At 68.8% G+C, this 57,671-nt stretch carries 45 protein-coding genes, 1 tRNA gene, 3 pseudogenes and 1 riboswitch (1 of these 50 running past the window's edge); of the genes and pseudogenes, 16 read left to right on the top strand and 33 right to left on the bottom strand.

Annotated elements, in window-relative coordinates:
* The first annotated feature begins 2 nt into the window (after positions 1–2).
* Positions 3–1,520 (top strand): glycerol kinase GlpK, encoded by a 1,518-nt coding sequence (glpK, locus tag AMA02S_RS25285; RefSeq protein WP_067462074.1) that lies wholly within the window; start codon positions 3–5, stop codon positions 1,518–1,520.
* Between the two features lie 105 nt (positions 1,521–1,625).
* A complete protein-coding gene (locus tag AMA02S_RS25290) occupies positions 1,626–3,290 on the top strand; it encodes a glycerol-3-phosphate dehydrogenase/oxidase (RefSeq protein WP_067462076.1) in 1,665 nt (554 codons plus the stop codon).
* Positions 3,291–3,317: 27 nt separating this feature from the next.
* On the opposite strand, the gene AMA02S_RS25295 is transcribed toward AMA02S_RS25290, so the two are convergent.
* From AMA02S_RS25295 to AMA02S_RS44750, 9 genes are all read right to left on the bottom strand, one after another.
* Complete coding sequence (locus AMA02S_RS25295) at positions 3,318–4,304, bottom strand: SDR family NAD(P)-dependent oxidoreductase (RefSeq protein ID WP_067462080.1); 987 nt, start codon at positions 4,302–4,304, stop codon at positions 3,318–3,320.
* Between the two features lie 59 nt (positions 4,305–4,363).
* Positions 4,364–5,518: an acetyl-CoA C-acetyltransferase gene (locus tag AMA02S_RS25300; protein WP_067462082.1), complete on the bottom strand. Its 1,155-nt coding sequence runs from the start codon at positions 5,516–5,518 to the stop codon at positions 4,364–4,366.
* A gap of 25 nt (positions 5,519–5,543) precedes the next feature.
* Positions 5,544–6,161: a TetR/AcrR family transcriptional regulator gene (locus AMA02S_RS25305; RefSeq protein WP_067462084.1), complete on the bottom strand. Its 618-nt coding sequence runs from the start codon at positions 6,159–6,161 to the stop codon at positions 5,544–5,546.
* 7 nt (positions 6,162–6,168) lie between these two features.
* Complete coding sequence (locus tag AMA02S_RS25310; RefSeq protein ID WP_067462087.1) at positions 6,169–6,945, bottom strand: SDR family oxidoreductase; 777 nt, start codon at positions 6,943–6,945, stop codon at positions 6,169–6,171.
* On the bottom strand, positions 6,942–7,472 hold the full coding sequence (locus tag AMA02S_RS25315) for an acyl-CoA dehydrogenase family protein (protein ID WP_369688407.1): 531 nt from the start codon (positions 7,470–7,472) through the stop codon (positions 6,942–6,944). Before AMA02S_RS25315 ends, AMA02S_RS25310 begins: the two co-directional genes overlap by 4 nt.
* A 23-nt stretch (positions 7,473–7,495) precedes the next feature.
* Complete coding sequence (locus AMA02S_RS25320) at positions 7,496–8,779, bottom strand: glycosyltransferase (RefSeq protein WP_067462090.1); 1,284 nt, start codon at positions 8,777–8,779, stop codon at positions 7,496–7,498.
* Entirely contained in the window at positions 8,763–11,678 is a 2,916-nt protein-coding gene (locus AMA02S_RS25325; RefSeq protein WP_067462093.1) for a bifunctional glycosyltransferase/CDP-glycerol:glycerophosphate glycerophosphotransferase, read from the bottom strand. Before AMA02S_RS25325 ends, AMA02S_RS25320 begins: the two co-directional genes overlap by 17 nt.
* A gap of 238 nt (positions 11,679–11,916) precedes the next feature.
* Entirely contained in the window at positions 11,917–12,666 is a 750-nt protein-coding gene (locus AMA02S_RS25330) for a CHAP domain-containing protein (RefSeq protein WP_084265578.1), read from the bottom strand.
* 11 nt (positions 12,667–12,677) lie between these two features.
* A riboswitch (cyclic di-AMP (ydaO/yuaA leader) is annotated at positions 12,678–12,832 on the bottom strand.
* A gap of 481 nt (positions 12,833–13,313) precedes the next feature.
* Positions 13,314–15,251 (bottom strand): SpoIIE family protein phosphatase, encoded by a 1,938-nt coding sequence (locus AMA02S_RS44750; protein WP_281181917.1) that lies wholly within the window; start codon positions 15,249–15,251, stop codon positions 13,314–13,316.
* A 250-nt stretch (positions 15,252–15,501) separates the two neighbouring features.
* On the opposite strand from AMA02S_RS44750, the gene AMA02S_RS25340 reads away from it, so the two are divergent.
* Positions 15,502–16,830, top strand: coding sequence for a pyridoxal phosphate-dependent decarboxylase family protein (locus tag AMA02S_RS25340; RefSeq protein WP_067462099.1), 1,329 nt, complete (start codon positions 15,502–15,504; stop codon positions 16,828–16,830).
* Between the two features lie 4 nt (positions 16,831–16,834).
* On the top strand, positions 16,835–17,302 hold the full coding sequence (locus AMA02S_RS25345; protein WP_067462102.1) for a GNAT family N-acetyltransferase: 468 nt from the start codon (positions 16,835–16,837) through the stop codon (positions 17,300–17,302).
* On the opposite strand, the gene AMA02S_RS25350 is transcribed toward AMA02S_RS25345, so the two are convergent.
* Positions 17,281–18,042: a hypothetical protein gene (locus AMA02S_RS25350; protein ID WP_067462105.1), complete on the bottom strand. Its 762-nt coding sequence runs from the start codon at positions 18,040–18,042 to the stop codon at positions 17,281–17,283. The genes AMA02S_RS25345 and AMA02S_RS25350 overlap by 22 nt on opposite strands.
* A gap of 218 nt (positions 18,043–18,260) precedes the next feature.
* On the opposite strand from AMA02S_RS25350, the gene AMA02S_RS25355 reads away from it, so the two are divergent.
* Positions 18,261–18,334, top strand: a tRNA-Pro gene (locus AMA02S_RS25355).
* Positions 18,335–18,405: 71 nt separating this feature from the next.
* On the opposite strand, the gene AMA02S_RS25360 is transcribed toward AMA02S_RS25355, so the two are convergent.
* The 3 genes and pseudogenes from AMA02S_RS25360 to AMA02S_RS40655 form a co-directional block, all read right to left on the bottom strand.
* The gene (locus tag AMA02S_RS25360; protein ID WP_084265604.1) at positions 18,406–18,825 is read right to left on the bottom strand and encodes a tyrosine-type recombinase/integrase; all 420 of its coding nucleotides are present in this window, start codon (positions 18,823–18,825) and stop codon (positions 18,406–18,408) included.
* Between the two features lie 291 nt (positions 18,826–19,116).
* A complete protein-coding gene (locus tag AMA02S_RS25365) occupies positions 19,117–19,986 on the bottom strand; it encodes an alpha/beta fold hydrolase (RefSeq protein WP_067462439.1) in 870 nt (289 codons plus the stop codon).
* Positions 19,987–20,490: 504 nt separating this feature from the next.
* Positions 20,491–21,343: pseudogene (locus AMA02S_RS40655) on the bottom strand (IS5 family transposase); the annotation flags it as partial.
* 688 nt (positions 21,344–22,031) lie between these two features.
* On the opposite strand from AMA02S_RS40655, the gene AMA02S_RS42145 reads away from it, so the two are divergent.
* Both AMA02S_RS42145 and AMA02S_RS42150 read left to right on the top strand, forming a co-directional pair.
* On the top strand, positions 22,032–23,750 hold the full coding sequence (locus tag AMA02S_RS42145; protein ID WP_157430831.1) for an AbeC-like domain-containing protein: 1,719 nt from the start codon (positions 22,032–22,034) through the stop codon (positions 23,748–23,750).
* Positions 23,743–24,141, top strand: coding sequence for a hypothetical protein (locus AMA02S_RS42150; protein WP_157430832.1), 399 nt, complete (start codon positions 23,743–23,745; stop codon positions 24,139–24,141). The genes AMA02S_RS42145 and AMA02S_RS42150 overlap by 8 nt, the downstream gene beginning before the upstream one ends.
* Before the next feature lie 478 nt (positions 24,142–24,619).
* Here the strand turns inward: AMA02S_RS42150 and AMA02S_RS44335 are convergent.
* The 8 genes and pseudogenes from AMA02S_RS44335 to AMA02S_RS25405 all read right to left on the bottom strand — a co-directional run bounded on the left by AMA02S_RS44335 (position 24,620) and on the right by AMA02S_RS25405 (position 32,214).
* A pseudogene (locus AMA02S_RS44335) lies at positions 24,620–25,332 on the bottom strand (prolyl oligopeptidase family serine peptidase).
* 301 nt (positions 25,333–25,633) lie between these two features.
* A pseudogene (locus tag AMA02S_RS45100) lies at positions 25,634–25,885 on the bottom strand (hypothetical protein); the annotation flags it as partial.
* Positions 25,798–26,847: a prolyl oligopeptidase family protein gene (locus tag AMA02S_RS40665; RefSeq protein WP_084265581.1), complete on the bottom strand. Its 1,050-nt coding sequence runs from the start codon at positions 26,845–26,847 to the stop codon at positions 25,798–25,800. The gene AMA02S_RS40665 and the pseudogene AMA02S_RS45100, both read right to left, overlap by 88 nt.
* A 793-nt stretch (positions 26,848–27,640) precedes the next feature.
* Positions 27,641–28,807, bottom strand: coding sequence for a hypothetical protein (locus AMA02S_RS25385; protein ID WP_157430833.1), 1,167 nt, complete (start codon positions 28,805–28,807; stop codon positions 27,641–27,643).
* 415 nt (positions 28,808–29,222) lie between these two features.
* Positions 29,223–29,429 (bottom strand): CDGSH iron-sulfur domain-containing protein, encoded by a 207-nt coding sequence (locus tag AMA02S_RS25390; protein WP_067462442.1) that lies wholly within the window; start codon positions 29,427–29,429, stop codon positions 29,223–29,225.
* 169 nt (positions 29,430–29,598) lie between these two features.
* Entirely contained in the window at positions 29,599–30,303 is a 705-nt protein-coding gene (locus tag AMA02S_RS25395; RefSeq protein WP_067462120.1) for a HemK2/MTQ2 family protein methyltransferase, read from the bottom strand.
* Between the two features lie 39 nt (positions 30,304–30,342).
* Positions 30,343–31,437, bottom strand: a complete 1,095-nt coding sequence (locus tag AMA02S_RS25400) for an iron-containing redox enzyme family protein (RefSeq protein ID WP_067462123.1) — start codon at positions 31,435–31,437, stop codon at positions 30,343–30,345.
* Positions 31,438–31,845: 408 nt separating this feature from the next.
* Positions 31,846–32,214 carry a hypothetical protein gene (locus AMA02S_RS25405; RefSeq protein ID WP_067462126.1) on the bottom strand — a complete coding sequence of 123 codons (369 nt, stop codon included), beginning with the start codon at positions 32,212–32,214 and terminating at the stop codon, positions 31,846–31,848.
* A gap of 821 nt (positions 32,215–33,035) precedes the next feature.
* Here AMA02S_RS25405 and AMA02S_RS25410 point away from each other — a divergent pair.
* Positions 33,036–33,434 carry a hypothetical protein gene (locus tag AMA02S_RS25410; protein ID WP_067462129.1) on the top strand — a complete coding sequence of 133 codons (399 nt, stop codon included), beginning with the start codon at positions 33,036–33,038 and terminating at the stop codon, positions 33,432–33,434.
* 425 nt (positions 33,435–33,859) lie between these two features.
* Here the strand turns inward: AMA02S_RS25410 and AMA02S_RS45105 are convergent, their stop codons facing one another.
* Both AMA02S_RS45105 and AMA02S_RS25415 read right to left on the bottom strand, forming a co-directional pair.
* Complete coding sequence (locus tag AMA02S_RS45105) at positions 33,860–34,213, bottom strand: FBP domain-containing protein (protein WP_084265582.1); 354 nt, start codon at positions 34,211–34,213, stop codon at positions 33,860–33,862.
* Between the two features lie 287 nt (positions 34,214–34,500).
* Positions 34,501–35,445: a LysR family transcriptional regulator gene (locus tag AMA02S_RS25415; RefSeq protein ID WP_067462132.1), complete on the bottom strand. Its 945-nt coding sequence runs from the start codon at positions 35,443–35,445 to the stop codon at positions 34,501–34,503.
* A gap of 455 nt (positions 35,446–35,900) precedes the next feature.
* Between AMA02S_RS25415 and AMA02S_RS25420 the strand changes: the two genes are divergently transcribed.
* Positions 35,901–37,151, top strand: a complete 1,251-nt coding sequence (locus AMA02S_RS25420; RefSeq protein WP_218005116.1) for a M64 family metallopeptidase — start codon at positions 35,901–35,903, stop codon at positions 37,149–37,151.
* Positions 37,152–37,226: 75 nt separating this feature from the next.
* Here AMA02S_RS25420 and AMA02S_RS25425 read toward each other — a convergent pair whose 3' ends face one another.
* From AMA02S_RS25425 to AMA02S_RS25445, 5 genes are all read right to left on the bottom strand, one after another.
* The gene (locus tag AMA02S_RS25425) at positions 37,227–38,186 is read right to left on the bottom strand and encodes a TolB-like translocation protein (RefSeq protein WP_157430834.1); all 960 of its coding nucleotides are present in this window, start codon (positions 38,184–38,186) and stop codon (positions 37,227–37,229) included.
* Positions 38,183–39,403, bottom strand: coding sequence for an MFS transporter (locus AMA02S_RS25430; RefSeq protein WP_067462135.1), 1,221 nt, complete (start codon positions 39,401–39,403; stop codon positions 38,183–38,185). The genes AMA02S_RS25425 and AMA02S_RS25430 overlap by 4 nt, the downstream gene beginning before the upstream one ends.
* A gap of 49 nt (positions 39,404–39,452) precedes the next feature.
* Positions 39,453–40,844: a CBM96 family carbohydrate-binding protein gene (locus AMA02S_RS25435; protein WP_067462138.1), complete on the bottom strand. Its 1,392-nt coding sequence runs from the start codon at positions 40,842–40,844 to the stop codon at positions 39,453–39,455.
* A 702-nt stretch (positions 40,845–41,546) separates the two neighbouring features.
* A complete protein-coding gene (locus AMA02S_RS25440; protein ID WP_067462141.1) occupies positions 41,547–41,726 on the bottom strand; it encodes a hypothetical protein in 180 nt (59 codons plus the stop codon).
* Positions 41,727–41,803: 77 nt separating this feature from the next.
* The gene (locus AMA02S_RS25445; protein WP_067462144.1) at positions 41,804–42,943 is read right to left on the bottom strand and encodes an FAD-dependent oxidoreductase; all 1,140 of its coding nucleotides are present in this window, start codon (positions 42,941–42,943) and stop codon (positions 41,804–41,806) included.
* Between the two features lie 274 nt (positions 42,944–43,217).
* On the opposite strand from AMA02S_RS25445, the gene AMA02S_RS44755 reads away from it, so the two are divergent.
* Positions 43,218–44,477 carry a TetR/AcrR family transcriptional regulator gene (locus tag AMA02S_RS44755; RefSeq protein ID WP_084265584.1) on the top strand — a complete coding sequence of 420 codons (1,260 nt, stop codon included), beginning with the start codon at positions 43,218–43,220 and terminating at the stop codon, positions 44,475–44,477.
* 137 nt (positions 44,478–44,614) lie between these two features.
* Here the strand turns inward: AMA02S_RS44755 and AMA02S_RS25455 are convergent, their stop codons facing one another.
* Positions 44,615–44,995: a tautomerase family protein gene (locus AMA02S_RS25455; protein WP_067462147.1), complete on the bottom strand. Its 381-nt coding sequence runs from the start codon at positions 44,993–44,995 to the stop codon at positions 44,615–44,617.
* Positions 44,996–45,059: 64 nt separating this feature from the next.
* Here AMA02S_RS25455 and AMA02S_RS25460 point away from each other — a divergent pair, with 64 nt between their 5' ends.
* From AMA02S_RS25460 to AMA02S_RS25485, 6 genes are all read left to right on the top strand, one after another.
* Positions 45,060–45,572 carry a MarR family winged helix-turn-helix transcriptional regulator gene (locus tag AMA02S_RS25460; RefSeq protein WP_067462150.1) on the top strand — a complete coding sequence of 171 codons (513 nt, stop codon included), beginning with the start codon at positions 45,060–45,062 and terminating at the stop codon, positions 45,570–45,572.
* A gap of 912 nt (positions 45,573–46,484) precedes the next feature.
* Positions 46,485–47,705, top strand: a complete 1,221-nt coding sequence (locus tag AMA02S_RS25465) for a hypothetical protein (RefSeq protein ID WP_218005117.1) — start codon at positions 46,485–46,487, stop codon at positions 47,703–47,705.
* Positions 47,702–49,270 carry a VWA domain-containing protein gene (locus AMA02S_RS25470; RefSeq protein ID WP_067462154.1) on the top strand — a complete coding sequence of 523 codons (1,569 nt, stop codon included), beginning with the start codon at positions 47,702–47,704 and terminating at the stop codon, positions 49,268–49,270. The genes AMA02S_RS25465 and AMA02S_RS25470 overlap by 4 nt, the downstream gene beginning before the upstream one ends.
* Positions 49,271–49,283: 13 nt before the next feature.
* Positions 49,284–50,018: an RNA-binding protein gene (locus AMA02S_RS25475; RefSeq protein ID WP_067462157.1), complete on the top strand. Its 735-nt coding sequence runs from the start codon at positions 49,284–49,286 to the stop codon at positions 50,016–50,018.
* A 285-nt stretch (positions 50,019–50,303) separates the two neighbouring features.
* On the top strand, positions 50,304–51,014 hold the full coding sequence (locus AMA02S_RS25480) for a class I SAM-dependent methyltransferase (RefSeq protein ID WP_067462161.1): 711 nt from the start codon (positions 50,304–50,306) through the stop codon (positions 51,012–51,014).
* Positions 51,015–51,169: 155 nt separating this feature from the next.
* Entirely contained in the window at positions 51,170–52,720 is a 1,551-nt protein-coding gene (locus tag AMA02S_RS25485) for an MDR family MFS transporter (protein ID WP_084265586.1), read from the top strand.
* Positions 52,721–52,844: 124 nt separating this feature from the next.
* On the opposite strand, the gene AMA02S_RS25490 is transcribed toward AMA02S_RS25485, so the two are convergent.
* From AMA02S_RS25490 to AMA02S_RS25505, 4 genes are all read right to left on the bottom strand, one after another.
* Positions 52,845–54,485, bottom strand: a complete 1,641-nt coding sequence (locus AMA02S_RS25490) for a carboxylesterase/lipase family protein (RefSeq protein ID WP_084265587.1) — start codon at positions 54,483–54,485, stop codon at positions 52,845–52,847.
* Positions 54,486–54,591: 106 nt separating this feature from the next.
* Positions 54,592–56,652 (bottom strand): ATP-binding protein, encoded by a 2,061-nt coding sequence (locus tag AMA02S_RS25495; RefSeq protein WP_067462164.1) that lies wholly within the window; start codon positions 56,650–56,652, stop codon positions 54,592–54,594.
* Between the two features lie 145 nt (positions 56,653–56,797).
* Positions 56,798–57,220 carry a hypothetical protein gene (locus tag AMA02S_RS25500; protein ID WP_067462167.1) on the bottom strand — a complete coding sequence of 141 codons (423 nt, stop codon included), beginning with the start codon at positions 57,218–57,220 and terminating at the stop codon, positions 56,798–56,800.
* A 188-nt stretch (positions 57,221–57,408) separates the two neighbouring features.
* A protein-coding gene (locus AMA02S_RS25505; protein ID WP_067462170.1) for a TetR/AcrR family transcriptional regulator crosses the window boundary here: on the bottom strand, positions 57,409–57,671 show its end. 355 nt of this gene lie beyond the right edge of the window; 263 of the gene's 618 nt are visible here — the last part of the coding sequence; the start codon falls outside the window, past its right edge — the gene reads right to left on this strand; its stop codon occupies positions 57,409–57,411.

Genomic DNA, 57,671 nt, shown 5'->3' on the forward strand with positions numbered 1-57,671 from the left:
ACATGGCTGATTTCGTCGGAGCGCTTGATCAGGGCACGACCAGCACCCGTTTCATGATCTTCGATCACGGGGGGAACGTGGTCGCCCGTCACCAACTGGAGCACCAACAGATCCTTCCGCAGGCCGGCTGGGTGGAGCACAACCCCACCGAGATCTGGGAACGGACCCGCGCGGTCATCCAAACCACCCTCAACAACGCCAACCTCACCTCCACCGACCTGGCCGCGCTCGGCATCACCAACCAACGCGAGACCACCGTGGTATGGAACCGGCGCACCGGCCGCCCCTACCACAACGCCATCGTCTGGCAAGACACCCGCACCGACCGCATCGCCTCCGCCCTGGAACGCCAAGGCAAAGGCGACATCATCCGGCACAAGGCCGGACTCCCCCCCGCCACCTACTTCTCCGGCGCCAAAATCCAATGGATCCTGGACAACATCGAAGGCGTCCGCCACGCCGCCGACACCGGCGAGGCGATCTTCGGCACCACCGACACCTGGACACTGTGGAACCTCACCGGCGGCACCGACGGCGGCATCCACGTCACCGACCCCACCAACGCCAGCCGCACCATGCTGATGAACCTGCACACCCTGGACTGGGACGATGAACTGCTGGCCCTGTTCAACATCCCCCGCGCGATGCTGCCGCAGATCAAACCCTCCTGCGCCCCCGACCCCTACGGCCTGACCCGCCCAGAGGGACCCGTAGGCGGCCAGGTCCCGCTGACCGCCGCACTAGGCGACCAACAAGCCGCCATGGTCGGACAGGTGTGCTTTGCGCCCGGCGAGGCCAAAAACACCTACGGCACCGGCAACTTCCTGCTACTCAACACCGGCCACCAGCCGGTACGCTCCACCAGCGGCCTACTCACCACCGTCTGCTACCAGTTCGGCCACGACAGGCCCGTCTACGCACTGGAAGGATCCATCGCCGTCACCGGATCAGCCGTGCAATGGCTCCGCGACCAACTCGGCATCATCTCCGGCGCCGCCCAAAGCGAATCACTGGCCCGCCAAGTCAACGACAACGGCGGCGTCTACTTCGTCCCCGCCTTCTCCGGCCTGTTCGCCCCCTACTGGCGCTCAGACGCCCGCGGCGCCATCGTCGGACTCTCGCGCTACAACACCAACGCCCACCTGGCCCGCGCCACCCTGGAATCCATCTGCTACCAATCCCGCGACGTCGTCGAAGCCATGCACCACGACTCCGGCGTCACCCTGGACGTCCTCAAAGTCGACGGCGGCGTCACCGCCAACCAACTGTGCATGCAACTACAAGCCGACATCCTCGGCGTCCCGGTCTCCCGCCCCGTCGTCGCCGAAACCACCGCCCTGGGCGCCGCCTACGCCGCCGGACTGGCCACCGGGTTTTGGGCCAGCACCGACGAACTACGCCACAACTGGAACGAAGCCCAACGCTGGCACCCCACCTGGACCCCCGACCAACGCCAGCACGGCTACACCACCTGGAAGAAAGCCGTACAACGCACCCTCGACTGGATCGACGTCGGCTGACCCTCATCGAGTTGCGGCGAGATGTTGTTCTGGAGGTCCTCCTGACAACAACTCGCCGCAACTCCACGGCAGGAGACTTGCAGGTCCACCCATCGGGAGCATGCAGTGACATCCGTAGCCCTCGGACCGCAGTACCGCGCGGACGCCCTGCGCGACCTCGCCGAGACCGAGTTCGACGTCCTGGTGGTCGGCGGCGGTGTCGTCGGTGCCGGTGTCGCTTTGGATGCGATCTCCCGGGGCCTGTCCGTGGCCCTGGTGGAGGCGCGCGACTGGGCGGCCGGGACGTCCGGTCGTTCCAGCAAGCTGATCCACGGCGGGCTGCGCTACTTGGAACGGCGTGACTTCGGCCTGGTCAGGGAGGCGCTGCGGGAACGGGGCCTGCTGCTGCACCGGCTCGCGCCGCATCTGGTGCGGCCCGTGCAGTTCCTGTATCCGCTTCGCGGTCGCGTGTGGGAGCGTGCCTACGTCAGCGCGGGCGTCACCCTGTACGACTCGATGGGGGGCGCCCGGTCACTCCCCCGGCACCGCCAGCTCACCCGGCGGGGTGCCCTCCGGGAGGCTCCGGCGCTGCGTTCGAACGCGCTGGTCGGCGCGATCCAGTACTACGACGCCCAGGTGGACGATGCCCGCTACACGATGATGGTCGCCCGGACGGCCGCGCAGTACGGCGCGCGGGTGGCGACGCGCGCCGAGGTCACCGGGTTCTTGCGCGAGGGCGAGCGGGTGACCGGAGCACGCGTCCTCGACCTGGAGGGCGGCCGGGAGATCGCGGTACGGGCCCGCCGTGTCGTGTGCGCGACCGGGGTGTGGACGGACGGCGCGCAGGCGATGACCGGTGCACGCGCCGCGTTCGGCGTCCAGGCGTCCAAAGGCGTGCACATCGTCGTACCACGTGACCGGATCCCGATGGGCACGGGTCTGATCACCCGCACCGAGCGGAGCGTGCTGTTCATCATCCCTTGGGGACGCCATTGGCTGGTGGGCACGACCGACACTCCCTGGGACGAGGGGCCGGACGAACCTGTCGCCGACCACACCGACATCGGCTACCTGCTGGAACAGGCGAACACCGTGCTGCGCACCCCGCTGACCCGCGCGGACATCGAGGGTGTCTACGCGGGGCTGCGGCCGCTGCTGTCGGGTGAGATCGACGACACGGCCCGGCTGTCGCGCGAGCACGCGGTGGCCGAACCGGTACCGGGCCTCGTCATGGTGACCGGCGGGAAGTTCACGACCTACCGCGTGATGGCGCGGGACGCGGTCGACGCCGTCGCCGAGGGCCTGGACGACTCCGTCCCCGCCTCGGTCACGGCGCGGCTGCCGATCCTCGGCGCGGCCGGTTTCGAGGTGCTGTGGAACGAGCGCCGCCGGCTCGCCTCCGGGTCGGGCCTGCACGTTGCCCGGATCGAGCATCTGCTGCGCCGGTACGGGTCGTGCGCCCGCGAGGTCCTGGACCTGGTCGCCAGGGAACCTGCGCTCGGTGCGCCCGTGCCGGGGGCGGAGGACTACCTGTGCGCGGAGGCCGTCTACGCGGTGACGCACGAGGGCGCGCTACATCTGGAGGATGTCCTGGCCCGCCGGCTGCGTGTGTCGATCGAGGCGTGGGACGGGGGCGTGGCGGCGGCCGCCCGCGTCGCCGACCTGCTCGCGCCCCGGCTGGGCTGGAGCGGCGAGGACGTGGCGGACGAGATCAAGCGGTACGTCCTGCGTGTCAGGTCGGAGCGGCGCGGCGGCCCGGCCGTGGCCGATCCCCCGCTCACGGCCGCCTGACCACCGGGCCCGCCACCCCCGCGTGGGTCATGCGAAGGCGTCGACGCCTGTCAGCTCTGCGGACAGGTCCCAGAGCCGCGCCGCCTCGCCGGGGTCGACCGCGTAGGAGCGGACGCCGCTCAGCGGCCGCTCCGCCCCCTCGGGGCGGCCGACGGTCTCCGGGGCGTCCTCCGGCGTGCGCTCGGCGACGTCGCAGTCCTCGCAGTAGAGCCCTCCCATGCCCGACAATCGCGGTGACGTGGCCGCCCATACACCGGTGGCCGCGCCCTGCTCGGGGGTCTTGAAGCCGGCGCCGATCTGGTTGCCCTGCTCGTCGATCCAGCCGCGCTCGATCTGTTCTTCCCTGGGGACGTGACGCACGAGCGGCGTGAGGATGCTGCCCGGATGCAGGGAGAAGGCCCTCACCGTGTCACGGGCGAGTGCGTCCAGGTGGACCGCGAACAGGATGTTCGCGGTCTTGGCCTGGCCGTAGGCCTCCCACCTGTCATAACCGCGTTCGAAGTGGACGTCGTCCCAGCGCATGCGGGAGAAGTGATGGGCGGCGGAGGAGACCGCGACCACCCGGGCGCCCGGCCTGACCGCCGGCCACAGCCGGTTGACCAGCGCGTAGTGACCGAGGTGGTTGGTCGCGAACTGGGACTCCCAGCCCGGTCCCACCCGGTTTTCGGGGCAGGCCATGACCCCGGCGTTGCCGATGAGCAGGTCGATGCCGCGCCCGCCGGCGAGGAACCGTGCGGCGAACGTCCGGACGCTGTCCAGGTCGGCCAGGTCCACCTCGCCGACTTCGACGCCGGCGATCCCGCCGACGGCGTCCTCGGCGGCCTGCCGCCTCCGCGCGGGCACGACGACGCGGGCGCCCGCGGCGGCCAGCGCGCGGGTGGTCTCCAGTCCGATGCCCGAGTACCCGCCGGTGACGAGGGCGAGCCTCACCGTCAGGTCGATCCCCTTCAGGACCTCCTCCGCGGTGCTGCCCGCGCCGAACTCCGATCCGATCTTGTGTTGAGAGGTCGTCATGAGCCGAACGCTAGGTGCTGGATTTCACTCCAGGTCAAGCGACGGCGCGCTCTCGGCGGTCAGAGGCGTTCGAGGATGGTGACGTTGGCCTGCCCGCCGCCTTCGCACATGGTCTGCAGGCCGTAGCGTCCGCCGGTGCGCTCCAGTTCGTGCAGGAGGGTGGTCATCAGGCGGGCGCCGGTGGCGCCGAGAGGGTGGCCGAGAGCGATGGCGCCGCCGTTGGGGTTGACGGCGGACGGGTCGGCCCCGGTCTCCTTCAGCCAGGCGAGCACCACGGACGCGAACGCCTCGTTGATCTCGACGGTGTCGATGTCGCCGATCGTCATCCCCGTCTTCGTCAGCGCGTACGCGGTGGCGGGGATCGGCGCGGACAGCATCCGGATCGGGTCCTCACCGCGCGCGGAGATGTGGTGGATGCGGGCGCGGGGGGTGAGGCCGTGGTCCTTGACGCCCTGCTCGGACGCGATGAGCAGCGCGGCGGAGCCGTCGGAGATCTGGGACGACAGGGCCGCGGTGAGCCGTCCGCCGTCCACCAGGGCCTTCAGCCGGGCCATCCTCTCGGGCGTCGTGTCGCGGCGGGGGCCCTCGTCGGCGGCGACGCCCTCGAACGGGACGATCTCGCGTTCGAACCGCCCACCGTCGATCGCGGCGATGGCCCGCCGGTGCGACTCGTAGGCGAACGCCTCCATCTCCTCGCGGGAGATGTCCCAGTCCCGGGCGATCATCTCGGCGCCGGCGAACTGCGACACCTCGCCGTCGCCGTAGCGGCGCGCCCAGCCCTTGGAGCCGGCGAAGGGGCCCTCCGTGAAGCCGGAGGGCGCGGCCGCGGTCATCGCCGACCCGATCGGGATCTGCGACATGTTCTGGACGCCGCCGGCGACCACCAGATCGGACGTCCCAGACAGGACGGCCTGCGCCGCGAAGTGGACGGCCTGCTGCGAGGAGCCGCACTGCCGGTCGACCGTGACGCCGGGAACCTCCTCGGGCAGCCCCGCCGCGAGCCAGCAGGTGCGGGCGATGTCCCCGGCCTGCGGCCCGAGGGTGTCCACGCAGCCGAACACCACGTCCTCGACCGCCGCGGGATCGACCCGCGCGCGGTCCATCAGCGCCGACAGCACGTGCGCGCCGAGGTCGGCGGGGTGCACGGCGGCGAGTCCGCCGCCGCGCCGGCCGACCGGTGCGCGGACTGCTTCGACGATGTAGGCATCGGCCATGGGTGTCTCCTCACCTGCCGGGGGTTCAGCTCGCCTGGATCCCCTCCAGGACCAGGGCGAGGTACTGCTTGGCGATGTCCTCGGCCGAGAGCCGCCCGCCGGGCTGGTACCAGTTCGCCGCCACCCACACGGTGTCGCGGATGAACCGGTAGACCAGCGTCCGGTCGAGGTCGGCGCGGAAGGCGCCCTCGGCGACGCCGCGCTCCAGCAACGCCATCCACATCTCCTCGAACCGCCGCCGCGAGTCGAGGAGGTAGCGGAAGCGCTCGGCGTTCGCCAGGTGCTTGGACTCGTTCTGGTAGAGCACGACGGCGGGACGGTGCCGATCGATCGACCGGAACGACTCGACGATGATCGCCTCCAGGGTGTCGCGGGCGCCGAGCTCCGACTCCAGGACGCGGTCGTAGGAGGCCCACATCTCGTCCAGGAACGTCGAGAGGATCTCGTCGGCCATCGATTCCTTGGAGTCGAAGTGGTAGTAGAGGCTGCCGCCGAGGATGCCGGCGGCGTCGGCCACCTTCCGGACGGTGGTGGCGGCGTAGCCCTGGGAGGCGAACACCTCGGCGGCGGTGGCGAGTAGCTCGGCCCGCCGCAGCGCGCGGGCGGCGGCGGTGCCTTCGGCGTCGCGCCGTCGTGGACTCATCGGGTTCCTAAGGGTGCTGGGAGGATACGGAGACGACCTCGCCCGTCATGTACGAGGAGTAGTCGCTGGCCAGAAAGACGATAACGTTGGCCACCTCCCAGGGTTCGGCGTGCCGGCCGAACGCCTCGCGGCGCGTCAGCTCCCCCAGCAGGTCCGCCGAGGTCACCTTCACCAGGTGCGGGTGCATCGCGAGTGACGGCGACACCGCGTTGACGCGGACGCCGAAGTCCGCGGCCTCCAGCGCGGCGCAGCGGGTGAGCGCCATGACCCCGGCCTTGGCGGCGGCATAGTGGGACTGCCCCTTCTGCGCCCGCCAGCCGATCACCGAGGCGTTGTTGACGATCACGCCGGAGCCCCGCTCGCGCATGATCCGCATGGCGGCGCGGGTGCAGCGCATGGTGCCGTTGAGCGTGACGTCTAGCACGCGGGTCCACTGGTCGTCGGTCATGTCTGCGAGGTCGGCGGTGCCGCCGAGCCCGGCGTTGTTGACCGCGACGTCGATCCGCCCGAACCGCTGGAGGGCGAGGTCGTACAGCGCCTGCACCTGCTCCTCGTCGGTGACGTCGCAGGGCAGCGACACGACGCGGCCGTCACCGAACTCCTCGTCCAGTTCCCGCGCGGACGCGGCGAGCCTCCGCTCGTGCGCATCGGAGATGGCGACGCGGCCGCCCTCCTCCAGACAGCGGCGCGCGACGGCACCGCCGATGCCTGCGCCGGCCGCCGCCGTGACGACGACGACGTGGTCCTCCAGCAGCCCGTGGCCGGGAACGTAGGACGGGATCACGGGCGCGCCTCCCGGGGCAACCCGAGCACGCGCCCGGCGATGATGTTCCGCTGGATCTCGTTCGACCCGGCGTAGATGGTGTCGGAGCGGGAGAACAGGAACAGCCGCTGCCAGTCGTTCAGGTCGTAGGGCTCGCCGTCGGCGACCATCCCGGCGGCGCCGAGGACGTCCATGGCCAGCTCCCCCAGTTCGCGATGCCAGGTGCCCCAGACGAGCTTGGAGATCGACGACTCGGGACCGGGCGCGCCGGCCGCGACGCCGGCCATCGTCCGCATCGCGTTCAACCGCATGATCTCCAAGCCCAGGTGGGAGCGGGTGAGCCGGTCGCGCAGCAGCGGGTCACCGAGGGCGCCGGTGCGGCGGGCCAGGCCGATCACCCCGTCCAGCTCGCGGCGGAGGCCGACCTGCTCGCGGCCGGGCCCGCCGAGCCCGCGGGCGTGCGCGAACGGCCCGGACAGGTTGGCCTCCAGCCACGCGCGGATCTCGGCGCGAAACGCCCGGTCCGCGGCGGACTCGCTCTCGTTCACGCGCGAACTCTACCAAACAGTTGTTAGAAACAATCACTCTCCAGCGCCGGTTCCGCGTCCAGCGCCGGAATCCGCTGCGGGGCCGCGTGCTGGGCGCCGGGACGCCGCACACGGGCGGGCGTCTCGCGGACCTCCTCGGGGACGCGCGGCGGGTCGCTGTGCAGGAGGTCGAAGAGCCGGTCCCATCGGGCGAGCACCACGTCCGGACGGAACCGCTGGACGGACGCCCGGGCCTCGCCGCCGAGCGCCCGCCGCAGGTCCGGGTCGTCCATCAGCCGGCCGAGCGCGGCGGCGAACGCGATGGTGTCGCCCCGCCGGACCAGCAGCCCGCTCTCCCCGTCCCCGATCAGGGCGCGGACCCCGGGCGCGCAGTCGAACGCGACCGAGGGCAGCCCGTAGGCCATCGCCTCCATCATCGACATGGGCAGGCCCTCGTCCCGGGACGGCAGCGCGAAGATCGACGCCTCGACCAGCGCCTCCTCGACCTCGATGACGGTCCCCCGGAACTCGACCGACCCCGCCAGCCCGGCGGCCTCGGCCCGCTCCCGCAGCCCGTCCCCCTCCGGCCCGTCTCCGTACACGTGCAGCCGCCAGCCCGGATGATCGGCGACCAGCCGCTCCCACGCCTCCAGCAGCAGGTCGACGCCCTTCTCATGCGACAGGCGGCCCACGCAGGCGACGACCGGCAGATCCAGCGTCGGATGGACGGCGGGCTCGACGTGCAGGGCGTTCGGGATGTGGTCCACGTTGGTCATGCCGTCGCACGCCCAGGCATCGGCGTCCTCGGCGGTGAGCACGAGCAGCCGGTCGGCCCCGGCGAAGTACTCCCTGACGCGCCGGTACCGGGACGACCGCCGGGACGCCGCGTACGACTCGTGGCTCATCCCGACGACACGCAACCCCGGGACGCCCGCCAGCCGGACCCACTCCATCGCCCAAACCTGCGCCACGATCACCACTGCGCCGGGCCGGGCGGCGGCGAACAGCTCGGTCAGGCGGGCCGCGCCGCGCCGTTGGGCCGCGCTCCGGTACAGATCACGGCCGCGCACCACGAGGTTGAGGCGGCGCCACAACCCGATGGGGCGCCACGGCAGGACGGGCGAGTGCCACCGCCTGTGCAGGACCTCCACCGCGTAGGAGCCGTCCCGGTGATGGTGGTGGGGTGTCTCCCCCCGGGTGATACCGACCAGCGTGACGCGGTCGCCCCTGCCGGCCAGCAGCCGGGCCATGTGGTGCGCCCAGCGCTGCACGCCGCCCAGCTCGTCGACGTTGTTGCAGATGATGAAGACGTCACGAGGTGCCGCCACGTCCGCTCCCTTCGGCGAAGTACCGTTCCACCACCGTGCGGGCTGCGGTCCCGCGGTCGTGCTCGCCGAACCGCAGCGCGAACGCCCGGCGCCGGACGGCGTGGGCGTCGCCTGAGGCGTCCAGGCGGGCGAGCGCGGCGACGAGCTCGTCCTCGGTGCGGGTGATCGGGCCGGGGGCGTGCCGGCGGAGGTCGAAGTAGCCGGTGTCGAGGCCGGCCTCGTCCGGCAGGTGCAGGATGATCGGCCGGTCGAGCAGGGCGAAGTCGAACATGATGGACGAGTGGTCGGTCACCAGCGCGTCCGAGAGCAGTAGCAGCGGGGTCACGTCGGGGACGGCGCCGACGTCGCGCATCACGGCGCGGGCGGACGGCGGCAGCGTGGCCTTGCACAGGTAGTGGGGCCGGACGAGCAGCACGAATTCCCCGCCGAGCTCGCGGGCGAACACCGCGGGGTCGATCGGCGGCTCCAGCCCGCGGACCGGACGGCCACCGGGGCCGGTGCGGAACGTCGGCGCGTACAGCACGACGCGGCGGCCATCTCCAAGCCCGAGCGAGCGGCGGAGCGCGGCGACCTCGGCGGCCAGCTCAGGATCACCGCCCATCCCGGTGACCAGGGGGTCGTTGCGCGGGTATCCGGCAGGCAGCAGTTCGGCGCGGACACCGAGGCCCCTCGCCAGGGTGGCGACGTCGTGCTCGGACCGCACCAGGAAGCAGTCGAACCGGCCGACCATGCGCCGCAGCCGGGCCTGCTCGGACCTCGGCGCGCCCTTCAGACCGGGCTGATCCATCCCCATGGGCTTATAGGCCGAGCCATGCCAGGTCTGGATATAGGTGGTCTCGGACCGTTTACGCAGGCCATCCGGATAACCCTGGTCGTCGATCCAGAACCGCGCCCGGGCCAGCGCCAGATAGTAGGCCCATGAGCCCCGCCTGACCAGCGAGGCCTCGGCCGGGAACCCCTTCGCGGACGCCGCATAGGACCACACGGCCCGGACACGCCTGCCGGACCGTCGCAGCTCCCGGTAGACGTACTTGGGGTTGCCGGCGTACCGGGCGCCGAGATGGCTCTCGAAGACCACGAGCCCGCTGCGGACGGGCAGCCGGCTCAGGACTCGATTGAACACGGCGATCTTGGTTTCGCGAGAGGTCAGCCTCTTGCGCGCCGCCCGTTCCAGCTTCCGGACGCCGCGCCAGGCCCGCCGCCCGGCGAGTGCGGTGGCGGCGCGGTGCACGGCCGCCCGCAGTGGCCGGGCCGACGCGCCGTCCGAGTCGAGAATGAAGGCCAGGTGCCCGCCCTCGGTGACATACGAGCGAAGCCGGTCGGCGGCGAGCCGCGTCAGCCGGGGCCGGACCGGGAGCGCGACACCGTCGAGCAAGGGCGATCCCGCCCCCTCACCCAGCCGAGTGATCATCTCCTCGCCGTCCACCCGCACGCGGAGCCGCACGTCCCAGACGGGATCGATGAAGCCGACCGGGCGGACACGGCGCGGATCGAAGTCGGCCGACCAGACCAGCCGGCGGCCCCGGTGCTCGATCCGCGCCCCGGTCCGCAACCTCCTGGACGGTCGCCGCCGATCGGAGAACTCCACAACGGCTCCCAGCTCGGCGTCCGGGCGCACCCGCTCCAGGGGGTTCAGCACATACCCGGACATGTGGGCCTGGTCGCCGCGCATCTCCAGCCGCGTCACCGTGTTGGCGGGGCGCAGTTCCCTGAGCGGCCGCACGTGGAAGCCGAAGTCGGTCACGTCGAGAATGCGGCGGCCCGCCGCCCTGGACGTCCGGACCGCCGTCCCGGGCGGTGAAGCGGCGCCGTTCCCGGACGGGCGACCGCCCCAGAAGATCCGTCCGCCCCGCTCCTCCAGGTGGGCGCGCAGCTCCGGCCGTCCGGTCCGGCCGTACTCGGCCGCCGCCAGTGCCCCGGCGTGGTCACCCTCCATGATCAGGAACGCCGCGATGGCGGGCAGCGGGTGGGCCGTCTCCAGCGTCCTCGGGTCGAGCTCGGCCAGATAGGCGGCCGCCAGGTTGAGGAACCGCGTGCGATGGGCGGGGGCGCGACCGGCCAGTTCGCGAAGGCAGAGCCCCAGGTCGTGGTTGACGAACTTGACGTCCTTGGCCCGCCTCAGGTCGTGGGCACCGCGCAGCGTGAACAGCAGATCGATACGGCGGTGGATCTCCAGCCGGTCGGCGAAGTTGGCCGCGTCGCCGCGCTGGCTGGAGATCGACGGCGCGCGGGCCGACTCCCTCACCAGCCAGTTGTAGACACGGTGGGGGATCAACGCGATCCGTTCGGCCGCGAGGTAGGCCTCCGCGGTGAACAGCAGATCCTCGTAATGGAGCCGCTCGACGAACCGCAGCCCGTGGTCCTCCAGGAATTCCCTGCGATAGGCCTTGTTCGTCGACAAAGTGTCGTAGAGGAGGTTGGGCCTCTCGCTCAGCGACTCGTGCACGGCGCTGTGCCGGTAGAGCCACGGGAACCAGGGGCGGACGCGGTCTTTGCGCCCTTCGGGCACGTTCAGGAAGATCCTGTCGCACCGGCCCGAGACCAGGTCGGCGCCCGTCTCCTCGGCGGCGGAGACGAGGTTGAGGCAGGCATGCCGGTCCAGCAGGTCGTCGCTGTCGAGGAACATCAGGTAGCGGCCGTGCGATCGCTCGATCCCGGTGTTGCGAGGACGACCGCAGCCACCCGAATTGGACGGCAGGTGGACGGCCCGGACCCGTCCCGGATGCGCCGCGGCCAGCAGATCGGCGGCCTGGCCGGTCCCGTCGCTGCTCCCGTCGTCGACGATCACCGTCTCGACGCCGCCCAGCGACTGCGCCAGTGCCGAGGCGACCGCGCGGGGCAGGCGTCGCTCATCGTTGTAGGCGATCACCACCACGCTGACCTCCGGGCGCGCCCGCATGGGCCTCCCCTCCCCCACTCCCCCGTGATGGGGCAGATGTGTCAGGAGGTCTCTTTCCCGGAACATCGCCCGGACGTCCAAGACCACTCAAAGGCCATCCATGATTCGCATTACCTGACATTGAGGAATCACCTGAAGGCACAGCCACATAGCCGGAAGGCGCCCGGCGGGGGACCGGGCGCCTTCCTTGGGGGCGGGCGCCTCGCTGTGGGGGCGGGCGCCCTGGTGTGGGAGTTGGTCAGCGCCGGTAGTCGGGGTAGCCGTAGCCGACGACCTGGGAGGTCTTGCGAACCTTCCGCTTGACGGCGTCGCCGGTGTTGCCCTCGACGGTGTTGATGGTCCCGTCGCCGTTGTCCTTGACGACGAGGCCGACGTGCTGGATGCCGCCGATGCCACCGGAACGGCCGTCCTTCCAGTCGAAGAACACGACCGCGCCGGGCTTGGCAGTGGTGCCCCACCGGTGGGCCTTCTTGAACCAGGTGGCGTGCTGGACGGTGTAGGCGTCCCAGCCCATGTCCTTGACGCCGACCTGCGCGCCGACCCAGGACACGAACATGTTGCACCACTGGGCGCCCTTGTAGTCGGCGACGGCGCCACCGTCGCGCCGGGCGGTCTCGGCCGCGTGAGGGGTGGAGATGTACCACTTGTGGTACTTAGTCCCACCACCCTTGCCCTCGCGGACGCCGACCTGCGACTCGGCCATCTTGATCACTTCGGACGGCTTGACGCGGTGGGGGGCCACCTTGAAGCCCTCCCGGCGGGCCTCGGCCGCAGCCGAGAGCTTGGTGGTCTTCGCGGACTTGCCCGACGAGACGTGCGAGACGGCCGCGGCCTGTGCCGGGGTCTCGGCGGTCGCGCGGTCACCGGAGAGGGGGTTGAACACCGCCAGCCCGACGGCGCCGGCGAGCACCGCGCCGACGGCGACGCCGACGGCCCGATCCTCAGGGCTGAAGCTGGCCAGGGAAAGTCGATCGAAACGACCGGTCATGCGGGAAATCTCCTTGTCTTCCATGGCGCCTACCGGGTTAGCTGACGGATTCGGGCATGGAAGCAGCCCTACGGCGCGCTCTGAGAGCGCCCCGATTCACCCCTGGAACCTGGGTCCCCGGCTCCGTCCGGTCTGGTGACCGGCACGGACTCGGCCTTGCATCACACGAGGCGATGCCTGTTTCGGATTTATCTCAGTGACTGATCTTGAGGGGGGCGCGCATCGTTCTGGCGCGCGTCGCGTGCGGATACCGCTCCGCGACCGACGGCCGCGCTTGGCGCGACCGGCCCAACGCATGGATGGCGTTGATGATTCTGATAGAAGGTACCAACCATCCCAAGAAAAGCAAACCAGGCACAAAGCACTGTCTTGCCTGCTCAAGGGCCTTCCAAGAAACCACCAACGATGTCACCCGGCGAGGTCTTCCCGATCTTTCCCGACGATCTTCTACGCACGCGGACCGCTGCTCAAAAACCCTTATGACATCGGGTTTTTTACCTTGCACTCGGTCGCCCGATTTTACCTTGACGGGGCGGCGCAACGGCAGGGTAAAGAAGGCCTGTGCACCACGGCCAGCCGATCACCGGCGACATTCCCCGAGACCCACATCACACAGGGTCATCAGCCCGTGCGCGATGTGACCTGTGTCACTCCACGCTGATCGCGAACAGGGTCGTGTCGTCGGCCGCACGGTCATGCTCCATCCGCGCCAGCACCTCGTCCAGCACGAGTTCGGGGCCGGACGAGCACTCCTGCAAGATCTTCGTGAGCCGCTCGATCCGCTCGTCCAGGTCGGCGTCCCTGCGCTCCACCAGCCCGTCGGTGTAAAGGAAGACAAGGTCTCCCGACCTCAGCTTGGTCCTGACCGTGGCGTACTCCCAGCCCGGCATCGCACCGAGCATCGGGTCAGGGGCGACCTCCATCGGCGCCGCCCGTCCGTCCCGCACCAGGATCGGCGGCGGATGGCCCGCGCAGGTCCACTCCAGGACCCGGCGCCGGGGCTCGAAGTGGGCGACGACGGCGGTGCCCGTCGCGGGCGGCTGGATATGGCCGACCAGCTCGTTCAGCCAGCCCACCAGCTGGCCCGACGGCGCCCCGGTAGAGGCGAGCCCGAGCAGGCCGTTGCGGGTGCGAGCCATCGCCGCCGCCGCGGGGAGCCCGTGTCCGGCGGCGTCCCCGATCGCGAACAGCGCCCGCCCGTCCAGCATCGCCCGGGTCGCGAACCAGTCTCCACCGATACGGGCGGTGCTCTCGGCGGCCAGGCTGCGCAGAGCGACCCGCAGCCCCGGCAGCTCCTCCAGTTCGTGCTCGTCCGGCAGGATGGCACGGCGCAGCGTCACCGCCACACGCCGCTCCTGCGCCGTCTGCGCCCGCTGCTCCAGCATCTGCCTGCGCGTCTCGGCCAGCGCCCGCTCGACACCCCGCCGCCGGGTGATGTCCTGCGAGACGATGTTGATCGAGACCGGCAGCCCCGAGGCGTCCAGCACCGGCTCGGCGAACACCCACAGGTGCCGCGCCGTCCCGTCCTGGCCGATGACGCGGTGCTCGGCCTCCACCGGCTCCCGGCGGGAGAACAGCGTCTGCACCGCCTCCTCCACCAGCGGCAGGTCGTCGTCCGCCACGACCTTCGGCAGGTCGTGCGGCATCGGCGGCACCTCGTCGGGCAGCAGGCCGTAGTTGGCCAGCATCTGTGGGGTCCAGTCCGCCTCACCGGTCGCGAGATCCCACTCGCCGAAACCGAGCAGGGCGAGCCGCTCGACCCGCTCCAGTCGGCGCGCCTGCCGGTCCTCGTCCCGGTGGTAGCGCCAGGTCACGCACACGCCGGTGGGCACCGCCACGCATCGAACGCTCATCCGGGACGTCCGCGACAGCCCGCCCTGGGCGGTGGAGTGGGTCATCGACCCGCGGTCCAGCGGCGTCCCCGTCTCCATCACCTCCACATAGGCGTCGAACAGCCCGCTCAGCACGGTCCCCGGGTCGGTCTGCACCAGCCGCAGCCCCGTCAACTCCTCCGCGCCCCGGCCGAACAGGTCGCGTGCGACGTCGTTGAGCTCGGCGTACAGGAAGTCCACGACGTCCCCGTCCTGGTCGCGGACCGGGACCAGGTGCGCCGCGCCGTCCAGCGCCCCGTCCAGGACGGCTCTGGCCGCCGGATCCGCGGGCAGCTTCGCGATGATCTCGGCGTCCCCGGCGGTGTCCTCGGCCCGGACGCGGCGCAGCACGTCCTCCGCCTTCGACACCACGGCCTGCCGCGTCCCGGCGGCCTCGGCGCGAGGCGCCCGGCGGCCCGCCACGACCGCTCCCATCGGCCCCACGCCGGTCTCCTCATCGCGGACGCCGACCACCAGCCCGGCTGCCTCGGCCAACTCGATGTCCAGGTCCCGCGCCAGCCAGATGAGGTGCTGGAGAGCCTCCCCCGGCGGGACGCCCAACCGCCGCGCCAGCACGACCCGGGCCTCGGACAGCACCGCACGGTCATGCGCGGCGCCCCGCAGGTCCTCCAGGTCCGGCACAGCGGCGTGCATTCCCGGCGGCGCGGGCGTTCCCGCCGCCGGAGCAGCCGACGTGCCCTCAGCTTCCGCCACCCAGTCCCCCCATTCGGCGTGACATGGCCCCGGGAGTGAAAGCTACATACGCGGAGGAAGGGCCATTCGCACCCCTCGCGTAAGCAGGCCCTATCTTTACCCCAGTTTTCCGTTTGGCCCGGAGACGACCGGTTCCGGTGACCCTTCCCCGAAACATCCCAGCCACACAGGGTGACCCACGTCACATGCCCAGTCCACTTCCCCGGATTGGATCGCGACACCGCCCCTTGCCCGTCCCTAGCGTGGAACCATGCACGACGACCTGGACCGGCTGCCCGGCCTGCTCTCGCGCCACGCCGCCGGCCTCCTGGCCACCCTCGACGACCGTCCGGCCGCAGTCCCGGCCGGCGCACCGCGCCCCCGACGCCCGCTGCCCGACCCCGCCGGCCTCGACGGTGCGCTGGCGGAGTTCGCCGAACGTTGGGAACCGGGCTTCTCCGGGAGCGCCGGGCCCCGCTATCTCGGCTTCGTCACCGGCGGCGTCACCCCCGCGTCCCTCGCCGGGGACTGGCTGACCGGCCTCCTCGACCAGAACCCGACTTCCCGGCTCGACTCTTCGGCACCCGACCTCGAACGCGAGACCGCCGGCTGGCTCGCCGAGATCCTCGGCCTCCCGTCCCACACCGGCCTGTTCGTGTCCGGCGCGACCATGTCGAACACCACCGGACTCGCCATCGCCCGCGAGTGGCTAGGCGAACACGCGGGGATCTCCGTGGCGGACGAGGGCGTCGCCGCCCTCGGTAAGATCACCGTCCTGTCGGCCGAGCCGCACTCCAGCGTCTACAAGGCGCTCTCCATGCTCGGCATCGGCCGCAAACAACTGCGGACCTTCCCGTCCCTCCCCGGCCGCGAGGCGGCCGACATCGCCGCCCTCGACGAGGCCCTCACCGCCCTGGACGGCCGTCCCGCCATCGTCGTCGCCAACGCCGGCACCGTGAACACCGTCGACTTCGACGACCTCGAAGCGATCTCCGCCCTGCGTGAACGCCACCCCTTCTGGCTCCACGTGGACGCCGCGTTCGGTGCGTTCGCGGCCCTCTCCCCCGCCCACGCCGACCTCGTCACAGCCCTGGATGACGCCGACTCCGTCTGCGTGGACCTCCACAAGTGGCTGAACGTCCCGTACGACTCCGCCGTCCAGTTCACCCGTCGCCCGGACCTCCAACTCCGCGTCTTCCAGAACAGCGCGCCCTACCTCGGCGCCCCCAGCGCCGACCCCCTCCACCTGACGCCCGAGAACTCCCGCCGCCTCCGCGCCCTCCCCGCCTGGTTCACCCTCCGCGCCTACGGGCGCGACGGCCACCGCGCCATCGTCGAACGCAACATCGCCCAGGCCCACCGCCTCGGCGAACTCCTGCAGAACACCCCAGGCTGGCGCCTACTGGCCCCCGTCCGCCTGAACGTGGTCTGCTTCGCCCACGAGACCCGCACCCCCGAAGAGATCATCAAGGCCGCCGCGGCCGAGGTGTTCGTCACCCCGACGACCCTCTGGGACACCCCGGGCCTCCGCGCCGCCTTCAGCAACTGGCGCACGTCCGACGACGATGTGGAACGCGCCTACCAGGCACTCCTACAGTGAACCCATGCAAGAAACGATCACGTATCTGGAGATGACCAGCCCAGACGACCTGGTTCCCGCCCGCCCTGCGGCCGTCACGCTGGAGCCGGCCGGCCCGTCCCTCACCCGAGACCTCACCCTCCGCGTCGGTACCCCCTACCAGTGGGTCAGCAGCGCATGGTCCGATGATCAATGGGACGACTACCTCTCGCGTCCCCATCACTCCTGGGCCATCACAGCGACCGAGCCAGCCGGCCTGGCCCGCTACGCCGTCGAGGACGACGAGGTCGAGATCACCACCTTCGGCCTGCTCCCCGAATGGATCGGCCGGGGCATCGGCGGCCACGCGCTGACCCTCACGATCCGCAAGGCCTGGGAACTGGCACCCGCCACCCGCAGGGTCTGGCTGCACACCTCCACCCTCGACCACCCCCACGCCCTGCCGAACTACCAGAAGCGCGGCCTGCGTCCCTACCGCACCGAAGCCCGGTAGACCTGCCGCGTCAACGCCGTCAGCCGCGCCGACGCCGCCTGGAACGACGTGCCCGCCGGCTGCAGCGTCAGCACGACCACGATCCGGTCCCCCACGATCCCCGTCGTGTGCAGCACCGGCCGCCCGATCCCCAGCCCAGGCGCCGACGCCGGCCGCATGTTCCCGTTGCACGGCACCGCGGGAACGTCCCCGAACCCCGACCACCCTTGCTTCACGGCCCACGGCCGCTCCAGCGCCCTCGGAATCCCGAACGTCTGGTCGAACCCGTCCTTCCCGCACGGCGTGGACTTCCGCAACTGCCCGACCACGAACTCCCGATGCTCCTTGGGCGCCCTCTCAAGCAGGTACCGGTACGTCCGCACGACGTCCTCGGCACTGAGCGCCGTATACCCCCAGAACCCGGGCTTGTGCCTCGGCGGCGGCGCCGTCTCCGTCAGCCCCAACCGCGAGACCATCCGTCCGATGACGGCCGCCCGGCCGCCCCGTCGCCAGAACTCGGTGGCCGCCTTGTCGTCGCTGGACCGCAACATCGACTCCAACAGGGCCCGGTCCCCGGCCGACACCTCGTGCTCCCGCAGGTAGTCCAGCGCCAGCAGAACCTTCACCACCGAAGCAGACCGAAACGTCCACCGCGCCCCGCGCTGCAGGACGACCCGCCCCCGCTTCCGATCGAACACCACGTAGGCGGCCCGCACCCCCGCGGGCACCCGCACCCGAGGCACCGGCGCCCGGCTGGTCACCCGAGGACTCCCCCCAGCCGTCGGCCCCCTGGAAGCCGTCTCCACCGGAGCAGCTCCCCCGGACGACCCGCACCCGCACACCAGAGCTCCGACCACCAAGGCCGCCCCGGCCCGCGCCACCAAAGTCACCACCAGGCATGCCTACCAGACCCGCCGGAACCCGGTACGCACTCGCCCGCAGACTGCGCTACAGTAATCACGCCTGCTCCGCCAGGCACCGGGACGTAGCGCAGTTTGGCAGCGCACTTGACTGGGGGTCAAGGGGTCGTGGGTTCAAATCCCGCCGTCCCGACAGCAGCTCAGAGGCCGATTCCGATCATTTCGGAACCGGCCTCTTTTGGTGCTGAGTGACTAATTGAGTGACTACGTGCCCTGGCCAGCGCCGGGGAAGATCCGGTCCATGGAGGTCGCGCCGTCTTCGATCACGGGTCTGATCTGGAGCCGGTAGACCGTCTCGGTGACCGCCGTCCCGCTGTGGCCACGCAGACGGGCAATGTCCTCGATCGCCATCCCATCATCGGACAGCAGCGAAACGAAGCTGTGCCGCATCTCGCGGGGCGTCCACTCCCCCGCCGGTAGGCCGGCCTTCGCCAGGATGCGCCGGAAACCTCGACGCACGTTGTGCGAGTCCAGCGCCGTACCGACACGAGAGGCGAACACCAGGCCGTGTTCCTGCCACGCATTACCGGCCACCAGCCTGGTGCGCGTCTGTGCGTCCCGATGGGCTCGGAGCGCTCCGACACACCGCGCAGGGAGCGCCAGCATGCGCCGGGACTTGCGCATCTTGGTGTCCCCGCCAGCCGAAAACACCCGCGAGGAGTCAAGGCGGCGTTAGCGTGGGACATGAAGGCCTCCTGTTGACGGAGCGGTTCCTAGGCAGCTCCACTCCAAAATCGGAGGCCTTCACCCGTCACACACATTCACACGTGTCGTCACACAACCTCAACCAACCTCCCTGGGCAGTCACCTAACGACCCGGTGTCGGCGTACCCCTGAACGCGCAGAGGCGTGTTCGGCTCGGCGTACACAGCATTGGGGATGCCGCCGAGCGCAGCGTGAGGGCGTGGAGCCCCGTCAGCCGGCATCGCCGAGGACCTCGTGCAGCTTGCGCGCGAATGCCTCGGGCTGCCCGGGGTAGCCGAACTCGCCGCCGGCGAAGCCTCCGTGATGGCTCGGGAACACCGTCGCCTGCTGGCCGAGCAGGTCGGCCAACGCCACCGAGGTACGTGCGGTGAAGGTGCCCGACGACTCCTCACCCACTGCGATCACGACTCGCGTCGGTGCCGCGGTGAGCGCGTCGACGTCGGGACGGTAGCCGCTGACCGCCCACGACCGGTCGGACAACAGCGGATCGTCACGTGATCCGTCGTCCTCGGCCGGCATTCCGAACGCGGCGGGCTCCGGCGCGGGCTGGGCGAAGTAGGCGTCGGTGAACTCACCCTGCCACGACGTCATCATGATGAAGGCCGCCATCCCGGCGTTCGAGCCCTTGGCCTGGTAGACATCCCGGATACCGGCCCGAGCGCGCTCGGCGGCCCGGGCGTCCGGGAGCACCGCGATGAGCGGCGGCTCATGCGCGACCAAGGTGGTCACGTCATCGGGGTAGGCCGTCACGAGGGCGAGCGAGGTCACCGCACCGCCGCTGCTGGCGAACATCTCGACCGGGCCCGCGCCGAGCGCCTCGATGACCGCGTGCACGTCGGCGGCCTGGGTCTCGGGCGCGTGATCGACCCGGCCGTCCTTGCGGGCGCTGCGGCCGATGCCGCGCGGGTCGTAGGTGATCACCGTGCGCTCGGGGAAGTGTGACACCAGTGTGCTGAAGCCGCTTGCGTCCATAGGCTGGCCGATCATGAACAGCACCGGGCGTCCGTCGTTCGTCGGCAGCGGGCCGTGGACGTCGTAGACGAGATCGGCCTCGGGAGTCTGGAGTGTCTGCGTAGTCATGCCCATAGTGACCCCTTCCACGTCGAAAACTCATCGGCCCCTGCGCCGGCAACGTCCCGGCTCCAACGATCGTGTCTCCTCCGGAGGCTGAACGCGTCTTCCCTGCTCCGCTCCGATGCGCGGTCCATGAAAGAACTGTGCACGTGCACCTGTACGCGACTATGTAGATCAGCCTGTTCGCCGACACCCGGACGACCCTTAGTTCAGAGAAACCACTGGGACGAAGTGGTTGCGGCGAAACCACTCGATCTGCTCCTCCACCCCGCCTTCTCGCGGGCGCCCTCGATCCCGGGGCGGCAGTAGAAACTGTCGACGCCGTAGTGGGAGCAGAACGCCGTCCATCGCTCGGTCTCCACCCGCTGCCGGATGAAACCCAGGATCTGCGCAGCCACGGCCTTGAGGTCGTCGTAGCGGATCTTGCTGAACGGCCCCCGCCCAGCACCTCGAACGCATGGACGTGTCCCCCGAAGAACTGATGTTCCCCCCGTTGCACGGACTGCTTTGATGTTGCCCCGGTTTCTCGAACCTGGCTGCGATGGCGCGGAACTGCTTGAGTTTGGAGAAGCAGCGTTCTACCAGGTTGCGGCGTTTGTACAGGGTCGAGTCGAAGGCCGGTGGCCGTCCACCACGGTGGCCCCTGCGCCGGCGGTTGGCGATCTGCTCGCTGCGCTCGGGGATCACTCAGCCGATGCCGCGGCGGCGTAGGTAGTCGCGGATCCGTTGTGCCGAGTAGCCCTTGTCGCCCAGCACCCTGCCGGGCCGGGTGCGGGGCCGTCCGCCGTGGGGGCGGGCGATGCGGATCTGCTCGATGACCTCCTCGAAGACGACCGAGTCGTTGACGTTGCCGGCGGTGAGGTGCACCACCAGCGGCAGGCCGCGGCCGTCCACGACCAGGTGCATCTTGGTGGTGAACCCGCCCCGGGAGCGGCCCAGCGCCTGGGCGGCCTGCCCGCTTTGGTGATCATCGCGATCATCGTTGTCGAGCGTCCCCTGGCCGGACCCCCTCTTTCCGCGCTCCGGCGGCGTGCTGGTGAGCGCGGGCCATCGAGGAGTCGATGGCCACCACATCCAGGTCCAAGACCGCCAGCGCATCATCCCTGACCTGCAGGTGTTCCAGCAGGCGAGCCCAGGTACCGGCCTGATCCCAGCGCTTGAACTGCTCATAGCAGGTCTGCCAGGGCCCGTATCGCTCTGGAATATCGCGCCATGGAGAACCAGTCCGCAACCGCCACAAGATCGCGTTGATCACCTGCCGGTGATCCCACCACCGGCGGCCCCGGCCGTCAGCAGGCGGCAGCAACGGCTCCAGCTGCGCCCACGCCCGATCGGTCAACTCACAACGACGCACCACAAACAATCATTCAAGCGGACCGAAAGCACCGATGTGATCATTTATCAGTCATCGCCTAGGGCAACCTTGATCATTCCGGATAATCCCTCTTCTCCCGGCCTCACGCCGGGAGAGGCATCCGGATCCGGCACAACGCCACGGGCACCCAGCCCTCCCAAATGCGCCTCTATGTCCATAAATCCGCCCAAAAGTTCCCCTACGCGGCCGAATATCCACATTGGATCTATTAACATGACCACTAGATCGTGCTACATTGAGCAGCTCTCCCGATTTCTCTTCCTTGGGAAGATCGATGGGTTTGGTGACCGTTCCGAGGGACAATGGAAGCGTGATCATCCTGGAGACGGACAGAGCTTTGGACGGGCCCGTTGTAGTGACCCAGCCTAGCCCCGGAGATGGTATGCGACAGCCAGTTGATCGACGTGCGTCGATTCAACATCAGCAGCGATCATTCCACCACTGCGCGCGCCGAAGCACCGCCATCGACGAGGATCACAAGTCATCGCCAGCGCCTACACCCGATAGCCAAAGCGTCGTATCCGCGCCACTGGTTACAAACACAATGGCCATCCATTTTTAGAGGCGATTCACTCCGCCGTACCACAAGAGGCGATCAATGACTAATGAAGGTCAATTCAACCAGGACAAGGCTTATTATGATCACCAGTCGGAGACAACTCGTCCCGTAGGCCCGATGGGAAGCGCCACACGCTATCTCTGTGCAGCCGTCTATCTGGACGATCGCATCCGACACAAGGTGCTCTGGGAGTTCATCCACCACAAATTTCGCTCCATTGCTCCGTCCTATGACGGTTTCGATCTAGCGCCAGTCCTGGAGCACTGCCTAAGAGCTCGCCGGATCTCAATCATCCGCGACCTAGCCTTTGTTGCGCTGCTGATTCTTTTCCTCTGGTTGAAGCCGATATCCGTCATCTTTCTTGTAGCGTTCGCGACGCCGTTTGCCGTATTCTCATTAGTACAATCTCGACCGTCGATACTTGGGCGGCCTATCGGACCTGCCGCTACGACAATCTTGAGTTTAATTGTGCTTGCGTGCTCTTCCTTCTTGGTGGTCCTGGCCGCAGGATATACAGCTACCAGTTCATTTACTCAGATCAAGCAAATATTTCCGAGTTTGTCGGAACTCTGGCTCGGCATGCTAGGAATTGCGCTTCTGTATCGTGCCTATATCGTCATTCTATTACGCCGGGACCTGGCGCCAGGCACAAAACCGCCCAATCCAAGCAAACCAGGCTCGAAGGTTGGCGAACATATCGCTTGGGCGGCAAGCGCCCAGTTCGGTAATGTCACCCTGCATGCTAGGGCAAACCCCTTCATCGGCGCCGGCGATCCCGGTTCTCCATTGGCCACTTCTTGGTCGTTCACTATCGATCTTGATCGGCCTCGATCAGAAACCACACCGGTGCAACCAGTGGACCCATGGGAACTTCAGCAGTACATCCGTCGTAGCATCGAAGGCATGGGGCTCGGCGCCGCGCAGAGATCTGATGTCGAGGACCGGGATGGCACTGCTGCGTCCGCCCAGTCGGCCGAGCGGATCACGGGTCTGAGGCCTGAATTCCACGTGATCGCATATGGTAGATGCCCGCAATACGAACGCCTCGTCGACACGGAACACGCTACTCAGGCAACTGCGAAGCCGAGCACCGGAGGCAGCCATCCCCTGATCGACGATTGTGATGTCCCATATTCACTGGCCTCGGATGCGATGTGCGAGGATCTGGTCAGAAACCCTCATCCGGAGCGGCGCTGTTATCAGCGGGTGGTCTTAGGCATCCATGAGGCGGCAAGCAAAGAGCAGGGCATCGTCGCGCCTGCTGAAAGTCATGAAATCGTTGTTTCGGCCTACATTCACGTCGTGGTCGAGGGGAGAATGCTCTACACAGATTTCGTCGCAACGGTACTGCCCCCAGTTCTTGGATGTTTCCGCATCGTAGACGAGATACCTGCTTATAGTAGATGGCAACTTCTGGAGTCTGTTTGCGGCCTTCAATGGCCGGGACTTCTGGGAGATGCTGTCCTCGCGCCCTTCCGAGTTGTCCAGAGTCTCACAGTGATGGCGCTCGGTGATATTATGGCCGCAACTCCAGCCGCCAATAGCAAATTGGTCTTCGACTATGGGGCGCGGGTGAGTGCACGTGAGCTCGGTTCGCAGACTGGATTCACCACATACTCTCAAGTCCTGGACGCGCACAAGTACATCAGCATGATCACACAGCGAATGAACAGCGCGGTACTTGACTACCTGAAAACGTGCGAGGTGGATACATCTAGCTACAGTGAGCAGATGACCCAAATCACCAACATGTACGTACAGGGAAACAACTATGGTGTGATGAAAACAGGACCCGGCCACGCCACACAGAAACTGGAAAGGAACTCCCGTGCATGACGTCAATATTACGGTCGGTGGACACAATAGTGGTTCAATACACACCGGAAAAGGAGACGTCACCCAGCACCTTGGTTCGATCAGCGTAGGCCCTCGTCAGGTGACCCAGGAGATCGGCACACACAAAAGTGGAATTGACGACGCGCGACTGGCGGTCACTCGGCTGCTGAGCGAACACTACGGTATCTTGAAAGAAGGCGCGCAAGCCAAAGACGATCTAGCAGAGATCGGAAGGGAGATCGTCAGCGCCCATCCGAATCACGACTCGGTCGTCAACGCCCTCACGCGACTTGCTCACCGAGTGAGTGCCAACGGTGCGTTGGCCATTGCTGTCAAGGACCTTGCTGGCGAACTTGGCGTAGCGTTCCCGCAGGGGGATGTATCGCCTTAGAGACGAGCGTTTTTTCACAGGTCGTCCAACAGTACTCTACCGGCAGCAGCGAGTTGAGAAGTGGCAGAACTCGTGTATCGCGCGTGGGCTGGGCCTCTAAAGCCTGTCGCGTAAGTGTCCGGGATCTTAACCGAACGATCTCGGCGTGAGAGTGGTAGTCGATGGCCGTGATGTAGTTACTGCTCGCCGTTCCCTGAAGGCTGCCTGCTGGCTTGCCCGTCTACCTCAGCGCTCAGGACCCCTGCGTGCTTGGCCCAAACAGCAAGGGCGAACCGAATAGTGCTCTCCCGTGTGGTAGCGCCCGTCCCCGACTGGTGGGGCGGGCATAGTTCGGCGGGCGCGGCTGGGCCGTGCGGATTGCCCGTACGGACCTCGGCGACCGTTGCGCACCGCGCGATCATGCAGCTCAGGGGTGGGAGACGAACATGCCTTGTCTCATTTCTCTCGACGAATCAAACTCCATCCGATCCGGGGCGCGTCAGTTGGAGTGCAGGGAGTGGGGGTTGGTGCCGAGGCCGGTGTGGTGGGCGCAGAAGGTGAGGATGTCGGTTTGGAGGCCGAGCCAGAGGGTGTGGGCGCGAGGGCCGTGGCCGACGCCGTTCTCGCAGCGTAGGTGTATCGGTTTGTCGGAGGTGGTGGCGTGTTGCAGGGCAGCGGTCATTTTGCGGGTGTGCAGGGAGTTCACGCGCGGGTCGGTGCGGGGGCAGGTGAGCACAGCGGGGTAATGGGTGCCGGGGCGGATGTGACGGTAGGGAGAGTAGGACAGCAGGGTGTCGAGTTGTTCGGGGTCGTCGGGGCTGCCGAACTCGTCGGTCCAAAGATGGCCGAGGCCGAAGCGGTGATAGCGGGCCATGTCGGTGACGGCGTCGGAGATAACGCGGCGGCGTACAGCTCGGGGTGCTGAGTGAGAGCGGCCGCGGCCATGAATCCGGCGTGGGAGGACCCGAGGATGGCCAGTTGGTCGCGGGTGGTGTGGCCGTGGTCGATCAGCCACCGCGCGGCGGCGATGAAGTCGGCGATGGCGTTGGGTTTGTTGGGACCGCTGCCGGCGGCGTGCCAGCCGGTTCCGGCATCGCCGCCGCCGCGCACGCAGGCGATGGCGTAGTTTCCGCCCGCTTTCACCCATGCGGTGATGGCCGGAGAGTAGCCGGGCGGGGTGCTGGCGCCGAACCCGCCGTAGGCGGTCAGCAGCGTGGGCCGAGGCCCCGCCGGCGCGAGAGGTGAGCCGGGCTGGCTGGGTCGCGCGGTGGGGTCGGGGGGTGATCAGGTGCATGCGCACCTGGGTGCCGTCTTCGGAGGTGTAGGTGACCTGGTGGACCAGCGGGCTGTGGTCGGGGCGCCGTGCTCGTTTCGGCCGGGCGTCGCCGGGCCCGCGTACGTCGGATGGCTCGGGCCCGGCGGGCGCGTTTGGTGTGTCGGGCAAGCAGCGGCGTTGGGTCACATCGAAGCGGTGGACGGCGGGCGGGGTGGTGAAGTCGGTATAGGCGAACCAGGTACTGGAGCCGCCGGGTGGAGTGGTCAGGCGGGAGATGGGCCCTGGTCCGGGTGCGGTGATCTCGGTCAGGAGTGTGCCGTCGCGGCCGTGCAAGCTGAGTCGGGCGCGGCCGTGCTGGGTGCGCAGCAGGAGCAGGCGCAGTCGGCCGGTGACAGGTTCGGTTAGCAGCGCACAGTCGGAAAGGACGCGCCCGCTGGTCTCGGCGACCACGGTGTGCCATACCTCGGCGTGCGGCCGGTCGGGATCCACGCGGCACAGTCGCCCGTAGGGGCGGCGGAGTCGGTGATGGCGTAGATCGACCCGTCAGGGGCGAATTTCAGCGCCGCCCGGCTGCCGTCACCGGTCCCGTCATGGATCTGGATGGGATGCAGCCGGTGCCCGGGGCGGTCGGGCAGCGGGGCTAGCCACAGTACGTTGCCTGAGGTCGCACCCGGCGCGGCGGTGATCATGATCAATGGCCCGCCGGGGGCGGTGACGACCGATAGGTGCGGCAGGTCGGTGGTGAACACCTCGGGATCGGAGCCAGGATCGGCCCCGATCTGGTGCAGCCGCACTTGCCGCCCGCCGCCGGCGGACGTGGTGAGGTAGTAGAAGCCCTTGTCATCGGCCAGCCAGGCCACCGGCGTCATCCGTCCCGGACGCAGAGGTGCCCCGGTCTGACGGCCGCGCTCGTCCAGAGTCTGCAACCACGGACGTTCGTCGCCCTGATGTGACAGCTGGCAGGCGACCAGCCGTCCGGTGGGCGAGGGTCGCCAGGCGTCCAGCGTCGTCCGCCCGGTCGAATCCACCAGCAGCGGGTCCAGCAGAACCCGCGCCTCTTCGTCGCCGTCGGCGACCATCAACGCGGCCAGTTCTCTGCCTGCACTCGCCTGCGCAAAGAACCGCCGCCTACCCCGCCAGACCGGCGGCGAGCTGAGCGGCGCGAGCCTGCTCCCCTGAACGAACGCCTCCGACAGCCGAACTGCCCACGCGGTCCTGCCTCGCCAGGTCGCCCGATGGCGCTCATACTTCTCGGCCTGATCGTCCAGCCATGCCCCGCACTCGGCGCTGCGGTCGTCCTCCAGCCACCGGTAAGTGTCGGCGACATCTCGCTCGTGCAAGCGCTCCACCGCATTGAGGCGGGGCGAGTCGCATGCCGGTCCCATCGACGCCGTTGATGCTGTGGCAGGGGTCGTGGGACTTTGCGTTGCATCGCCTTGTACGAAACCCATCGTCACCGCCTCCGGAGGGACTCTCGGCTTGGCGGGAGTCGTCCCGGTACACCGGCCGAGGCGGGGGCTCGTCAGTTCTGCTCGCCCTCCATCAACTCCAGGCGCCAGCCTTCCACCTCAACGATCTCGTCGCTGATGAGAGGGAGTCCGAGGCGTGGCAAGGGAAGCTCGTTCATGACACCTCCAGTTACATACTGTGATTCTGTTGCCACTTTCAGTGTGCGGTACGGCGCGAAGACACGCAACCCCTCCAGCACCGCCTCTGGCCCTGCGTGCACGAAGCCCGCTCCATCGGCTTGGCAGCCGGCACAGACGGACAAGGGTTCGTGACAAGGCCGAGCACCTCGCCTGGCGTCGGCTGCGGCCCAGGGGACGCCGGGTCCGGCGTCGAGCCCCGCACGGGGTGCGACCGAAATGCTCTGTACAAGGCCCGCGAGCCTTGACCGAGCAGGTTAGGCGGTCAACGGTTTACCCGACCTGGCAGCGACCATGGAATGCAGGCAAGCCACATCTCCAGCACAACTCTTGCAGATCACGTTGCTGCCGCCCCTGCGTTGCGGATCGTGCCGAGGGGCGGACGTAGCAGGACGTGGCCCGGGCGCTGGCCCACGATGCTGCGTGCTGTCATGACCGGGACTCCAGCACGCGTCGCGGGCTGACCATTCGGCGAAAACGAAACGGGACGCATAGGGCCAGATGGGTTATAACGCCAACTGATCGCATCAGCATCAGAGCAGGCCGAACCTAGGTGTCAAATCGACGACCATTCCGACGGCACCCGACAGGCGACGGCCTAGCCTGAGCCCATATGCAGTTCCGGTGGGTAAGGCTGCCGCCATCGATGGCCGTCTGGAGGGACGAGTTCTCTCAGGTGATCGTGGGTGTTGGGCACCATGCTCTTGAAGTAGCGCGTCGGCGCTGTGCGCGGGTTGGTCCGTGCCAGATACTCAAGTCCGTCGCGTCCTGTGAGATGGACGTATCCGCGCTGGCCACGGCCATGGAACAGGTAGACGGGCCGGCCCCATCCACCGGGACCGGCGGCCCTGCGGCGGGAGGCGGTGACGATGAGCCGACCGCTGTTGTGCCAGGTCGGGCCCAGCCAGGCATCCAGCCAGACCCGCCGCCCGTTGGTGATCCATCGGACGTCCCACCCGTGCAGAGTCAGCAGGCGGGCGTCAGCGTCCAGATCTGGCGGAGTTGCAGGCCGCAGGACGGTCGGCTGCGGAGAGGTGCCGTTATGCCCATCGTCCAGGATGTGCTGGCACAGGGTCAGGCGCGCGCGCAGGTGGGTGAGAAAGGTCAGCCTCGGCGCCCATTCGTCGATCGAGGCCCGGTGGCGGGCACGGATCAGTTTCCGGTCGGGCACGACCAAGGCCATGTCCATGTGGTGGGGGCCGGGCTTGATCCCGAGCTGGGTGAAGGTCTCCTCCCCCAGATCGATCAGGGCTGCTCGCCAGCGTGCGGCGAGAGCGGGATGGGGCAGATCGCCGGAGTCGCCGGCTCGCTGGACATCGCGGGCGACCAGGTTCCGGAAGCGGCGGTCGTCGAGTTCGATGAGCCTTCGGGAGCCGTGTGTGAGCGGCGGGTCGGGAACCTGCGGCAAACCCGCGCGCCGTGCGGTCACGATCCGGGCGGCCTCGACGCGCCGCTGCCGGATCGCCGACAGGCGCCGATCAGCCGACAGAGTGTCCGGGTGCTCCATGCCTAAGGAGACAGTCCTTTTCCACCAGGACAGCTGATGAGAACCTTCCTGGATCACCAGGGTCTCCTCCCATCCGCGGCAGAGTTGAGCTGACCAGAGCCAGTGCGTGACGGCGGCAGGGACCCGGTTCAGCGTCGCCTCGGCGACCACCAGGAGGCTGAAGACCGCCGTGTCCTGGCCGCAGAGCGCCTCGATCCCGGCGACGGTGATGCCGGAGTCGAGCGCGGCGACGTCGCCGGGAGTGGTCAAAATGGTCACGAATACCTCAGGCTGTTCCGCAGGGAGGCCGCGAATGCTAATCGCGTATTGGCACCCGGGTCCAGCCGGTTGCAGGTATGGGTTGCCGTCTGTGACACTAGTCGATCTTGAAATATCTGATCGCCGCAAGATCAAAGAATGTGATCATCAGGCCGTACAATGCTCGATCTTTTCATTGATCCATTCCGCGTACTCACTTCACGTGGAATCAACTGACGGCCGCGCCGTTTTGTGGAAGCTGACGATCTGTTCGGCGGACTCGCGTTGGACCACTACCTCGACGTCGACGCCGCCTTGTCCCCCGGCCCCGTCAGAACTGGACGAGGATGCCCGCCATCACGCACGGCCAGACGGCCATCGAGGGTGTCGGTAGCGGCGCTACCCCTGAGGCCGCCCCTGCCGCAGCAGTGATCTATCAGGTGGGGCGGGGGGCTCGGCGGCGGTGGCTGGTGTCGCAGAAAGGGGGGCGGCGGCTACGGTGGCACGCGCACAGCGCCACCACGAAACGATCCGAGGTCACCGTGCTCCCGTCCTCCAGGACGATCTCGACCGGCCCCTCGATCAGCACCGGCCCGCCCCGCACCACCTTCACCCGCCGCCGGTCCCGTGCCCGTACGCCCAGGGCACCTGGCCCCCGGTCACGCGGCCCTGATGTCTCGTCCCCATCCCGTCCCAGGGCGGCGATCCCCTGATCGCCGGGCAACTGCGCGTCCATCCCGCTCGCCTCCATCGCCCTCCATCACCACATTCCCGTTGTGATCACGTCCGGCCCCGCGCTGCCGCGGACGGGGTCAGGCGGCACGTTGTTCGGTGCCGCTGCCAGGCACGGGTGGCTCGTGATCGTCCGGCCGGTCGGCACGGATGACCGCGAGCTCCTCATGGCGCTGGCCTGCCCGCAGCAGGCCCTGGGCTTCCAGCGCCCCCGCCCGCGCCAGCATCACCGGGCCGAACGGTTCATGGGCGCGCGCCGCCACCGACGCCCGCAGCCCCGCCGCCTCCAGCGCCTCCAGCGTCCGCGTCACCCCGCACAGCGAGGACTGCATCACCAGCAGCGTCCCGCGGCGCGCCAGGTACTGCGGCGCCGCCGCACAGATCCTGTCCAGCAGCCACCGCCCGTCGACACCGCCCTCCCACGCCCGGGCCCGGCCCCGCAACGAGGCCGGGTCGACCTCCCCCACCACATACGGGGGGTTGGCCACGATCACGTCGAAGACCTCACCGGTCACCGGTGTGAACAGATCGCCTCGCCGCACCTGGATCGACAGCCCCCGCGCCAGCGCGTTCAACCGCGCCGCCAGGACCGCCCTCGCCGACACATCGACGGCCACCACCTGACGTGCGCCGCCCCGCGCGGCCGCCACCGCCACCGCGCCCGTCCCGGTCCCCACCTCCAGAACCCGCGCTCCCACTGCGATCGTCGACCGCCGCAACTCCCGCACCAGCAGTGCGGTGTCGGCCTGCGGCCGGTACACCCCGGGCAGCCTCACAAGCAACATTCCACACATGTACCGCCATAGCAGCACAGAAAACGCAACTCACCACCTGGTCGGCACCCCTGACCGGCCACCCGAGCGGCGCTCCGGCGGGCCGTCCTCCAGCGGATGCCGCAGCGCCGACCTTGCCGGCCGTGCACCCCAGCACCGCAGCAGGTGCGCCTCCAGCCGCTCCTCCAGCCGCCCGGTCGCCCGCAGCCCCAGCACCACGTCCCCGGCCAGCCCCGGCTCGTCGGCCAGCAGCCCCCCGATCACCTCCCGGCGCAGCACCTGCTCGTGGACGGCGTCGGCCTCGATGTGCTCGGTGTAGAACAGCATCGCGCGCGGCCCCGCCCCGAGTCGCTCCAGCGCCTGCGTCATCCGCCGCGCCGCCGGAGCCGTGGTGATCTCCGCCGCCGCGAAGTGCCCTACCAGCGCCCCTCGCAGCGAGCGCCGCAACCCGAACATCGACATCATGTTCACCGTCGCCAGCATCACCGCCGGCGCCGCGTCCACATGCGCGCCATAGCCGGAGTCCACCCCCATCTCCTCCAGCAGGTCCGCGAACAGGGTGGCATGGACCATCTCCGGGCGGCCGCCGCCGAACTCATCGAACTCCACCGCGACCAGCGCCGCCTTCGCCCGCCCCCACAACCGCGGGATCACCCACGCGTGCGGATCGGCTTCCTTCAAGTGATACACCGAACGCAACGCCGCATACTCCCGCACCTGCCACCACTGGCCCGCCTCCCGCAGATGATGCGAGACACCGGCCGCGTCCACCGGCTCCACCAACATCTCTTCCAGGACCTGCGCCACCTCAGCCGTGCCGACTGCTCCACTCACGCACGCATCGGCACGCAGAGCAGCCAGGAACCCCGCCTCCATCGCCCCGCGCAGGCCGAGCAGCCCCGGATCCCACTCCCAATCCGGATCCACCCCGATAAACCCCCGGTAATGCAGCTCAAAGCAGGTATGCAACGCCAGCTGCAGATCCTCTCCGTACGGATCTGCCGACGCCACCGCCCTCACCGGCAACGCCGTCCTCGACTGCGGGCCGCCTCGCAGGACCTCCACCACCGCCTGAGACAACGGGCCCCGCGGCTCCGGCAACACCGGCACCGCACCCCGAACCTCGTGCCCTTCCTGGACGATCATGTCCCCTCCCAGGGCAGGTAGAACTCCGAACACGGGTACCCGCTCACACGTACCCCACACGCCCGCCCCACCTCCCTGGCCTGCGAACGAACGCGCTTCCCGCGAGAAGTGCCCTGGACCGCGAGGGGAGCGTGCAGGGTCACGGCGCTGCGCCCTGCTCGCCGACGGCGTCTCCCCCTGAGTCTTGCGCTGCCAGGCGCCGACGCGACCGCCGCTGACCTGCCCCCGATCCAAGTCAGGCTCAGGGATAACTACTGCTTCGGGTCTTCCCTAAAGGGCCTGCACGAGAGCGCCGCCCGCAGGCGCGGGGCGGGCGGCGCTCGTCGTGCCGGAGGGTGAATCGGAATGCGTTCTATCTCACGACCGGCCGCTCGGGCCGCTCCCCCTCGAACGGCCCGAGCGGAAGGGTCAGGCGATCCGCTGCATGGGCACCAGAACCTCGCCCGGCTTGTGGGTGTCCATGTCGAACATCGTGAGGGCGGCGAGCGTGGGGCCCTTGTGGCAGCGGTGCAGGAACAGCATCGAGCGGCCCGCGAACATGTTGACGACCATGTCTCGCTTCTCCTCGGCCGGACAGAACACGGTGAACTGCACCGCGCCCTCGCCCATGCATCGCGCGCTTGCGAAGGGACCAGCGTCGGCCTTGAGGCTGCAGGTGATCGGCGGCTTGGGTATGTCGTCGCCCGTACCGGCGGACGCCGAGCCGATGCCGCCGGACAGTGCCAGTGCGGCTGCGCCGATGCCGATCGCGGCCAGAGCGGGTCTGCGGATCTTCATGATCACACTTCCTTGGGAGCTGGGTGGGTCGCATACGTGATCGCCGGCCTCGCCATATGCGGCCCGATTCAGAGGAGGCGGGCCTCGATTGCGGACCCACCATCGACCGTGACGGCCGCCACCAGGAAATTCCATTTCCTCATGAAAGCGCGCTATGGCCGTAAGATTGTTCTGGCTACCTGTCAGATCATGCTGAATGAGCGGCAGCGACCTGTCACATCAACGTCAGTCGCCACCCCTGATGCCGGGGTCCGGGCCACATCAGCAGGGACGGGCACCCGCCCTATCCGGCGCGACGCGGACGCAGCGACCAAGCGGGACGGAAAACCATGCCCAGCGGGCCTTTCAAGTCTTGTGATCCCGCCGCGCTCCGTGCGTTCAGGACGGGGCCTCCGACTACCCCTCATCCATGCCGGATGGATCTGGGAGCGTCGTCGGGTGGTTGTCCGGCGATGCTCGCGGGCGACGTTCTCTGCGGGGTGGGCGGGTCGGATGACGGAGGTGCAGGTCGTTGACCGGCAGTGGACGGGGGGGTGGCGTGTCCTTGACGGATGAGGGGGGGTGGGGGTGTGGGCCGGTGGTCGCCTGTGTCGCTGCCCGTGGGGGTTTTGCGGGTTTGGGGTGTGACCAGCGTGAATGTGACGCGGGTGTGGAGAGGTGGGTGGGCGGGTCGGGGGTGGGGGCATCGTTGGGTCTCAGACTCAAGTGACAAGGGGCCTGCGGGGGGCTGAGGGATGGGTGACGGTGGAGCGACTGGTCTACCGACTGTGTGCCGGTTGGGGTGGATTCATTCACATTCGGCAGGACACGCGGGAGGCGCAATGACCATCGGAGCCTATGACGCCCGGATCAAGCTGCTGGCCGTCCTCGATCAAGGAACCCCCTTCACCGCCGACACCCTCAAGGCCGGTGATGCCTTCGACGTCATCGCCGACATCGAAGTCGGCAAGGCGCTGAACGCGGTGATCGACCGGGTTCAGATCTTTGCCTCGGTGGGCAACCTCACCCAGTTCGCCCCGGTCCAGGCCCAGACCTACGACGACCCCAACCCCACGGCCGCCGACGCCCCCTACCGGGATCGGATCACGATCCCCTTCGTCGCGCTGGCGGGTGTGAACGAAGGCGACATCCTGCAGGCCAGCGCCACACTGAAGGTCACGGCCGGGATCTGGATCGACTATTCCGCCGAGACCAGCGAAACCGTCGTCGTCGCTGCCTGACCCGCGGTGGCCACCGGCCGACCACCTGACGGCCGCACACCCGGCAGCAGGCCACAACCGCCGGTGACGGTCCACCGGCATCCGCGCCGGCACCGCCCCAGTGGCTCGTCCAGGCGGCGACAGTTCCTCCAGCCGTGCGAGCGGCAGGACGAGCGACTGGGGTAGAGGGTCCCCGCGGCGCACGCCGCGGGGATCTTCATCCGACGAGCCTTCGCCTTCCGCGCCGTTCGGCGTTCATTCCTGCATCGGTGTCGCTATGGCGAGCCGTCGCCCGTCGTCCAGCACCACCGCGCACGGACAGGTCCAGTAGCTCCATGGCCTCCCCGCCGATGATCGTCGTTGTGGCGGCCCGGGGTCCCAGCGGAACCAGTTCCCGGACGGGGCCGAGGCGGTCACCCAGATCTGCCGATCGTTCCCGATGACCGCTATGAGACAGCCCGCCTCGTTCGCGGGGTCGGGAATCGTCCCGATAGCGTCGCGGATGCGCGCGTCGGCCGGACGCCCCGTGCGCCGTCCAGCGCGGGGGAGAGCACCGTCGAGTTGAACCCGCGCGCTTTGCCGGGCGCGGACGCGAGGCGCAGCGCGTTCCCCGTGAGCCGGTCGCCCGTCTCGGCTACCAGGTAGGCGCGGTCGGGGGCCTTGGGATCTCGCCAGCCAAGGCAGTCAGGCTCGTCCAAGGTGACTATACGAAGAGCTTGGGGAGGCTGGGACGCTTGGCGTCGCCCTTGGCGCAGTTGACCGAAGCAGGGCCGCAGGTCGCGTTCGGTGATCGCTCGCATAGGGTGCGAGGCTAGGTTCGCGTTGGCGTTGGCGTTGGCGTTCTGGCGCGGGCAATGGGTTCATTGCGCTCAGACCGCAACTGTCGATGCCAGTAGTCGTTTGCACAGATATCTATTATCTCGAGCCCGGGCCTTTAGGTCGAAGGTGATGGCGTCGTCGTCGCTTCGTTAGGCACGGCAGATGGACACCCGGATGGCACTGTTCGAGTACGCCGCTGATGCCACGGGCAACTACGGTCAGCCACGCTCGTTGAACCAGCCGCCTGTGGTGACGATCCCCAACGCCGTCAGGTGATGACCACAGGGCTGCGTGCGACGCGGTCGGTGAGACCGGGGACGTCGGCGATCGCCGCCCGGTGCGCCTCGGCCGCGAGCCGAGCCAGTTCGGCGGCGCGGTCGGCAAGCGGCCCACCGAGCCGCCAGGCGATCAGATGGCGCATCCAGAGAGTGGGCCCGGACAGCGCGCGCACAACGACGTCCGGTCCCGCCTTGAGAGTCGCCTGGCAGGGCGCGACCGCGCGTCCCTCCCCCACGAGGGAGCGGATCATGTCGTGCTCGGTCATCATGTGCCGGACGCGGGGCGCGAACCCGGCCTCTTGGCAGGCGGTGTAGAAGTACCCGGGCCATCCGGCCCCGTCCGGAGGCGTGACCAGCCAGTCCTCGTCTGCGAGCGCCACGAGCGGGACCTCGCTGCGGTCGGCGAGCGGATGCCCTGCCGAGAGCGCGACGGCGACGGGCTCGCTCGCGACGACACGCGTGCCCACGGCTGGGACGGCCGGAAGTTCGTGACCCGGATAGTCGACGACCGTCGCCACGTCGAGACGCTGGGACGCGAGCAGGTCCAGGAGCAGGCGCGGCGAGTACTCGGTGTGCACGGTGATCCGGATGCCGGGCATCTCGAAGAGCCGTTGCAGCAGCCCGGTGAGAACGGGTGTGGCATACCCGCCGATCCGGACGCCGGACGTCCCGGACTCGACCACGGCGCCGGTGAGAAGTTCGTCCACGGTGACCAGGACGGACCGGGCCCGGCTGAGGACGAACAGGCCGAACGGTGTCGGGCTGACGCCGAGCCTGCCGCGCCGGAAGACCTGGCCGCCGAGGGCCGCCTCGATCCGGTGCAACTGCCCGGTCAGCGCGGGCTGGGAGACGCCGACCGTGGCAGCCGCCCGAGAGAGACTGCCTGCGTCCGCGATGACGCACAGTGTGCGCAGATGGCGTAGCTCAAGCTGCACAGCACACCCACTCTCGTCATATAGACCCCGAAATATAGAGGACGGGGATGAGCTGGACGGGCGACCGGTCCATCGGAGCCAACCGTCCGCCCGGATCCGGCGGCTGCCCGCCGCTTCCGGGGCGTCTCGCTCGACCTGGAACACAACGGTTCAAGCACTCCGGCCAGCCGGCAGGCCCCTCTGATCGACAAATCCGGTCCATCTAAGGCCCTCGCCGAGAGCACAGGCGGAGGATATTTGTCGGAGATCTTCTCACCTTGTTGTACGAGCCGATCAGGATTATTGAGGAGGGGTTGCCACCATGGATGACCCGCGTGCGGATAAATTGCATTGGAGATTGCCGCAAAGATCACCTTCCGGTCACTCAGCGTTCCATAGCACCACTGTTATGCCTATATGGGATAGCCGCACAGCGACTCCTTTTCCATACTCGGGGAACCCCAAGGAGGCTCCCCGTGCATATCAGACCCCCGTTCTCCGCCCTGGCCGGGCTTGGCCTGGCCGCCTCCGCACTTAGCGTGGTCGCGGCGTCAACCACCACCGCGCGGCCCGCTCCCACTCGTGCCGAATGGCGTGAGGTGTTCTCACCGGACGGTACGATCCAGCGCGTCCACCTCAACAGGGAGGTCCGCTCCTCTCTCGCTCCCCGCTCCCAGGTTGCCGCCGCCGAAGTCATCCCGATCGAGGTCAACGGGCCGAGCGAAAGTCGCATCGACCTGGTCTTCGTCGGTGACGGTTACACCGCCGCCCAGATGAGCAGTTTCAGCGGGCACGTCCAAAGCAAGTTCCAGGAGGTCATGGCGAAAGAGCCATTCCGCTCCCACCGCAAGCAGTTCAACGTGTGGCAGGTCAACGTCGTCTCGCAACAGTCCGGCGTGGACAATGACCCGTCCAATGGGATCAACCGCAACACCGCCCTCGACATGGGCTTCTGGTGCGCGGGCATCGAACGGCTGCTGTGCGTCAACGAGGCCAAGGCGCAGCAGTACGCCTCCGCCGCCCGCGATGTTGACCAGGTCGTCGCACTGGGGAACACCACGAAGTACGGCGGCGCCGGCGGTGCCGTGGCCACCGCGTCCGGCGGGAACGCCCAGGCCGGAGAGATCGCCGTTCACGAGATGGGGCACTCGATCGGCGGCCTCGCCGACGAGTACTCCTACGGCAAAGGCGACCGTTACCAAGGCCCGGAACCGGCCGAGTCCAACGTCTCGACGTACACGAGCGCGGCCATGCGGCAGAACAAGGCGAAATGGGCACGCTGGCTCGGCCAGGCCACGCCCGATGGTGGCGTGATCGACACCTACGAAGGCGCGTTCTACCATCAGCGCGGTATCTACCGGCCCAGCCAGGACTCGATCATGCGGACGCTCGGCCGGGAGTTCAATCTCCCCGGACGCGAGGCCATGATCGCCGCGTTCTACCGCGAGACCCGTCTGATCGACGCCAGCGCGTCCGCCGCTCACGTAACCGCCCGAACGCGGCTGTGGGTGCATCCACTCAAGGCGACCGCATCCGTCCACACCATCTGGCGCGTGGATGGACACCAAGTCGGGCACGGCGATGACATCGACCTGAAGGAGTTTCGTCTGAGCAACGGCACTCACACGGTGACGGCGACGGTCACCGACACCACGCCGTGGGTGCGGAGTTCCACGCTGCGGCGTTCTGCGCTGACCGACACCCGCACTTGGAGTGTCGCGGGCTAGCCGAGCCATGAGGACCGGGTCCCGGTCTCGGTGCGAAAGCCTAGGCATCGTTACCGCCTCATCCGGGGTCGTCCGTCATGAGGAGGCGTCATCAGGGGGTGGGGAGACCGAATTCGCGTTGCTCAGGAGGAGGCGCGGACCGCCGGGCCCTGAGGCGGGGACGGCCCAGGTCTGGTTCGTGCCGTCACTGAGTTGGAGGGCGTAGGCGATCGTGCGCTCGTCGAGCCAGACCGGCTGGTCGTCGACGCTCCGGATCTCGGCGAGCGGGGTGGGCCTGAGCGTGGCGAGGTCGAGCGTGGAGAGGCGCCAGCCCCGCTTCGGGTCGCCGCCGACGGCCGCCTTGTAGGCCAGGCGGGTGCCATCGGGTGACAGGGACGGGCATTCGACGTTGGACGCGAGCGTGCGGATCGTCCGGGCCGCGAAGTCGCCCTGCACGAGGTAGCGGTGCCCGCCGGTGGACAGCGTCGCGTAGAAGCGGTTGTCGTCGGCGGTGAAGGTGACGCCCCAGAAGTTCACGTCCATGTTCCGGTAGGGGACGCCGTCCTTGGTGATCGTGAAGTCCTCCAGGGTCTTGACGAGGCGGCCGGTCCGGGTGTCGAGGATGCCCGCCTGTGTGGAGAACCCCGTGGTCGCGTAGGAGTGGCCGTCGATGAAGAGCGTCCAGGCGACCATCCGTCCGCTGGCCGACACCCGCAGGCGGTTGGGAAACCCGGTGAGCGGGATCCGCCGCCGCTCCTGCAACCGGGCGTCCATGACGACCAGCGCCCCCGCGCTCAGCGCCCCGACCGGCCGTAGGCAGGCGACGGTTCCAGCGGCGGCATAGGCACGGTCGCACTCGACCGGCGTCACCCGGCGCGGCCCGGTCGGGAGCGTGTACGAGAGCCTGCCGTTCGTGAGGACCTGGAGCCGCCGCCCGGCGGCCCCGCCGTTGGCGGGGGCGGGCTGCGCACCATGGAAGATCGTGTAGAGGACGGCCACCGCGGCCAGGAACACGGCCGAGGCCGTCAGGGCGATGACGCGGGAGCGCAGGTTCATGGTCTCGCCTTTCCGGAGGGCCGGAGCAGGAGAGCGGTTCCGGCGAGGGCGATGAGGCTGATCACGGCGGCGGCGAGCAGGGCGGGCCGGATTCCCCACACCTGCCAGGCCACCCCGAACAGCACCGAGGAGACGAGGTAGGCGGCGGCCTGCCCGCTCTGGATCAGCGCGATGCCGGTCGTCCGCAGCCCGGCCGGCAGCAGCGGCCCGGCGAGGGCGATCAGCCCACCGTCGGTCGCGGCGTAGAACGCCCCGTGCAGGACGACCACGGTGCCGACCAGCCAGAGCCCTCCGGGTGCCTCGGCGAGCAGCAGGTAGGTGACGGTGAGGGTCAGGTAGCCGCCGAGAACCACGGGCATCCGCCCGATCCGGTCAGCGAGCACGCCCGCGGGCGTGGCGAGCAGCAGGTAGACGCCGCTGGTGGCGACCGCGAGCAGCGGGAACCAGCCGAGCGCGAGGTCCGCGCGCTTCTGGACCAGCAGGTAGGTGAAGCCGTCGCCGATCGTGGCCAGTCCGAGCAGGCAGGACGCGGGTACCAGCCGGCGCGCGCCGGGCCCGCTCATCAGTGCCCGCCACCGCAGCGCCTCGCGGGGCGGCTTCGGGCCGGGGGTGTCGCGGACGAAGAGCACGAGGACCATCACGCCGAGGAGGGCGACGCAGAAGCTCGTCATGATGACCGAGTCAAAGGAGCCGGGCGCCGCGGCGAGGACGGCGAGCGCGACGAGGGGGCCCACGAAGGCACCGGCGGCGTCCATCGTCCGGTGGACGCCGAAGGCCCGGCCCAGGTGTTCGGGTGGGGTGCACAACGTGATGAGGGCGTCCCGCGGGGCGGTACGCAGGCCCTTGCCCGCGCGGTCCGCGGTGATGGCGAGGCTGATCCCGACGCCGGAGCCTGCCGCCGCGAGTAGGCCGAGCTTGGCGGCGGCGGACATGCCGTACCCGAGGAACGCCACGGGCTTGCGCCGGTCGGTGAGGTCGGCCACATACCCGCCGATCAGCCGGAGGAGCACCGTGGCCCCGGTGTAGACGCCGTCGATCGCGCCGTAGGCGGCCGGGCTGAAGTGCAGGCCCACCACAAGGTAGAGCGGCAGGATCGCGGTGACCATCTCGGCGGAGACATCCGTGATCAGGCTGACGGCGCCCAGGGCGACCACGTTGGCCGCGACGGGGCCCGCGCGTCCGCCGGCCGCCGGGCGGGAAAGGGTGGAGAGATACACGCCGGCTCCTTGGGAGGGCCCGGCACGTCGCCGTGCCGGGCCCGGACGGTCAGTGGCAGTTGGTGGTGCCGCTGTCGGCGTAGGTCTTGCCGGCCTCGGGGACGAACTGCCAGTCGTAGCTTCCGGCGTGCAGCGTCAGCTTGAGGACGCCGTAGGTGTCGCTGTTGCGGGCCTGACTGTTGGGCTGGATGGTGCCGAAGGAGTAGTGGCTGGCTCCGCCCATCCCGGCGACGAACTCGCGGACGCCGCGCGCGGGGTCGGCGGCGCCGCTCGGGTTCATCGGCGCGAACCGCTCGTACTGGTGGTTGTGGCCGGTCACGATGACGTCGGCATTGTTGTCGTAGAGGGCCTGGACGAGCGGGCTCACCGCGGTGTTGGGTGCGTGGTTGGCGCCGGACGTCCACCTCGGGTGGTGCCAGTAGGCGATGGTGCAGGGCCTGGGATTGGCGGCAAGGTCGGCCCGCAGCCACTGCTCCTGCGCGCCGCCCGCGGCGCAGCCGCCGCTGATCGACCCGCAGTTGGAGTTCAGGGCGACGACATGCCAGTTGGAGCCGATGTTGTAGGAGTAGTAGCCCTTGGACGGGTCACCGGCGGCGGCGCCGAAGTAGCCGTAGTACCCCGTCGCGCCGGCGGTGTTGTAGTCGTGGTTGCCGGGCGACGGGCGGGTACGCGCCTTGTGCCGTCCCCACGTCGGGTTGTAGTAGGTGTTGAACTCGCTGGTCGTACCGCTGTCGTAGACGTTGTCGCCGGCGGTGAAGACCGTCCCGGAGATGTTGTCGAGCAGGGCCGCGGTCGCGCTGTCGCCCGAGCCGGAATTGCTGATGTCACCGGCGCCGACGAGCACAGGGTCGCCGCTCGGCGGGGGCGTGGTCCCGGTGGTGACGACGAGTTGCGGCGCGAGCGCCCCGCTCTCCCGGGAGTCGTAGTCCGCGCCGTCGCTGCTGGACGAGGTGACGCCGATGCTGTAGGTCCCGTTGCCGGCCACTAGCGAGGTCACGTCGATCTCGTACCAGGTGTTGCGCGACACCGATCCGAGCGAACCCAGCGTGGTGCCGTTGATGGCGGGCTGATTGTTGTAGGTGACCCCGGTCTCGGACCAGGCGGTGTCGGTCATGGCCTTGAAGGTGCCGCCGTTGTTGCTGACGGCGCCGGAGGAATCGTCGGTGTGCACGCGCAGTTTCACGCTGCTGACCGTCTCGGTGACGCCGCTGACGGTGAACTTCAGGAAGGTCCTCTTGATCGGCGAGTTGTCGACCCCGAGGGTTCCGGCCGTCCCGAAGTTGGTGCCGGCCGCGTCGCTGGCGACGTGGGTGTCGGCTACGGGGGTGAAGGTCTGGACGGCTGCCGAGGCGGCGCCGCCGGACAGCGTGAGCACTGCCAGGGCGGAGGCGCCGAGGACGCCCGTAAAGGCGACGGCGAGCACGCTTCTGGTGGGGGACATGTCCACTCCTCTGCGGGGGGGAGATTGGGCATTCCGGAGGTTATTTTCAGCACCGCACATCTCAACGATTTCTAAGCGAGCGGATGTCGTCCACCGGGTGAATGACCCTGTGCTTCAAAGGTCCGTAAGAAGCGGGAGTCACGTATTCGGTCCCACCGTTACCGCAGCATTGATCAAAATTGCAAGGCACGATGTTTCGCTCGAATTCCGACCGCCAGCACGGACCATGGAGCGGGAACGAATATGATCTGCGGAGCCGTGGATCAGAAACCGCAGCGCATCGATACGATTCCCCAGGTCCACGGGGCATGTTGCGCGGTGGCTGCGCCGCCCACGCCACGTTCGGGTGCGCAGTCACTCCGGCCAGCCGGGCTCTGCGGATGCCAGGGCCGGGATGTCGACGGCAGGGTCTTTGTATGACGCGCCGGGCCGGCCGCCTCCGGGCCGCGCGACGAAATAGGCCGCCGGTCTTCGAGCAGCTTCGATAGAAGAGGGACCGTCCTGTCGCGTTCAGGCTCCTGCGAATGTTCGGTAATGGTTTCCATATCCGCGTGGAACGGGTTGACAACGCCCTCGGAGACGGTCGTAGGTGAGGCACGGCATGAAAGGTCGATGATTGGCGGGGGTGCTGTCGGTTTCTCGTTCCCGCTGACCCGTGCGGCGGGTGCGTGGCGGTCAGCGTGCGGGATGCCGCGTGCGTGGTCAGGGCTCGGTGCGCAGCACGGCCAGCGCGGTGGCCCAGGCGATGAGCTGGTCAAGGGTTCTGGCGAGCGCGTCGGTCTGGTGGTCGGCGGGGGTGAATTCCGTGAAACCGGTGAAATCGGTGTGCATGTTCACGGCGGCCGGGGCGTGTGCTGGCCAGCACGACAGCGATCTGATCATGGGCAGGGTCCTTTCGGTGGGAACGCGCGATGGCAGCCGCTTCCCGAGGCCATTCGGTCACGGCGGCGGCAGCAACGTCAGGCCTGCTCGTGGCCGGAGAACATGTCGACCAGACGGGTGACGGGGTCGGGTCCGAACATCTGCTCCAGCGACGCGGCCGACTCGGTGGCCGAGATCTCGCTGCGCGGGAACAGCGCCTTCTCGTAGGCCGCGAGGGCGGCCTCGACGTCGCCGGGGTGGCCTGCGACGGCCAGCCCGAGCTCGGCACCGTCCAGCATCGCGAGATTGGCGCCCTCGCCGGCGAACGGCGACATCAGGTGCGCGGCATCGCCCAGTACCGTCACCCCGGGCACGCGGTCCCAGCGGTTGCCGACGGGCAACGCGTGAATGCGGCGTGGCACCAAGGCGCCGTCAGCGTCGGTGATCAGCGTCTGGAACACCGGATCCCACTCGGTGAAGTGGGCGAGCACGGCTCCTTTGGCTGTGGCGGTGTCGGTGAAGTCGACATCCTCCAGCCAGTCCTCGGCGACCCGCAGAGCGGTGTAGACGTGGAGGCTACCGTCGGTCTCGCGGTGGGCGAGGAACCCGCGCTCGCCGTCCAGGGCGATGAAGAAACCGCCGCCGATAAGCTCGGCGCTGCCGGGGTGACGGGTGTCTGCGTCCAGCAGGTCGAGTTCGACGAAACTGATGCCGGTATAGGACGGCGCAACGGCCGACACCAGCGGCCGGATCCGTGACCAGGCGCCATCGGCTCCGATCAACAGGTCGGTGGTGATGCTGCGGCCGTCAGCGAAGGTCACCTCGTGGCGGCCACCGTGCAGGGGGTGGGCTCCGGTGACCTTCCGGCCCCAGTGGATCGTCTCTCCGGGCAAGGAGTTCAGCAGCAGGTCGCGCAGGTCTCCACGGTCCACCTCGGGACGGCCGCCGGTGCCGTCGTCCTCCTCTCGCAGGGCGACCGTGCCGTCCTTGTTCAGCAGGCGCAAAGCCTGACCGCCGTCGTGGACGATCTTGCGGAAGTCCTCGTGGAGGCCGGCAGCGTGCAGTGCCTTCTGACCGTTCTCCTCGTGGATGTCGAGCATGCCGCCCTGCGTGCGGGCGCCCCGATCCGGTTCCAGGTCGAACACGGCCACCTGGACGCCGTGAACGTGCAGGACCCGGGCGGCGGTGAGGCCACCGAGGCCGCCGCCGATGATCGCGATGGGGTGGTGGGTGCTCATCAGGTCTCCAAGGTGGTGTCAGCTGCGCTCATCGCGGGCCGTCATCAGGGCCACTCCGACAGGGGAAGTTCCGGGCGTGGCTGGTGGCGGACATACAGGACCCAAAGACGCCCCGGACGGAACGCCCGGCTGGTGGAGGGTCCTATGAACAGCCGTGCGAGTCACTGCCGATCACCTCCGGAGCAGAGCATGAAACGAGAGCAATGGTACTGTCGCTTGAAAATCATAACAGCTCTACTTATAGCGTCGTTTCGCCTCACGGTAGAGTGGGACCATGACCGAGGCCACGATGGGCCGCCGCGAGCGCAAGAAGGCCCGTACCAGGCAGGCGATCGCCGATGCGGCGCTACAGCTGTTCCTGGAACGCGGGTTCGACGAGGTCACGGTCAAGGACGTCGCGGAAGCCGCCGACGTGTCGATGAGCGGGCTGTTCAAGCACTTCCCGACCAAGGAGTCCCTGGTCTTCGACCAGGAGGACGACGTGCGGGCAGGCATCGTCTCCGCCGTCCAAGACCGCCCGGAGGGCGCCCCCGTCCTCCAGGTCTTGCGGGACTGGCTGCTGCGCTACACCTGCCAGAAGGCCGATGACCCGCGCGCCGCCGCGTTCGTCGACCTGATCGCCGGCGCCCCGGCGCTCAGCGACCACGCCCGCCGCATGTGGCTGCGATACGAACAAGAACTGGCCGAGGCGATCCACCAGGCGGAACCGGACGGTCCCGGCGCCAGCATCGCCGCGCGGGCCGTGGCCCGGTTCGTCCTCGACAGCGCGCAGCCCAGGCAGCCCCATGACCCCGGCGCCGACCTCGACGCCGCCTTCACCCTCCTCGCCAACGGGTGGCCCGCCCCAGAAATGCGCGCCGCGCAACACGATCGGCCACAGAACCTGGTCTCCGGCGCATCGCTGTCACCACCAACTCGACCGCCGGGGCTGCGGGAACGCAAGAAGGCCCAGACCCGCCAAGCCATCACCCGGGCCGCGCTGGATCTGTTCATCGCACGCGGGTACGACGACGTTGGGGTCCGCGAGATCGCCGACGCGGCCGACACCTCGATCGCGACCCTGTTCACCTACTTCCCCGACGGCAAGGCAAGCCTGGTCTTCCCCGGCAACCGGACGGATCACATCGCCGCCCTGGTCCACGCCGTCCACCACCGCACCGCCGGGCAGACCATCCTGCGCGCCGTGCACGACCACATGGCCGAACGCGGCCCCTTCGCCGCCGACCTCAATCCGGACGAGCTACGGGCCCTGGACCTGGCCCGCGCCACCCCCGAACTGAGCGACTACGCCCTGCGCTCCTGGAGCGCAGCCCGAGACGCCCTCACCACCGCCATCACCCGAGAGGCCGCGCTCCCCCACGACGACCTCAGCGCCCGGCTCCTTGCCCGCTACCTCCTGCAGATCCCCGACCTCGCCAACTCCATCACCGGCGACGCCCGCCGCACCCTGGACGTCATCACCGACCTACTCGAACGCGGATGGCCCGCTGGCCTCACCAGCACGCCACGCTTGGAAGGCACCACCGAACACTGAGGGCAACGCAGCCGCTGTTTCAGGACAAGCCTGGATGACCTGAATCGACGGCAGCCTCCGGCAAAGATCCACTTTGGTCAGAATCGGGCGCTGTTGACCTGGTCGGAAGGCATCCCGGCCCGAGACTTGGCGGGCGGTCAGATGGCGATGGCGCCGCCGACGAAGGTCCGTTCCGGCGGGGAGGCCACGAGTTCCACCATGGTGCCGGCGCGAAGCTCCTCCCCGAGCACGCGGATGATCGCCTCAGTGAGGGCGGTTCCGAGCCCCGCGGTGATCTGCTCCGCGTCGGGGCGGTCGAACACGCCGGCGCGGACGCCCAGAATCACCGAGGCGCTGGTGTCGACGCTCTTGCCGCCTCGTGCGAAGCGGCCCGCGGGCACCCCGTCCAGGCACACGCTCACCAGTTCACGGGCCCATTCGCCGTAGACTCCGACGATCGCCTCGGTCAACGCGGTGACAAGCTCGGGTTCCTTGCCCGACAGCCTTTTCTCTGGAAGACGGACGGTCAGATGCGGCACAGTAGGCCTCGTTTCCTTTGACAACAAAGGCTTTAATCACAAAGGTATCTGTGAGAGGGCTCCGATGTCCACGCAATCGGACGGTCCGGCCGTCGACGAGGCCGTCCGCACCCTGCTGCTGCTCATGCCACGTCTCGTCGGCCGCGCCAAGCGTCTTCCCATCCCCTCGGCGCTCCAGAGCCTGGATCTGGCGCCACGCCATCTCGCCCTGCTGGCTCATCTGGAATACGACGGTCCTGCCAGCATCAACGAGCTCGCCGCCCGGTTGGAGGTCGCACCCACGACCGTGAGTCTCATGGTCAGCGAGCTGTCGCGGCCGGGCGTCCTGGAACGCACCGCCGATCCCACTGACCGCCGCCGCCGCATCATCGCCATCGCGCCCGCCTTCACCGCACCGATCGGGGAATGGCTGTCCGGCTCCGCCTGCGCCTGGAAGCGCGTCATGCGCGACCTCACCCCCACCGAGCGGGCGACGGTCATCACCGCCCTGCGCGCCTACGAGACCGCCTTGGATCAGGACCTCGACCGGTTTGGGGAGTCAACACCGCTGAAGCGGGCCAGGCCGAGACCGACGTAGTCCAGCCCTGCCGAGCGCCGCGGCTGGGCCGAGACGGCAGACCACGATTCTGCCGGCGACCGTCCGGCTCCTGGAGACGGCATCGGTCGACATGTCCTGAACGTACCGGACCTGCCGATCGCATCGAGCCTGCCGGCGCGCGTCGAGCGAGCGGGCAGGGTTGAGTCACAGTGGACGCTGCCGGAGCTCCGGTCAATGGCAGGGCGTGTTAGCTGCCCTTGAGAAGTTCTGCTTGCGGCAACTCCTCAGAACGCAGGCGACCCGTCTGTGTATCGAGAAGGTGCCATCGAGTCGTCGCACCATCCGGACCGTTGAGTGTCCCCCGCGCGAGCGCAGCGTCAATGCAACGCCGCACCTCGTCCTCCGCCTCTTGCTCCGCGGCGAACAGGACACGCAGACGAGTCGTGCTGCCCTGTAGGTCGGCGACCGTATGGTGCGGAGCGGTCGGACAGGGCGGCTCGTGCTCCCAGCTCCCACAGAGAGCCACGGTGATCGCGGCCCCTGGAGCCCGCAGATCACCGCCTGCTTCCACGAGGATCGTCGCCTCATGGGCGAAAGCTTCGCGCACCCTCCCACAATGACACAGCATGCGCCGAGAGGTGCGGTGTCGAGGTCGCCCAACAATCGATGGCGGTCTCAGTGGCCGCTACAACGACGGTGCGCACAGGGCAGCGCAAACTGGGTTCGGCGAGTGGTAGCACGGCTCCCTGCGGGGCCAACCGAGGGCTGTCCATAGAACACCAATTCAACAGAAGAGCATGAACTCCGTCCGGCAGGCACTGACTCCAGCGACCAGTGGCCGATACCGGCTACTCACCCAGAAATGAAAGCTACCGCAGTCATGATGTGGCAGCGTGCGAAGTGTCCGCACTTGTCATAGATCTATACGAGAATAATCGCTAGGAGTCTGCGATGACAGCCGATTCGACACGCGCTGTCGGGGCGCCCTCGCTCGGCATCGTCCGTCCCCCCGGTTTCTGGACTTCGCCTTTTGGTTGGACGTTCGTGCTCGTTGCCTGCGTCGCTGCGTTAGGTACGGTGATGCTCGTCCGAGCCCCGGGGGTCGTGACGATCCGCGGGATCATGGCGTCCAAGCAGGACTTCTTCAACGATGAGGGGGTTCAGCGCCTGCTGCTGAAGCACGGTATCCGCGTCGATGTCACCGCCCGCGGCTCGGGCGAGGCCGTCTACGAGGTGCTCAGCCACAGGACGCAGCAGGCCCAGCCTTACGATTTCGCCTTTCCGTCTGGGCAGCCGGCGGCGGATCGGATCAAGAGCGAGCGCAGCCAACGGGGCCTGTACGTCCGGACGACACGCCTGTTCACCAGCCCGGTCGTGCTCGCGAGCTACCGCGAGTACGCCGAGACCTTGGTCAGAAACGGCGCTGCGTCCCGACATTCGGGCGGGCCGGGCGGAGCGCTCTACTACACGCTCGACACGGCCAAATTCATCGAGTTGGGCAAGAGCGGCAAGACCTGGAACGACATCGGCATCGGCGACAACAGCAGCCCCCGGGTCACGAACGGCAACCGGGTACTCGCCCACAACCCCGGAGTGTGCCGGTCCAATTCCGGCACCACCTATCTCGGACTTGTCGCCTTCGTGGAGAACAACGAACGGCCGGCACAGAATGAGGCTGAGATCGACCGGCTTGCCAGAGATGTTCAACCGTTCATCACCGCGATCGGCATGCCGGAGTCGGACCTGTGGCAGTTCTACATCACTCCGGAGGGCAAGAGCCAGGGGCCGATCGTCGTGGTGTACGAGCACCAGTTCCTCGCCTATCAGCAGGCCAATCGGCGCCAGACTGGTCGTCTGGACAGCGAGCGGGTACTGCTCTATCCCAAACAGGAGTTCCAGACCGATCCGGAGTACATATCACTCAAACCCGGTGCCGCCGACCGGCTCGGCCAGCTGCTCCTCAAAGACCGGGACCTGCGCCGGCGCATGATGGAGCTCGGCTTCCGAATGATCGACCAATCTGACGCCACCGGGACCAGGCAGCTCTTCAACCAGCTCGCTCAGCGTGGCGTGCCGGCACCCGACCCCCGCACCGATTACACCGCTGCGGAACTGCCGGAGCTGAACCTCCTGCAACGCTTGGTCCATGCCGTCGGCAGGTGCCCCTCATGAGGGCGCGGCGGTCCCGGCGCCCTCTCGCCCTTCTCATGGCCTGCGCGTTGCTCGTCCTGGACACCGGTTGCACCTCGGACGTCACGACGCTCCGGGTGCTGGCAAGCTCAGAGCTGACCAACATGCGCCCGCTCCTGGACGAGCTGCGCCGTGACACCGGGATCGAGGTCGAACTCGACTACCGGGGCACGGTCGACGCGTCCGCCATGCTCGCCAAGGGCGACGACCACGATCTTGCCTGGCTGTCCGACGACCGGTATCTGCAGCTCAAGTTGCAGGAGTCGGGCCGGCCGCTGCGCCCCCTGTCCAGGGAGATCATGATGTCGCCGGTGGTCTTCGGTGTCCGGCGGCAGACAGCGGATCGGCTCCGCCGCGACGCCCCGGATCCGAACCTGTCCTGGGCGGACATCGCCGACGGCGCGGCGAAAGGGCTGGTGCACTTCGGCATGGCCGACCCCTGGCACGCCAGCAGCGGGCTCGCCGCCCTCGTCGGCGTCGCGACGGCGGCGGCCAGGACGGGCGGTGCACTGCGCCCACAGGACGTCACCTGTGATCGGCTGCGCGGCCTGTTCTCCGGCCAGACGCTCACCGCGCCGTCCTCGGACAAGCTCATCGAGGCGTTCGTCGCGAACCAGGGAAGAGCCGACGCGTTGATCGGGTACGAATCGACACTGCTCTCGCTCAACGCGAGTGGGCGGCTGCGCGAACCGCTTGAGATCGTCTATCCCGAGGACGGCATCGTGATGTCGGAGTATCCGCTGCTGCTGCTCGATCCCGCACGGCGCGCCGCCTACGACAAGGTCGTGGCCTGGCTGACACGTCCCGACACCCAGCGCAAGATCATGCAGCGGACGCTGCGGCGCCCCGTCCTGCCCACCGTGCCCCGGGCTCCTCAGCTGCGCAACGAGATAGGCAACGCACTGTACTTCCCGGACCAGTCCCAGGTCATCGACCGGCTGCTGGCCAACTACACCTCGAACGCACACCAGCCTGGCCAGGTGATCTTCGTTCTGGACTACTCCGGCTCCATGAAGGGTGCGCGGATCAAGGCGCTTCGCGCGACGTTCGAGGGCCTCGGCGGCGGAGACGACTCTTCCCTCGGCAGGTTCGTGCGGTTCTACCAGGGTGAACGATTCACTCTCATGCGCTTCGGGGAGAGTGTCCACGCCGAACGCAACATCACCATCAGCGGCAAGAACGACGCCGAGGCAATACGCAGCTTCCTCGCTGCCGACCGGTTCCACCAGGACACCGCCGTGTGGTCAGCGCTCGACCACGCATACCAGCGCGCCGCCGAACTCCGGCGCGCCGACCCGAAACGCCAGGTGACCATCGTTCTCATGACCGACGGCCAGAACAACTCCGGTATGCCCCTGGCGGATTTCCTCCGCCGCTACAACGCCCTACCAGTGGAGAGCAAATCCGTGCACACCTACACCATCCGCTTCGGCGAGGCCGACCCGGCTGAGCTGAACGCCGCCGCCAAGGCCACCGGCGGACGCATGATCGACGCGAACGCGTCCTCGCTCGACCTGGCCTTCGAACAAACCCGCGGCTGTCGCTGACCCGGAGGCACACATGCTGCTGTGGAGCTTGATCACCGCCAGTGCCCTCGCCGCAATGCTGGCGATCCCCTTGGTCTACGCGTTCAAGGTGCATCGCCACCCGTCGGTGCTGGCGCGGAAGCAGAAACCGGGGATCTGCATCTACCTCGACGAGGACAATGCCATGGACCTCTATCTACAGGGCGACTACCCGTACCTGCACAGCACGGTCGTGAAGACCTCGCGCCGCAACATCGTGTTGGGGTTACTGCTCCGCTTCCTTCCCTTCCTCGCAAACGTGCAACACACAGCCGCAGAAGAGCAGGTCATCAAGTATTTCGAGGAGGTGGGCCCGATCACGGTCATCGGCCGGATCGTCCGCGCGCTGAATGACGCGGACGACATCGTTCATGTCGACCTCCTCAACCACACGATCTGCCCGAATGCGGACCTGGAACGGACGCTGGGGCCGAGCCGCGGCAAGCAGCCCCGATCGGCCCGCCTGCGCGACCTCGAATCAGACACCTTCGTCTCGGTGATGGGACGCTTCAAGGTCACGGACAAATCCGAGAAGGCGACCACCTTCTCCGCCCCGTACGGCGGTTCCTCCGCGGACTCCCCCACGGTCAGCGTCACTTGCATCACCAAGCACCTGCGCCGCGACGACACCCCCGACCTCGCCTTCCGCGCCCGCTGCCTGGGAAAAATCAACTGGGACCCCACCACCGGCCACCTAAAGATCTACCCCGTCCTCGCAATCTTCCAGTAGCCCAGGCCGTAACCGAACTCGCTGGTGTGGTCGTAGCCCGGCTGCCGGGGCTGCTCCACATCGGTCGCATCTCTGGCCCGACGTACCGCATGCCGCTCGACGCACATGCGGTCGACGGCGGCTACCTCGTCGTTCTGGTGTACGGATCGGGCTCGGATGGGTGCAGAACGTCCTGGCGGCGGACGGTGCACGGCTTCGGGTCGATGGGCGGGCGGTGGACCTGGCCGTCCCGCGCCTGGTCGAGAAGGACGAGGCATTCCGGGGTCCGAGAAGTACCCTTGGGCGATGTTCTCGCCTCAAGGCCCTTCACTGCGCGAACTGGTGGTCCAGGCCTTGTCATCGGTCGAGCGAGGCTACGACCTGCTCGCTCCGAAGTTCGACCACACGCCCTTCCGCACTCCCGACAACGTTCTCGGCGCAACCGCCGATGCCCTGCGTCCGTTCGGGCCCTTTGGGGAGGGACTGGACGTGTGCTGCGGCACCGGCGCAGGCGTGCGGGCCCTGAGACCCTTGTGCCAAGGGCGGCTCACGGGCGTCGACTTCAGCACCGGCATGCTCGCGCAGGCTCGCCAAGCCCACCCGGACGTCGAATGGGTGCGGGCCGAGGTTCGGGCCCTGCCCTTCGTCGAAACCTTCGACCTCGCGGTGAGCTTTGGAGCGCTGGGGCATTTCCTGCCCACCGAACGGCCCCTGCTCTTCTCCAAGGTGTACCGCGCGCTGCGGCCCGGCGGGATGTTCGCCTTCCCGATCGCAGCGCCCTTGCCTCTCACGTCTGTCTCGTACTGGACCCTGCTCGGATTCGACATCGTGATGCGAGTGCGCAATGCGGTGTGGCGTCCGCCCTTCATCATGTATTACCGCACCTGTCCGTTGCAGGCAGTACGCCGCGACTTGACCGAAGCTGGATTCACGGTGACCACAGCTCCCTTGGCGGCCCTGGGACGGCGCGAGGACGGCAGCCCGCGCTATCGCCTCGTGCTCGCGCGGAGACCGTAGTTTCTCGGGTGGCGGACGGCTCACCACGTGACCGTGGCAGGCAATCCGAATCGGCGCGGAAGGTCGCTGTCAAGGACATGTGTGATGGCGTGGATTCGGCGTGAAGGCTTGGGCTGGACCGATGAATTTCCTCGGCGAGGCAGGTCTCCTCCACCATGACCGCCACACATGAACCCACAGACGGGAAGCCGGGCCACGATCTGCCGGCCCCCGCCCCCCAGGGAATCCTGACCGACCGTAGTTCTGAGGCCCGCAAGACGCCCGCCGTCGTCCGATTGCTGGTGCTCGCGACGTTCGTGGTCATCCTCAATGAGACGATCATGATCAACGCGATCCCGCGGCTGATGACGGATCTGGACGTCACCGAGCAGGCCGCACAGTGGCTATCGACGGCGTTCATGCTGACCATGGCCGCGGTGATCCCGGTCACCGGCTGGTTCCTCCAGCGCGTCACCACCCGCCGTGCCTACGCCACCGCGATGGTCGTCTTTCTCACCGGCACGCTGCTGGCCACGGTCGCACCGGTCTTCGAGGTGCTGCTGGTCGCGCGGGTCATCCAGGCATCCGGTACGGCGGTGATGATGCCGCTGCTGATGACGACGCTGATGACCGTCGTGCCTGAGCACGACCGTGGACGCGTGATGGGCAACGTGACCATGGCGATCTCGGTTGCGCCGGCCATGGGACCCGCGGTCTCGGGTCTGATCCTGCAACTTGGTTCGTGGCGCCTGCTCTTCGCGGCGGTACTGCCGATCGCGGCCCTGATCACCTGGCGGGGTCTGGCGCAGCTGGAGAACATCGGGGAATCGCGGGTCAGCACCATCGACTGGTTCAGTGTCGGTGCCGCGGCCGCCGGCTTCGGCTCCCTGGTGTACGGGCTGAGCCGGTTCGGCCAGGGCGGGGCGGCGGTTCCCGTGGTGATCGTCGTGATCGGGCTGGCCATGATCGGGGTCTTCGTGCTCCGCCAGCTTCGGTTGCAGCGCCACGGCACTCCCCTCCTGGACCTGCGCATCCTCCGGCACACCACGTACGCCCTCTCCCTGCTGCTGATGTCGCTCGGGTTCATCGCGATGCTGGGCTCGATGATGCTGCTGCCCATCTACCTGCAGAACCTGCGCGGACTCAGCCCGTTGCAGACCGGACTGCTGGTGATGCCCGGCGGCCTGGCGATGGGGCTGCTCGGTCCGACGGTGGGACGCCTGTTCGACCGCTTCGGCGGCCGGATGCTGATCATTCCCGGGTCGATGGGCATCCTGCTCGCCCTGGCCGGCTACACCCAGATCTCGATGACGATGCCGTACTGGCAGGTGCTCGGCCTGCACACGCTGCTCATGGTCTCGCTGGCCACGACCTTCACCCCGGTGTTCACCCTCGGCCTCGGGGCCCTGCCGTCCCAGCTGTACGCCCACGGCAGCTCGATGCTGGGCACCCTTCAGCAGGTCGCCGCGGCCCTCGGCACGGCCCTGGTGGTGACCGTGATGGCCGGCCGCGCCGAAGCCCGGATCGCCGACGGCGTCACCGAGACGCTCGCCCAGCTCGACGGGATGCGGCTGGCGTTCGTCGTCAGCACCGTGTTGATCGTCGCGATGGTCGCGATCGCCTTCTTCCTGCCGAGGGCGAAGCCCGCCGGCACGCCCGAGGAACCCGGCACTTCTTCGGACGACACCGGGGAAACGACCGGTCTGAACCTCGAACCGGTTCGCTGACCGGTGCGCCTCGCCCAGTGCCGGCTCGGAGAGCTCCAGCAGAGTGCGTGTGCGGGTCGGCAGCGCTTGACCGGGCCCGGGCCTGGTCAAGCGCTGCGTACGACTCTCACGCGTGTCGGGGCCGTCACTGGTAAAGGGCACTCCAGAAGGCGTAGTTGTGCTCGTTCGCGAAGTCCACCTGACGGATACCGGCCTTGCCGGGTGCCAGCACCTGGGTGACGTTCCCGCCTGCACGCCAGGTCGGCGAACCCGGGCCGTTGGGGTCGCCGGTACGAGCGAACCGCGTCCAGTAGTCCGTCATCTGACCGGCCAGGCGCCGCTGACTGACGCTCAGCAGGCTTGCGTCGAAGTAGTCGGTGGCGAACTGGTACTGCAACTCGGCGGCGTGGAACGCGCCGGTCGGGAAGCCGGGCGTCGCCACGCCCGCCACCCACGGTGCTCCGCTGTCGGCGAACTCGTAGGCGTACGCGGGGACTCGCCCCTGGAGGGAACGGGAGACGTCCGTCACCGAACGGGCGAAGGTGGCATCGGTCACGAGCGCGGACCACGCCTCGCTCGGGGAAGCGTAGTTCCGAACCGGGTACCGGGACAGCACCTTGGACGCCTTCTCCGCGCCGACGTAGGTCCGCACACGGGTGGCGTACTCCGCCTCGTCCTTCATCGGCGGAACGCCCATGAGCTGCTGCGCGGCCTCGAACGTGCGGTACTCGTCGCGGGTCATGCCGTACATGACCGGAACCCTGGAGAACCTCCCTCGCGCCAGGGCCTCCTTGGGCGAGTACGGCAGCACTCCCCCGCCTCCGTACACCGGCGCGAACCCGTACTCCGACTCCTTCAGCAGCTTCGACGTCGGCAGCGCGCGCAGGCATGCCGCGGCGGTGGCAGGGTCCGGACAGCCGAGCTTGGCGGCCACCGTCTGGCCCTGGCGCTCGGCGATGTCCCTCGGCCGCGGCAGCCAGCTTCCGGTCGGGTCGGGCGTGCCGTCGAAGTCGGGCCAGTTCGCGACCGTGCACGGACCGCTCTGGACGATCGCACGCTGGAACAGGCCCCTGGCGCCCGGCGCGGCGAGCTGCGAGCACGTGCTCACCCCACCCGCCGACTCACCGAACACCGTGACGTTGCCGGCATCGCCGCCGAACGCCGCCGCGTTGCGCCCCACCCAGCGCAGCGCCGCCTGCTGGTCCTCCAGGCCGAAGTTCCCGGAACGGTTCCTGGCCGGGCCGCCGTCCAGGGACGGGTGGTCGAGGAATCCGAAGAGCCCGAGCCGGTAGTTCACCGTCACGACGACCACGTCCCCACGGACGGCCATCTCCTTCGGCCGGTACATGGCACCGGCGCCGTTCCGGAATCCGCTGCCGTGGATCCAGACCATTACCGGCAAGCGCTTTCCGTTCGCGGGCCTCCGCGGCGTGGTCACGTTGAGGAAGAGGCAGTCCTCGCTGTCGCTCGCCTTCTCACCGAAGAATCCCGCGTTCTGAGCGCACGCGCTGCCCGGTTCCGTCGCGTCTCGCGGTGCCGTCCAGGGCTTCACCGGCTGCGGTGACCCCCACCGGACGGGCGGCGCCGCATACGGGACACCGAGGAACTCCCGATGGTCCGCGCCGACCGTGCCCCGCACCGGACCACTGTCGGTGACCACCAGCGCGCTCATCCCGGCTACCGCCGAGCCGGGCGCCGCGGTGACCCCCGCGACCCCGATCACCACGACACCTCCGATGGCCGCGAGCGAGATTCCTCGCGCGCGCCGCTTCCGACCTGCGTTCATGACGTCTCCCGTTCGGTCGAGTGGTTCCCCCTACGGTGGCGGGGCCACCGTGCAGGCACACGGGTCCTTCCACTAGAACGGCGGTAGACCTAGCCCCACCGGTCCCTCACCGGCGCCGCGCGTCGAGTTCGCTCTGCCAGAGCAGGTCGGTCAGGCGCTCGACCCCCGCGGCCAGATGGCGGCGATAGGTCGTCATCGGCAGGCCGAGCAGTTCCGCCGCGAGTTGCTGGGTACCGGCGGGCCGCAGGTAGGTGTGATGCAGCGCCCGAAAGGCGCGCCGGTCGCGAGGGGACGCCTCCAGGAGGCCGGCACCTCCGTGGATGGCGTCACGAAGTGCGTCGGCTCTGTCCGTCCCGTCCCCGGCCGGGTCCGCCAGGCTCGTCCGCAGGAGGGCAGAGCGGCGCAGCCCGTCCGCCCTGCCGAGGTCGCGGAGCGCGGCTCGCACGGCTTCGGCGAACTGCGGCCTGTCCAGGGGAGGTACGCCCGCCGGCGGCGGTCTGGCCTCCCGGTCGGCCATCAGCGACAGCCAGGCGAGCGGTGGGACGCTGCGCCAGTCGTGGCCGTACACGCCGTAGCAGTGGCCGCCGATCTCGACGTCGGCGGACGGGATCCGGTGGTAGTCCAGGTGGCCGCATCCGTCCGCCCAGAAATCCGGGTCGCGGAAGGTGAGGTAGGTCCCGGCGAGGAAGGGCGTGGACAGGGACGACCGGGAGAACTGCAACGTGATGAAGGTCTGGACGCGGGAGATGTCCTGGTAGGCGTCCCGGTCCATCCAGAAGCGGACGAGACGGGCGGTCTCCGGCTCGCTCAGTTCGCCGTTCCGGTCCAGATGCGCGATGACCGCGGCCGCCAGGGGGTCGGTCCGCCGGTCGCGGTCGTCCATCTCCTCGATCGAGAGCTGGAGCGAGAAGCCGACCGGCTCGCCCTGCTCGTCGCGGACGACCAGGAAACCCTGCGGCTGGCGTGTGACCCAGTGATCGAACAGGTCGGCCGCCGCGGCTCCCTCGTGCTTCACCACCCATGACCGCAGCAGCGGACGGTCGCTCTCCGCCGCCGTTGTCGCCTGCAGGGTGTCGGCGTCGGTCCCGCCCGGTCCCATCTTTCCCAGGAAGGGTTTCAGGACGGATCTGTCGCGGTGCAGGTACGCGAAGTCCAGCAGCAGATTCTGCTGTGTCGCCGGGTCGGCCCGCTGGAACTGCGCACGGTAGTAGCCGGCGGCCCTGCGCTGGGTGGTGGCGTAGCCGTCGGGGTTCCGCCAGCGCGTTTCGGCGGCCAGGACCTCCCGGACGAGGTCGTGCGGGTACAACCCGCGCGCACCGTGCTCGATGATCGACAAGCCGCGGAGCCACTCGAACAGCGCTGCCGCCGCGGGCCGGTCGAGCATGGCGGCCAGCAGCGGCTCGGTGAGCCCGAGGACCTGGGCGCAGGCTTCGAGCGCGGCCCGGTGGTCGGGGGACGGGACGGTGTCCACCAGGCTTCTCAGCAGTGCCGCGATGACGTCGGGGGTGGTCGGGGCGACGGTGGAACGGCGCTGGACGCGGGCGTCGGCCACCAGCGCCAAGGCCAGCGGATGCCCCCGGGTGAAGGCGAGCGCGGCGTCGCTGTCGGCGTCGGGGAAGCCGCGCACGGCCAGCATCCGGCGGCCATCGGCCGGGGCGAGGTTGTCCAGCGGCAGGGTGACCAGCAACTCCCGCCAGCCCGGGTCCGCGCGCCAGCCGAGCGACGGCCGTTCCCGTCCGGACAGGACGGCCAGCGCGTCGGCCGGCAGCCGGGGGATCAGTTCCTCGCGCAGCCAGCGGTCCAGCGGCGCGAGCGCCTCCAGGGTGTCGACGAGGAGCAAGAGGTCCGGGACCTCCCCGGTCGCGGCGAGCGGGTCCTCGCCGGGCCCGCGGCCGAGGTGGGCGCCGAGCGCGGCGACCACCGCGGGGGCCACCGGGGCGAGTTCCCGGCCGTCCAGCCAGATGCAGCGGCGGCCCTGCCGTTGTCCCAGCCATTCGAACTGGTGCAGCAGGGCCGTCTTGCCGACGCCGCCCGGCCCGTGGACGAACACCACGCGCGGGGCGTCCTGGTCGGCGAGGAGCCCTTGGAACCGTGCGAGTTCGTCGCGCCGGCCGACGAAACCGCGGCGGCGGGCGGTGGCGAGACGGTCGGCGAGACGCCGGGCCATGCGCGGTGCCCCCTCACCCACGACAAAGCCTGGCGGTTCCACCAGGACATCGCCCATCCTTCCGACATTTCGCCTTACCGGGTGGGGAGGTCAGCCTCACCGCCGTGCGGGCCCGCCGCCACCGCGACGGGCCCGCACCGCACGCTCAGGTCGTGCTGATGGTGACGTAGTTCAGGTACACGTTCGACGTGCCGTTGTTCTTCGCGCACGCGGTGTAGTCGCCCGCGCCCTGCCAGTTGTACCAGCCCGCCTGGGTCTGGGCTCCCCAGGCCGTCACCGGGCCGGGCGAACCGGTTCCGGTCACCACACTGCCGCCCTGGCCGATGACCTTGAACTTCAGGCCCGGCTGATTGGCGCTGCCCGAAGCGGTCACCGAGTTGTCGGCATGCGCTGCCACGCATGCCTCGCCGCCCGGGCGCAGCACGATGTTCGACAGCGAGCCGCCACTGGCGAACGCCACGCCCGGCAGGGCCAGCAAGCCCAACGTGGTCGCGCCAGAAAGTGCCAGCCCGGCGGCAACGCGGCGGCCCCGGCGCTTCCGCCGGCCCTGGTTCTCGGTCATGGTCATCGTTCCAGTCCCTTCCGCGGTCCGTCCGGGTCCTCCTGGCGGACCGCCGGTCGACGGCCGTCCGCCCCGTTGACGTCCGGCCTGTCGTGCGATGTCAGGAAGGTACGGGCGGGCGTCGCCCACGTTGCAGACCGTTCTCCCACCGCTTTCCGTCCGATCGGCGTCCACCAGGGCCGCGGCTGCCGCGCTCACCGATTCGGCGGCGCGTTCTCCTCACCGTGGGCGCCGTAGCGGAGCCCGTCGACGAGCAGGTCGATCATGCGCCGCGTGTGGCCGTCGTCGTCATCCTGGACGGGCAGGGTCAGGTTTCCCACGGCGCGCAGCAGGTCTTCTGGATCAGCGTCGGCGCGGATCTCGCCGCTCTTCGCCGCCGTGGCGAGGAGTGCGCCGAGGACGGGCACGAAGCGCTGCTGGAAGTAGGCGGGCAGGCTGTCGAACGCCGGGTCTCCCG

This window comes from Actinomadura macra NBRC 14102 (assembly GCF_001552215.1).
GTDB lineage: Bacteria > Actinomycetota > Actinomycetes > Streptosporangiales > Streptosporangiaceae > Spirillospora > Spirillospora macra.

What these genes read in the sequence shown, in the direction of transcription:
- AMA02S_RS25465 (WP_218005117.1), top strand. Translation starts at nt 46,485, where the DNA reads ATGACAGCCGATTCGACACGCGCTGTCGGGGCGCCCTCGCTCGGCATC.
- AMA02S_RS25425 (WP_157430834.1), bottom strand. Translation starts at nt 38,186, where the DNA reads ATGAACCTGCGCTCCCGCGTCATCGCCCTGACGGCCTCGGCCGTGTTC.
- AMA02S_RS25460 (WP_067462150.1), top strand. Translation starts at nt 45,060, where the DNA reads ATGTCCACGCAATCGGACGGTCCGGCCGTCGACGAGGCCGTCCGCACC.
- AMA02S_RS25495 (WP_067462164.1), bottom strand. Translation starts at nt 56,652, where the DNA reads ATGGCCCGGCGTCTCGCCGACCGTCTCGCCACCGCCCGCCGCCGCGGT.
- AMA02S_RS25300 (WP_067462082.1), bottom strand. Translation starts at nt 5,518, where the DNA reads ATGGCCGATGCCTACATCGTCGAAGCAGTCCGCGCACCGGTCGGCCGG.
- AMA02S_RS45105 (WP_084265582.1), bottom strand. Translation starts at nt 34,213, where the DNA reads ATGCGAGCGATCACCGAACGCGACCTGCGGCCCTGCTTCGGTCAACTG.
- AMA02S_RS25475 (WP_067462157.1), top strand. Translation starts at nt 49,284, where the DNA reads ATGCTGCTGTGGAGCTTGATCACCGCCAGTGCCCTCGCCGCAATGCTG.
- AMA02S_RS25345 (WP_067462102.1), top strand. Translation starts at nt 16,835, where the DNA reads ATGCAAGAAACGATCACGTATCTGGAGATGACCAGCCCAGACGACCTG.
- AMA02S_RS25400 (WP_067462123.1), bottom strand. Translation starts at nt 31,437, where the DNA reads ATGATCGTCCAGGAAGGGCACGAGGTTCGGGGTGCGGTGCCGGTGTTG.
- AMA02S_RS25395 (WP_067462120.1), bottom strand. Translation starts at nt 30,303, where the DNA reads ATGTTGCTTGTGAGGCTGCCCGGGGTGTACCGGCCGCAGGCCGACACC.
- AMA02S_RS25470 (WP_067462154.1), top strand. Translation starts at nt 47,702, where the DNA reads ATGAGGGCGCGGCGGTCCCGGCGCCCTCTCGCCCTTCTCATGGCCTGC.
- AMA02S_RS25480 (WP_067462161.1), top strand. Translation starts at nt 50,304, where the DNA reads ATGTTCTCGCCTCAAGGCCCTTCACTGCGCGAACTGGTGGTCCAGGCC.
- glpK (WP_067462074.1), top strand. Translation starts at nt 3, where the DNA reads ATGGCTGATTTCGTCGGAGCGCTTGATCAGGGCACGACCAGCACCCGT.
- AMA02S_RS40665 (WP_084265581.1), bottom strand. Translation starts at nt 26,847, where the DNA reads ATGGGTTTCGTACAAGGCGATGCAACGCAAAGTCCCACGACCCCTGCC.
- AMA02S_RS42145 (WP_157430831.1), top strand. Translation starts at nt 22,032, where the DNA reads ATGGGAAGCGCCACACGCTATCTCTGTGCAGCCGTCTATCTGGACGAT.
- AMA02S_RS25405 (WP_067462126.1), bottom strand. Translation starts at nt 32,214, where the DNA reads ATGAAGATCCGCAGACCCGCTCTGGCCGCGATCGGCATCGGCGCAGCC.
- AMA02S_RS25445 (WP_067462144.1), bottom strand. Translation starts at nt 42,943, where the DNA reads ATGAGCACCCACCACCCCATCGCGATCATCGGCGGCGGCCTCGGTGGC.
- AMA02S_RS25330 (WP_084265578.1), bottom strand. Translation starts at nt 12,666, where the DNA reads ATGACCGGTCGTTTCGATCGACTTTCCCTGGCCAGCTTCAGCCCTGAG.
- AMA02S_RS44755 (WP_084265584.1), top strand. Translation starts at nt 43,218, where the DNA reads ATGACCGAGGCCACGATGGGCCGCCGCGAGCGCAAGAAGGCCCGTACC.
- AMA02S_RS25360 (WP_084265604.1), bottom strand. Translation starts at nt 18,825, where the DNA reads ATGCGCAAGTCCCGGCGCATGCTGGCGCTCCCTGCGCGGTGTGTCGGA.
- AMA02S_RS25340 (WP_067462099.1), top strand. Translation starts at nt 15,502, where the DNA reads ATGCACGACGACCTGGACCGGCTGCCCGGCCTGCTCTCGCGCCACGCC.
- AMA02S_RS25305 (WP_067462084.1), bottom strand. Translation starts at nt 6,161, where the DNA reads ATGAGTCCACGACGGCGCGACGCCGAAGGCACCGCCGCCGCCCGCGCG.
- AMA02S_RS25485 (WP_084265586.1), top strand. Translation starts at nt 51,170, where the DNA reads ATGACCGCCACACATGAACCCACAGACGGGAAGCCGGGCCACGATCTG.
- AMA02S_RS25365 (WP_067462439.1), bottom strand. Translation starts at nt 19,986, where the DNA reads ATGACTACGCAGACACTCCAGACTCCCGAGGCCGATCTCGTCTACGAC.
- AMA02S_RS25490 (WP_084265587.1), bottom strand. Translation starts at nt 54,485, where the DNA reads ATGAACGCAGGTCGGAAGCGGCGCGCGCGAGGAATCTCGCTCGCGGCC.
- AMA02S_RS25435 (WP_067462138.1), bottom strand. Translation starts at nt 40,844, where the DNA reads ATGTCCCCCACCAGAAGCGTGCTCGCCGTCGCCTTTACGGGCGTCCTC.
- AMA02S_RS25325 (WP_067462093.1), bottom strand. Translation starts at nt 11,678, where the DNA reads ATGCGGGCGCGCCCGGAGGTCAGCGTGGTGGTGATCGCCTACAACGAT.
- AMA02S_RS25410 (WP_067462129.1), top strand. Translation starts at nt 33,036, where the DNA reads ATGACCATCGGAGCCTATGACGCCCGGATCAAGCTGCTGGCCGTCCTC.
- AMA02S_RS25440 (WP_067462141.1), bottom strand. Translation starts at nt 41,726, where the DNA reads ATGATCAGATCGCTGTCGTGCTGGCCAGCACACGCCCCGGCCGCCGTG.
- AMA02S_RS25500 (WP_067462167.1), bottom strand. Translation starts at nt 57,220, where the DNA reads ATGACCATGACCGAGAACCAGGGCCGGCGGAAGCGCCGGGGCCGCCGC.
- AMA02S_RS25295 (WP_067462080.1), bottom strand. Translation starts at nt 4,304, where the DNA reads ATGACGACCTCTCAACACAAGATCGGATCGGAGTTCGGCGCGGGCAGC.